Genomic DNA, 57,200 nt, shown 5'->3' on the forward strand with positions numbered 1-57,200 from the left:
CGGGCTCATGACCGGCGCCGTCACGAAGGACGACCAGAAGTGAGCGTCAAGACCCCTCCCACCGAGACCGTCGCGATCGGCACGTTCGACGACAACCAGAAGGTGAACCCGGTCCGCCGGATCCTGCGTACGCAGGCCTTCCAGATCCTCCTCGTGCTGCTGGCGATCATCATCGTCTTCAGCATCATCGCGCCCGACTCGTTCGCGCAGTGGACCAACTTCCGTCTCATCATCCAGAACGCCTCGATCCTCGCGGTGCTCGCCGTCGGCATGACCTACGTCATCATCACCGCCGGCATCGACCTCTCGGTCGGGTCGGTCCTGGTCTTCTCCGGCGTCGTCGCGGCCATCGTCATGCGGGCGATGGGCGGCGAGGGCTGGGGCGTCGCGATCGTCGGCATCCTCGTCGCGATCCTCAGCGGCGTGTGCTGGGGGCTGCTGAACGGGTTCCTCATCGCCAAGGCGAAGATCCCGCCGCTCATCGTCACCCTCGGCTCGCTCGGCATGGCCCTCGGTCTCGCGCAGATCCTCACCGGCGGTGTCGACATCCGCGATGTGCCGACCGTGCTGACGGTGTCGATCGGCTACGGCAACGTCTTCGGCAGCGTCCCGATCATCAGCGTCATCGCCCTCGTGGTGGTCGCGATCGGTGCGATCGTGCTGCACTACACGCGCTTCGGCCTCTACACGCTGGCGGTCGGGTCGAGCGAGATCGCCGCCCGTCGCGTCGGCGTCAAGGTCGACGCGCAGCTGATCAAGATCTACACGATCTCCGGCGCTCTGGCCGGGCTCGGCGGCATCCTGTCGCTCTCGCAGTTCTCCACGACCGCGATCGCCGGCCAATCGCAGACCAACCTCAACGTCATCGCGGCCGTCGTGATCGGTGGCACGTCGCTCTTCGGCGGCGTCGGCACGATCATGGGCACCGTCGTGGGTCTGTTCATCCCGGCGGTGCTGCAGAACGGCTTCGTCATCACCGGTGTCCAGCCGTTCTGGCAGCAGGTCGCCGTCGGCGCGGTGCTGATCACGGCGGTGTACGTCGACCAGGTGCGCCGCACCGCCGCCACGCGCGGCAACTCGCAGGGCCTCTGGCGCAAGTTCCTCAGCGGAGGTCGGCGCGGCTGAGCCGCGGCGGCATCCATTCCCTCTCCACCCCTTACCCAACCCGACAGCAAGAACTCACAACAGAACGGTGATCACGATGAAGTGGAACAAGAAGGCGACCGCCCTGACGGTCTTCGGCATGGCCGCGACCCTGACTCTCGCGGGCTGCTCCGGTGGCACGGCCTCGGGCGGTGCGTCCGGCGGCTCCGACGGCGGCTACAAGATCGCGTTCGTGCAGGGCGTCGCCGGAGATGAGTTCTACATCTCCATGCAGTGCGGCATCGAAGCCGAAGCCAAGACCGAGGGCGCCACCGTCACCACTCAGGGCCCGGAGAAGTTCGACCCGACCCTGCAGAAGCCGATCGTCGACGCCGTCGTGGCGTCGAAGCCCGACGCGCTGCTGATCGCGCCGACCGACGTGTCGGCCATGCAGGCACCCATCGCGGCAGCCGAGGCCGCGGGCATCAAGGTCGTCCTCGTCGACACGACGCTCGAGGACCCCTCGGGAGCCGTGTCGCAGATCTCCTCCGACAACGAAGGCGGCGGAGCTGCCGCATTCGAGGCGATCCAGAAGGCGAACCCCAACGGCGGCAAGGTGCTCGTCGTCTCGACCGACCCCGGCGTGTCCACGACCGACGCCCGCGCCCAGGGCTTCGAAGACGCCGTCGCGAAGGACAGCAAGTTCGAGTCGGTGGGTGTGCAGTACTCGCACAACGAGCCCTCGACCGCGGCCGAGATCGTCACCGCCGCGCTGCAGAAGGACCCCGACATCGTCGGTATCTTCGCCGCCAACCTGTTCGCCGCCGAGGGTTCCGCGACGGGTGTGCAGCAGGCCGGCAAGCAGGGTTCGGTCACGATCGTCGGCTTCGACGCCGGTCCCGCCCAGGTCAAGGCCCTCGAAGCCGGAACCGTCCAGGCCCTCGTCGCGCAGGAGCCCGCCACCATCGGCTCCGACGGCGTCAAGCAGGCCATCGCCGCACTGAAGGGCGAGTCCACCGAGGAGAAGATCCAGACCGGCTTCACCATCCTCACCAAGGACAACATCAACGGCGACGGCAAGGACGCGGTCTACAAGTCCTCCTGCTGACCCACCTCGGATGCCGGGACCCCCGCACACGCGTGAGGGTCCCGGCATCCACCCCTCCCCTTCCCCGGTTCGGGGCGGCTTCCTCACCTCGGGGCGCGTACCTCACGCCCCACGTGATGAAACACGTCCCGAACCCCGGGGCACCCCCCGACGCGACGAGCACGCCCCGAACCTCCCGCCCCACCCACACGGAGCCCCGCATGACCGAACTCACCGCCGCCGCCCTCCCCTCCCTCGCGGCGGACGTCTCCGTTCCGACCTACGACAGGTCGGCCGTGCGCTCGCGCATCGTGCACGTCGGCGTCGGCGGGTTCCACCGCGCCCACGAGGCGATGTACCTCGACAGGCTCCTGGAGGCCGGGCGCGGCGACTGGGGACTGTGCGGGGTCGGGGTGCTGCCGTTCGACGCCGCGATGCGCGACGCCCTCGCCGCCCAGGATCGGCTCTACACGCTCGTCACCACCGCTCCCGACGGGTCGTCCGCGGCCCGCGTCGTCGGCTCGATCGTCGACTACCTCTTCGTCCCCGACGACCCCGAGGCGGTCGTCGCCAAGCTCGCCGATCCCGACACCGCGATCGTCTCGCTCACGATCACCGAGGGCGGCTACGGCATCGACGACGCCACCGGCGGCTACGCTCCGCGCGACGAACCCACCCTCGCCGACCTCGACGGGGCCCTGCCTCCGCGGAGCGTGATGGGCCTGCTGACCGAGGGGCTCCGCCGACGGAGGGATGCCGACATCCCGGCCTTCACGGTCATGTCGTGCGACAACATCCAGGGCAACGGCCACGTTGCGCGCGCCTCCCTGCTCGGGTTCGCCGAGCGTCTCGACCCGGAACTCGCCGCCTGGATCGCGCAGAACGTGTCGTTCCCCACCTCCATGGTGGACCGCATCACCCCGGTCACCACCGACGAGACGCGCGCGTCCATCGCCGAGGAGTTCGGCGTCGACGACCGCTGGCCCGTGCGCTCGGAGTCGTTCGCCCAGTGGGTGCTCGAAGACGCCTTCCCCCTGGGGCGTCCGGCCTTCGACGAGGTCGGCGTGCAGCTGGTCCAGGATGTCGAGCCGTACGAGCTCATGAAGCTGCGGCTGCTGAACGCGTCGCACCAGGCGATGAGCTACCTCGGCATCCTGTCGGGCGCGCACTACGTGCACGAGGTGTGCACCGACGAGCTGTTCGTCGCGTTCCTGCAGGGCTACATGCACGCCGAGGCGATTCCGACGCTGCGACCGGTGCCCGGGATCGACCTCGACGCCTACTGCGACGAGCTCATCGCGCGCTTCGGCAGCGAGGCCATCCGCGACACGCTCGCGCGTCAGGTCGTCGACGGCTCCGACCGGCTCCCCAAGTTCTTGTTGCCCGTCGTCCGAGAGCAGCTCGCCGCCGGGGGCCGGATCGACCACGCGGCCCTCGTGCTCGCGGGGTGGAGCGTGTTCCTCGAGGGGCGCACCGAATCGGGCGAGGAGACCCCCGCGGTCGACAGTCGGCTCGACGAGCTGCGGGCCATCGTGGCCGACGACCCGGCGGCGCTGCTCGACTACGCGCCCGTCTTCGGCGACCTCGGGCAGGACGCGCGGCTGCGCGAGGCCTATCTCGCCGCCCGCGCGCTGCTGGCCGAGCGCGGCGCGCGCGGTGCGATCGCGGCGGTCGTCGACGCCTGAGTGCTGCGGCGGCCGCGACTCGGTCGAACCGAGGTCGCTGAGCCCGTCGAAGCCACCGGAACCCGCCACGCCCCCGGTCCCTCCGCCAAGCTCGGGACCTTTTGCGGCTCAGCGGGCGCAGAGCCAGCGGGCGATCGCGTCGTGGAAGCGCTCGGGCTCCTGGTTGGCCTCGTTGCAGTGACCGGTGGCGTCGAAGGCGACCAGCTCGGCATCCGGATGCCGTTGGACGAACGCCACCGATCCCGAGAACGGCACGACCGGATCGACGCGGCTGTGCAGGATGATGGTCGGCACCCCCGGCGCGGGCCGGCCCTCGCCCACCCACGTGAGGGCGCGCGCGTCGACCGACTCGACGAGGCCGAGGGCCCGCGCCCCGATGCGGCTCGCGAGCACGCGCATCGACGCGGCGGCGACCGTGCGGGGCAGGTGCGCGTTCGCGACGGCGTTGTCGACCACCCGGGGCCAGTCCAACGCCGGCGCGACGAGGACGAGTCCGGCGATCGCCTCGCGGTGCGCCGAGTGCTCGAGCGCGAGCATCGCGATCGTGCCGCCCATCGACCAGGCCACGAGCACGATCTCCACGGCACCACGCGCGAGGGCGTACGCGATCGCGTCGTCGACGTCGCGCCACTCGCGCGTTCCCAGGGTCGAGGGCAAGGCGTCGGCGGGGGCGCACTCCTCGTCGCCGGCGTACGACACCACGAGCGCCATCCATCCGGCATCCACCGCCGCCGGCGCCGAGCGAAGCGCTCCGTTGCGGCTGGAGCGCAGCCCGTGCACATGGATGGTCCAGCGGCCGTCGGCGGTGTCGGGGTCGCCGATCTCCCACGCCTCGGCGACGCCGCCGCGCCGCAGCGGCACGGAGACGTGCCGCGTGGGCCCGACGTCTTCGGGGGAACCGATGCTCTGCGAGGTCCAGGTCGCCACGGCCTCACCGTCGACGAGTCCGTCGGGACGCGACGCGAGCTCGCGCACGACCCGGTCCTTCCCGACGCGCAGCGGTTCGCCGACGACCACGTGCCGACCGTCGTCGAGCCACAGGCCGTAGGTGCCCGGCTCGCGGCTCTCGAGCGTGGCCGGCACGGTGACCGTGCCGCCCGCGAAGGTCACGGGTGCGTAGACCTTGGCGGCGCGCGGGGCGATGAGTCTTCGCGCGACGTAGCCGGCGAGCGCGGTGTGGGCGAGCGCCACGGTGGCGACGGCGATGCCCGTGCCGAGGGCGAGGGGGCGGATCATGGGCGGGCTCCCGTGGATCGGCGGGTGAGGTGGGCGTCGACGTCGTCGAGGAGCTCGCGCTCCTGAGCGCTCAACGGCGACGAGGTGGCGATGGCGTCGTCCTCGACGGCCACGCGCAGGGCGTGCAGGCGCGTGTCGACGAGGGGGTCGTCGGCGAGGCCCGGCAGGCCCGCGACACCGCGCCGCCGGGCCACGGCGCCGAGATCCTCCAGCAGCGCCTCGCCCCGCCGACGGATGCGGCCGGTCACGCGCGAGGCGCGGAAGATGCCGATGACGAAGGCGAGCACGCCGAGGTAGAAGAGCGGGTCGAAGAGCGCGCTCACGATCGGAACGGGGGCGAAGAAGCGCGTCAGGGTGAGATCGGCGATCTCGCTCACGCAGCCCAGCACGATCCCGATCGCCCCGGCCCGGAAGAACCAGCGCACACCCGGGAGCGAGACGTGGGCCGAGACGCACAGCAGCACCCCGACCAGGGCGATGCCCGCCATGTGGACCACCCCGTAGACCCACGCGCCCGTCGAAGTGGCGGCGGCGTCCTCGATGAAGCGGAACGATGTCGGCCCGCGCTCGGGCAGGGCGACGAAGAACACGACGGCGAACACTCCCGCGAGCAGCGCCGGGAAGCGCCAGCGCAGTGTCGAGACGCGCGCCGTCACGGGGGCGATCCCGGCCTGGATGCCGAGCCACAGCGCCACCATCGTGAGCACGCCCTGCACGAGCTTGAGGATGTTCGTGCCCCCGAGCAGGCCGTCGAGCACACCGAGCGGGATGACCGTGCCCTGGGTCAGCAGTGCGATGGCGCCGACCAGGCCGGCGAGCCATGCGATGCGCGCCCGCGGCTGACGCCGAGCGGCGCGCGCGCGGCCCACCACGAGCAGCAGCAGCGCGACGAGGGCCGCGTCGATGAGGAGAACGGTCACCACGATGACTCGGCCACCCGGGGGCTCGCGTAAAGCAGGCGGGAGATGCGGTGGGCGACGTGCTCAGCGACGAGTTCGGCCTCGACTTCCGGCGTCGTCAGCGTCGGATCGTCGTACGGCGTGATCGAGGAGCGTTCGCGTGCACCCCGCTCGTGGAGGGCGCCGGTGCAGTGCGCGTCGTCGAGCAAGTGGCCGAGCTCATGCGAGGCGGCGAACTGGCTGTACAGCGCCGCATCCGATGCGCGCACGTGGATGCTCGCCTCTCCCCTGTCGGCGAACAAGGTGAGGTAGCCGGTGAGGGTCCCCCATCCGCTCGTGTCGGTCTCGCGGATCACCCGGAGACGGATGCCGACGGCTCGCTCGACCGCTCGCACCACGTCGTCGAACCCCATGTCGGCCGTCAATCGCGCACGGGCGATCGCCCGATCGGCTCGCGCCCGCACTCTCGCCTGCATGTCCTCCGCAGCCACCGCTCTCCCCCCGTCGCGGTCGCTCATGTCGCCGGCGGCCTGCTTCGCAGCGACTGGGCGATGGCGCGCAGGGCGTCGGGCGACATCTCGCCGAGAGCCCGGAACTGGATGCTGCTGGCTCCGGCCTCGCGCATCGCGTCGCGCAGGTCGAGCTCGGCATCCGTTCGATCCGTCACCGCGGCATCGGTGTAGTCGGTGAGGTACTCGGTGGGCACGTCGCCCCAGTGGGTGATGAGCCGCAGGACCTCTTCGTCGAGCACCACGCTCGTCGCGCCCTCCGCGAGCAGCGCGCGCGCTCCGTCCGCGGCCTGCGGGTCGATGTCGTCGAGGTGCGCGAGCAGGTCGTCGGCGGTGGCGGTCTGCGCGGAGATGAGTCGTCGGACGCGGGATGCCAGGGGCCCGGCCGGCACGCGCATCTCGACCCGCGGCGCCGTGTCGGGGCTGGCGAGGTCCTCGGGCGTGACGCCGAGCGCCACCGCGAGGGCTTCCAGATCGTTGGTGTTGTACGGCAGCGACAGGCCGGCGCGCGACTGGTAGTAGCTCTTCGTCATTCCGGCGCGGCTGAGCAGCTCGCCGACGGTGAGCCCCTTGGCCCTCCGCAGGCGATCCACGTTCGCCACCACTCGACGGGAGTACCGGGAGGGTGGTCCGACTGCGCCGCGACCCACAGTCCGATCGTAGACGACCCTCCGTTTCACCTACGGTCGTATTTACAATCACCCCTCGGGTGCTAATTACGACACGCTGTGCTTGTATGGATCAGACCGCGCGCGGGGCGGACGTGGGGGAACACCTGCGCGCGAGCGATCGGGAGAGGCTTCCCGATCCGGTCGGTGACGGGCGCGGCACCATTGGGGGGTGCCGCGCCCGATCACTTCCGCCTGCCCCCGCGTGCGTCAGGCGATGCGCCGCTCCCCCGGCCGGATCACCCGCCACCACCGGTAGCCGTACCCGTCGAGCGACACGTCGAATCCGGATCCGTCGAGCGTCTCCGCCCCCGCCGCATCGTCGAGCAGGTTCACCACACGCCATTGCTCGGCATCCGCCCCCTCGATCTCGAGGCGGAACGTGCGCCCGTCGGGTGCGAAGTTGTGCGCCGCGACGAACAGGCCCAGCTCACTGGTGAGCGAGTGCGCGAGCACGCAGCTGTGGGGTTGATCCAGGATGCCGAACTCCCCCCATCCGATCTCGGGCGAGGCGCGGTAGTGACGCACGAGGTTCTGCACGAATCTGAGCATCGAGTCAGGATCGTGACGCTGCTGGGCGACGTTGACGTGCTGCGGCCCGAACCCGCCCGGAACGATGTCGGCGATGAGGTCGTCGGCCGTCGAGAAGCCGGCGTCGGGGGCGCCCGTCCATTGCATGGGCGTGCGGACGGCGGCGCGACTGCCCTCGATCTCGGGGTTCTCTCCCATGCCGATCTCCTCGCCGTAGTACAGCACGGGCGCTCCCGGCAGCGAGAACATGAGGCTGTAGACCATGCGGATGCGGCGCGGATCGCCCTCGAGCATCGCCGGCAGCCGCCGCGTGATCCCCCGCCCGTGGATGCGCTGCCCCGGCTCCGGGGCGAAGGCGGTGAAGACCTCTTCGCGCTCGGCCTCCGACAGCTGATCGAGGGTGAGTTCGTCGTGGTTGCGCACGAAGTTGCCCCACTGGTTTCCCCGGGCGATCTCGGGCCGCGACTCCAGCGCCTCCCGCAGCGGCGCGGCGTCCTGACGCGCGAGGGCGAGGTAGAGCCGCTGATTGGCGACGAAGTCGAACTGCATCGTCAGCTCGTCGCCGTCGGCGTCGCCGAAGAAGCGCAGCTGCTCGTCGTAGGGGAGGTTGACCTCGCCGAGCATCATGGCGTGACCGCTGCGGCGCGAGACGTAGCCCCGCAGCGCGCGGAGGAAGTCGTGCTCGGGGCCCTCGTCGCCGTCGATGAGGTGGGGCACGGCATCCACGCGGAAGCCGTCGATGCCGAGCTCGAGCCAGAAGCCGATGACCTTGGCGATCTCCTCGCGCACCTCCGGATGGTCGGTGGCGAGGTCGGGCTGGTGCCGGTAGAACGAGTGCTTGTAGTACTGCCCGGCGGTGTCGTCGAAGAACCACACCCCGTCCTCGACGTCGGGGAACATGCTCGCCGGAGCGTCGTCGGGCACCTCGTCGCGCCACTGGTAGAAGTGGCGGTAGCGGCTGTCGGGGCTCTGCCGCGCCTGCTGGAACCACGGATGCCGGTCGGAGGTGTGGTTCACGACGAGGTCGACGATCACCCGCATGCCGCGGTCGTGGGCGGTGCGCAGCACCTCGACCATGTCGCCGGGCGAGCCGTACCGCGCATCGACGCCGTAGTAGTCCTCGATGTCGTAGCCGTTGTCGCGCTGCGGCGAGGGGTAGAACGGCGCGAGCCACAGGCACGTCACCCCGAGTTCGGCGAGGTGGTCGAGCCGCTGCGCGAGGCCGCGCAGGTCGCCCACGCCGTCGCCGTCGGCATCCAGATAGGTCTTGACGTCGAGGTTGTAGAAGACGGCGGTCTTCCACCACAGGTCGCTGGTGTCGGTGAGCCTCACGACGTCACCTCCGTCCGAGCGGCGGTGCGGCGTTCGGAGCGCGGGAAGGTCGTCATCGGAGCCCTCTTCTCGGGAGCGGTGGCGTTCTCTGACTGCCTTTCCTATCGCGCCCGCCCGATCGTGGACGGGCTCTTGCCCCGGCCCGGCCATTGTGCGTCGACGCGTCCGCGCCATTCCTCGCACCCCGAACACGGGTCCCTGCGCCCGCCGAAGGGACCGGTGGCCGCGTGCCCCGGTGGCTTCGACGAGCTCAGCCGCCTCGCGAGAAGCGGAGGGGTCAGAGCGCGCAGGACTCCCGCTCGACCAGCGACACGTCGATCACCGTCAGCTCGTCGAGACCCAGGCCGGCATCGGGCTGCAGCCGCGCGAACACCCGCTCGGCGGCGAGCGCGCCGATGCGGCGCGGGTCCTGGTCGATCACCGTGACGGAGGGGGTGAGCGTGTCGGCCATGGGGAAGTCGCCGAAGCCGACGAACGGCAGCGGATCGCCGCGCAGCACGTGGGCGAGCGCCATCGACGACCGGGCGTTGGCGGAGAACAGGGCCGTGGGGGGCTCGTCGAGGCCGCGAAGACGCTCGAGAGCGGATGCCGCCGATGCGCGGTCGGAGACCTGCGAGGCGATGAGTCGCTCGTCGACGTCGACGCCCGCATCGCGCAGCGCCCGCCTCCAGCCCTCGACGCGCTTGGTCTCGGTCGAGAGGTGCACCATGTCGCCGACGTAGGCGATGCGGCGGTGCCCGTGCGAGAGCAGGTGGGTGGTGGCCAGGTGCGCGCCGGCTTCATCGTTCTCGGTGAACGTGTCGGTCAGCAGTCCCGCCGGCGCACGGTCGACGAACACGATCGGCGTGTGCCCGCGCCACCGCTCGAGCCATGAGTGGTCGGTGCCGACGGGGGCGATGACCAGTCCCGTGAGCTGGCGACCCAGCAGCGACTCGAGCGCGGGCCTCTCGTCGTCGGGGTTCTCGCCCAGGCTCGTGACGAGGGTCGACAGGCCATGCCGGCGCGCGGTGTCCTCGACCGCGCGGGCGATGGCGGCGAAGAACGGATCGACCACGTCGGGGACGGCGACCCCGATGACCGAGGCGCGTCCGGCGCGGAACGTCGTCGCCAGGGCGTTGGGGACGTAGTTGAGCTCGCGCATCGCGGCCTCGACGAGGGCTCGCGTGTCGGGGAGCACGTGCGGATCGTCGTTGAAGACGCGCGACACGGTCTTCGTGCTCACCCCGGCGCGCTGAGCGACGTCGCGCATCGTGGTCACGAGGCACCTCCGGGGTTCGGGCGAGTGGGGGCTTCGACGTGCCACCCTATCCGCCGGACCGACCGCGCGCCCCGCACGGCGGCACGGACGACGGGCGCCGAACCCCCGCGCGCCGCCGGGGTGGGCGCCGCGCGACCGGCGTCGCGGATCGACCCGAGTGCCCGCCCGGCACGGCGGCATCCGTCTTCCGCGTGCACCCGCGGGGAGCCGGTCCGAGGGGAGTCGGACGCGACCGGACGACGCAACCGGTGCCGGGCGGACGGGCTCATGTCAGCGGCCGTCGACGGCGTCGGCGAGCTCGCGCAGGCGCGGCAGGGCGCGGCCCGAGAGCAGCTCCTCGCGGCGGTCGGCGTCGATCGAGAGGCTGTCCTTCCACAGCGACCGGCCGGCCATCGCGCCCGAGGCGCCGTTGGCGACGGCCGTGCGCACCTGCTCGATGAACGTCTCGTGGTCGACACCGGCCGACAGCACGGCCCACGGCACGCCCTGGGCGGCCTCGGTCACGCGCGCGCTCGCCTCGGCCGAGCCGGGGTACTGCAGCTTGAGGATCTTCGCGCCGCACGCGACGGCGAGGGCGGCTCCGTCGACGACGAGGTCGGCGAACTTCTCCGCGTACTCCTCGTCGCTCTCGCCCTCGAGCTGGTACGTGAGCAGCTCGACGATGAGCAGCAGGCCCTCCTCGTCGCACGCCTTAACCAGGTCGCGGATTTCCTGCGCGACGCGGGAGTCGGCATCCTGCTTGTCGGGACGCGTGTACCAGAGCATCTTGGCCACGTCGGCGCCCTGCTCGCGGATGGAGTGCGGCGTGGTGCCGGGAACGAAGCGCGTGTACTTGAGACCGTCGACCGTCTCGGCACCCGAGGCGTCGAGACCGACGACGAGCGCGGTGTCACGGGCGAGCACGCCGTCGTCGACGATCTGCGGCAGCGCGACCTCCGGGTCGAGCAGGATCGCCGGCGCATGGTTGGCGAGGTGGCGGACGAGGTCGGCCTTCACCTCGGCGAGCTCCTCGCGCGAGATCCCATCGGAGCCGTTGGGGGCGTCCTTGATGGCGGCCTTCATGCCGTTGCGCTGGTCGGCGGCGACGATGAGCATGTGACCGTCGGGCGTGCTGATCGACTGCAGCGCGCGGCGCTCGATCGTGGTGAGTGCGTTCATGATCTCTCTTCTCTGGGGTTCTCGCGCGCGGGTGGGCGCGGGTGGTCTGTTCAGGAGGGGACGGATGCCGAGACGAGGCGCCGCGCCATGTCGGCGGCTCCCCACGCGACGTCCTGCTCGCGGGTGGACAGGGACGGATCGGGGAGCACCTCGGCGCGGGCGCGACGGACGGACGCCATGCCCGCCCACCCGCCGGTGAGGGTGGAGTGGGTGGCGGGAGCCACCTCGCGGTCCATCGCCGCGATGAGCGCGGCGACCTCGTCGTTGCTGTGCCGCAGCACCGCGCCGAAGATCTCGGCGGGGCTCGCCTCCGTGTGCAGCGTCAGCCGCAGCACGCCGTCGTCGTTGCGGGCGCCGGTGACCTCGATCGCCCCGGCCGGCAGCTCGCCCTCGTACGGGAGCGCCATGACCGCGTCGTCGAGCGCATCACGGCCCGCGCGGTCGCTGACCCCGGCGGCGTGCAGCGCGCGGCGCAGCAGGAGACCGGTCTTCACCCCGGCGACGAGCACGTGCTTGCCCGGGACGACGTGGCGGACCTCGTTGATGAGCGCGTCGGCCAGTCGTCGGCGCGCCGCGAAGCCGAGAGGCGCATCGAGCACCCTCAGCAGCACCTCGGCCGTGCCGAGCGAGACGTGGTAGCCGTCGGCATCCAGGGTGCCGTTGGCTTGAGCGGCGACGAGGTGGTCGTGCCCGGCGACGGTGAGCGCGGCCCCCGCGACGCGGGGTCCGAAGGCGGCGGATGCCGTGCCCCAGGCCGTCCCGCCTCCCCGCAACGGCGGCAGCAGCGCGTCGTCGACGCCGAGCGCCTCGAGCATCGCCGGCCAGGCGGCGCCGGAATCCTGGTCGATGAGGCCGGTGCGCGAGGCGAGCGAGAGCTCGAGAGCCACGTCTCCGCCGAGGGCGGCGACGACGAACTCGGGCAGGTCGAGCCAGCGCAGGCCCGTGAGGTCGGTGCCCTGGTCGCGCAGCCATGCGAGCTTCGCGACGCTCACCTGGGCGCCGAGCGGCAGGCCGGTGCGGCCGGCGAACTCGTCGCGCACCTCGGCGGGGAGGGCGGCGATCTGCTCCCACCCGCGCGGGTCGAACCACGCGAAGCCGGGTGCTGCGGCTCGACCGTCGACGTCGATCAGGATGCCGGTCTCGCCCATTCCCGCCACGGCCAGGGACGTCAGCGCAACGGAAGTGACAGGGGCGAGCTCGGCGTCGACGAGATCGATGAGCGCGCGGACGGATGACCGCAGGTCGTCCGCGTCGATGTCGGTCGTGCCGCCCGGGCCGACCCGCCACGGGGTGGGCACCTGGGCCCCCGCGATCTCGGTGCCGGCGTCGTCGACGACGAGCATCTTGATGCCCGTGCTGCCCAGGTCGATGCCGCCGTGGAGGCGCGACTGCTCGGCATCCATGTCACCGGTGTCTTGCATGAGCGGCCGTCCTCTCCGGAACTTCTTCGAGTCCCGGAATGACGAGCATGACACCGGTGACTTGCTACGTCTATGGTGGAGGTATGCCGTCGTCGTGTCAAATACCCGAATCGCTCGCCGTCCTCGTCGCCGGTCCCGCCGGCAGCGGCAAGAGCACGCTCGGACGCGCCCTCGCCACCGCGCTGCGCGCACCCCTCGTCGACCTCGACAGCGTGACCACCCCGCTGCTCGACGCCCTTCCCGCCGACGCCCTCGGCGGACACTGGCTCGCCTCCCCGCACGCCGGGGCCATCCGCGCCGGTCGCTACGCGGCACTGCGCGCAACGGCCGCCGATGCCCTCTCCACGTCGGGCCGCGTGGTCGTCGTCGCCCCCTTCACCGCGGAGCTCGCGGGCGGGGACGACTGGACGGCGCTGCGCGAGGCACTGCTGCCCCTCGAGCCCGTCGTCATCCATGTCGACGGGGACCCGGCGATCCTGGCGTCCCGCCGCGCCGCGCGGGGCGTCTCCCGCGACGCGCACCGCGTGGACGCCACGCCGGTCGCACCCGCCGTCCCGGTGATCGCCGTCGACGCCGAGCTCACCACCGGGCAGCAGCTCGCCCGCGTCCTGCCCGCGCTCGGCATCCGCCGCCCCCTCGACGCGGGAGCCGCGATCTTCGCGCGCGAGTTCGACGCCGTGCTGTTCGACCTCGACGGAACCCTCGTCGACTCCACGGCATCCGTCGCCCGGTCCTGGCGGCGCTTCGCCGAGCACTTCGACGTGTCGATGGAGGCCCTGCACGCCAACCACGGTCAGCCCGCGCGCACGCTCGTGAGCCTGCTGCTGCCCGCCGAGCGGCATGCCGAGGCGCTCGCGCACGTCACCGACCTCGAGGTGGCGGATGCCGTGGGTCTCGCCCCCATCCGCGGCGCCGCCGACTTCTTCGCCGCCGTACCGGCCGACCGCCGCGCCATCGTGACCTCGGGGTCCGTGCCCATCGCCACGGCCCGCCTGGCCGCGGCCGGGTTCGCCCACCCCGACGTGTTCGTCACGGTCGACGACGTCGTCAACGGCAAGCCCGACCCCGAACCCTTCCTTCTCGCGGCCGAGCGTCTCGGCGTCGACCCTTCGCGCTGCCTCGTCGTCGAGGACGCCCCGGCCGGCATCGCCGCGGCCCGCGCGGCCGGCTGCGCCGTGATGGCGCTGACCGGCACGACCGCCGACGAGGAGTTGGGCGCCGATCTGGTGGTGGACGGACTGGATGCCGTTCGGCTCGAGGTCACGGCATCCGGGGCACTGCGGTTGCGGGGCTCCGTCGGCTGACCATCCGCGACCGGGATGCGGAGGATCCACCTCCCCGGAGGCGGGCGGCCCCGCGGGGCGATGATGGAGGGGATGACCCTCTCAAGCAGCCCTGTCCTCCTCACCCGCATCACGCCGGCGATGGCACGACGGATCGTCGCGCGTGACGAGGAACCCGGAGACGACTGGCATCCGGACTATCCGTTCGTCGACGAGCTCGACCCGCTCGAAGCCCTCGCGGCGTCCGAGTCGAGCGCGTCACCGTTCACGATGTGCGCCATCCGTGAGCCGGCGACGCGGCTCGCCGTCGGCGGCCTCGGCTTCTTCGGCCCACCCGACGCGAGCGGAACCGTCGAATTCGGCTACGGCCTCATCCCCGCGGCACGAGGACGGGGGCTCGCGAGTGCCGCCGTCACCCTCGCCCTCGCGCACGCCCAGCACTGGGGCGCCCGCCGGGCGGTCGCCGACACCGAGACCGACAACGGCGCCTCGCGCCGCGTGCTGCAGAAGGCCGGGCTCCACGAGACCGGGCGACGCGGCACCCTCGTGCTCTTCGCCCGCGACCTCCTCTGAAGGCGCGGGCGAGACGAGAGCCCGAGCGACGACGAAAGCCCGGACCGTTCGGTCCGGGCCGTCGTCGCCCACGGCCGGTGGACCGCGGCGCGAACGCTCGCTCAGCCGATGGGCGTCGGCATCCGCTCGACGTCGTAGCGGACGACGCTCGACTCCCCGGTGCTCTCGTCGAGCAGCTCGACCTCCCAGCGGTCGCTGAACTGGTCGACGCCCGCGACCATCGGGATCGTTCCCGAGATGAGGGCGACGCCCTCCTGGCGCTCGCCCCGCTCGGCCAGAACGTCGAGCCAGTACTGCGGCGAGAGCAGCTCGCCGACGCGGCCGTCCTGGATGAGTGCGCGCTCGGCGCCCACCCACGCCCGGAGGCGCAGGTCGTCGGCGCGATCGGCCAGAGACGACAGACGCCAGGCCCGGCGACCGAGCATGTCGGGACCGGCGTTCTTGCTCCAGGCGACGCCGTGCACCTCGAGGGCCCGATCGGTGTGGTCGCAGGCGACGGTGAGCAGCACGTCGTCCTCGCCGGGGCCGATGACGACGATGCCCCACTCGGCCTCGCCGGACGTGCGCTCGTGCTGCGCCTCGACCCGGTCGCCCTGCCGGGCCAGATACGACGAGACGGGGTACAGCGAGGGGGTGGTGGTGGGCGCCGGGACTCCCAGCTCGGCCAGTTCGTCGATGTGGTGCTTCACGGCCGCCTGGTCGCGACCGGCGTAGCCGGCGTTGTACATGTGCGTCACGTCGACGGAGACGAGGGTGCCCTCGCCGATGATCTCGAATTCCAGAGCGGTCACGTCGCCTCTTCCCATTGTTACGACGCGGGAAAATTTCCCCGTATCGGTTGCGTATACGTTTTGTATACAGGAAGTATGAGGGAAACGAAAACGCGGCGGTCCTCCTCGCCGACACCAGATGGGACTCTCATGACGAACGTTCGAAACGCTGTACCGGGCGGCCGGGAGCGCACGCGCTCGCTCGCCAAGGCGTACACCGCCAGCCTCACCGGCACCGCCCTGGAGTGGTACGACTTCGCCGTCTACTCCGCTGCCGCCGCCGTCGTGTTCCCGGCGCTGTTCTTCCCCGAGAACGACCCGCTCACGGGCGCGCTGCTGGCGTTCTCCACCTACGCCGTGGGGTACCTGTCGCGCCCGGTCGGCGGCATCGTGTTCGGCCGCCTCGGCGACAAGATCGGCCGCAAGAGGGTCCTCGTCATCACCCTCCTCCTGGTGGGCATCGCGACCTTCCTCATCGGCGTCCTTCCCACCTACGGCGCCATCGGCCCGCTCGCGGCCGTCATCCTCGTGCTGCTGCGCTTCGCCCAGGGCGTCGGCGTCGGCGGCGAATGGGGCGGGGCCGTCCTCCTCTCGAGCGAGTTCGGAACTCCGCGGCGCCGCGGCTTCTGGGCCTCCGCCGCCCAGGTCGGCCCGCCCGCCGGAAACCTGCTGGCCAACGGCGTGCTCGCCGTCCTGACCCTCGCCCTCTCCGACGAGCAGTTCCTCGCGTGGGGATGGCGCGTCGCCTTCCTCCTGTCCGCGGTGCTCGTCGCCTTCGGCCTGTGGATCCGCCTCGCCCTGGAGGACACCCCGATCTTCCGCGCCATCGAGCAGTCCGGCGACCGACCCGAGGCCCCCATCAAGGACGTGTTCCGCCTCGAGGGCCGCGGACTCCTCGCCGCCATCCTGTGCCGCCTCGCACCCGACATCCTGTACGCGATGTTCACCGTCTTCACCCTCACCTACGGACTCACGCAGCTCGGCATGGAGCGCTCGCAGGTGCTCACGGCCACCCTGATCGGCTCCGCCTTCCAGCTGGCGCTCATCCCCCTCGCCGGGTGGATCAGCGACATGGTCAACCGCCGTCTGCTGTACGCGATCGCCGCCGTGGCGGCCGCAGGATGGCCGTTCGTGTTCTTCCTCATGATCGGCGGCGGCTCCCAGCCGCTGTTCATCCTGGGCGTCGTCGTCGGTCTCGCCATCCACTCGTTCATGTACGGACCGCAGGCCGCCTTCATCACCGAGCAGTTCAGCCCGCGCCTGCGCTACACCGGATCGTCCCTCGCCTACACGATCGCCGGCGTCTTCGGCGGCGCTCTGGCTCCCGTGATCTTCACGGCGCTGCTCAGCGCGACCGGCAGCTGGGTCGCCCCGGCGATCTACCTCGGCGTCGCGGCCGTGCTCACCATCGTCGGACTGCTGCTCGGCCGCAACCCGCAGCACGCCGAAGACGAGGAGTACCTCGACGTGCTGACCGGAGCACGGGCCACGTCGTGACGACCGACGGCATCCGGTCCCCTCGGTCGGAGCGCTGCCCGCGCCCCGGCCGAGGGCCGCGCCTCACGCCCCGGTCAGGATCGTCCGGAGCGTGATGCTCAGGTGGTCGTCGATGGCCTTCTCGGCGGCCGCCTGATCTCCCGCGCGCAGGGCCTCGACGATCGCGCCGTGCTCGTGCGTCACGGCGTTCCACCGCGAGGGGCCGATGCTCAGCGCGGAGATCCCGACCCGCACCTGCTTCTCGCGCAGAGCCGCGTAGTTGCGCGAGATCAGCGCGTTGCCGGCGGCGTCGACCAGGGTCTGGTGGAACTCCCGGTCGAGCTCGATGCACTCGCGGGCCTGCTCGAAGGTCAGGCGGTCGAGTCCCGCGGTCACCGCGTCCTGACGTCGCATGACCTCGGTGAGTGCGTCGTGCGGCGAGAGCCGCTGGGCCAGGGCGCGCTGGACGGCGAACCGCTCGATCAGCCCGCGCATCTCCATCAGCTCGGCCGTCTCGCGCGGGGTGAGCGCGGCGACGCGGGCTCCGCGGCGGGGCTCGAGGTCGACCAGGCCCTCCGACGCCAGAATCAGCAGCGCTTCGCGCACCGGGGTGCGCGAGACCCCCACGGCGTCGGCCACGTCCTGCTCGTTGATGAAGCCCCCCTCGACCTGCGGGTCGGTCAGCAGCGAGCGGAGGTGTCCGAGAGCACGGTCTCGGCCCGAGGGGGGCGCGACAGAAGGCATACGACAGGTATACAACACGGGGATACCCGTACGAAGGAGACTCACATGCGCATCGCCCTGGCTCAGGTCGTCGCCGGTTCCGACCCCCTCGAGAACCTCTCGATCATCGCCCGCGAGGCCGCGCGCGCCGCCGAGGACGGCGCCGCACTCGTCGTCTTCCCCGAGGCGGTGATGTGCCGCTTCGCCGGCCCCGACCTCGCCGAGGTCGCGCAGCCGCTCGACGGCGCGTGGGCCAACGAGGTGCGCCGCGTCGCCCGCGAGGCGGGTGTGACGATCGTCGTCGGCATGTTCACCCCGGCCGACACCCCCGGGCGGGTGCGCAACACGCTCCTCGTCGCCGGGGCGGCCGAGACCGCCTACGACAAGATCCACCTCTACGACGCGTTCGGCTATCGCGAATCGGATGCCGTCGAACCCGGCCTGCAGCCCGTGCTCTTCGATCTGGACGGCGTCCGCATCGGACTGGCCACCTGCTACGACGTCCGCTTCCCCGCCCTGTTCCGCGCTCTGGCCGACGACGGCGCCCACCTCGTGCTGGTGGCCGCCTCCTGGGGGTCGGGACCCGGCAAGCGCGAGCACTGGGAACTGCTCACCCGTGCCCGCGCCCTCGACACGACGACCGTGGTGGTCGCGGTCGGCCAGGCCGACCCCCGCACCACCGGACGCGACGACGGCGTCGGAGCGCCCACCGGCATCGGCTACAGCGCGGTGGTCGCCGCCGACGGTGCGGACCTGGTCCGCCTCGGCGAGGCCCCGCAGACGCGGGTCGTCGACGTGTCCGAGGCCCTGTCCGCGGTCGCCGAGGTGCGCGCGAAGATCCCGGTCCTCGCCAACGCCCGGCGGTTCTGACCCGGGCACGCATCCCCGCCCGCCGGAGCGCGCCTCCCGCCGCCGCTCCCGCGGTGCAGCCGGGCGCCCCGCGCCACGACGCGGCCCCTCAGCCGAGGGGTCGCGTCGCCTCCTCCAACAGCTCCAGCACGTGCACGTACGACTCCCCCGTCGCCTTCGTCATCCCGAGCTCGCAGGTGCGGTTGCACGACGCGAAGGCATCAGCGCCGAACCCGGCGACCTCGCCCGCCTCAGGGGCGGTCGCCGCCTCGGTCAGCTCGGGGTGCAGCATCCCCCGGTCGCCCGCGTACGCGCAGCATCCCCATGCGTCCGGCACGCGCACCTCCGACGCCACGGCCGCCCCCACCGCCCGCAGCGCCGGATCGATCCCCAACTGCGTCGACGAGCAGGTCGGATGCAGGGCCAGCAGCTGCGCCACCGGCGTCGGCGTGAGACGCGGAAGAAGAGTGGATGCCGCGAAGGCCACGGCATCCACGACCTCCACGCCCTCGTCGCGCAGGGTCGCGGCGAAGCCCTCGGTGCAGCTGGACGCGTCGCAGAGGACCGGGAGGGCCCCGTCGCGCGACGCCGCGCGCACCGCGGCGCGCACGCGGGAGGTCATCGTGGCGTGTCCCTTCGCGTAGCCCTTCGACGACCACGGCGTCCCGCAGCAGAGCGCGTCGATGCCGTCCGGCACGACGGCTGAGACCCCCGCACGTTCCAGCAGGCGGGTGAACGCCGCGGTCGCACCGATGCCCTCGGCGGGCCCGAACATGCTGCCCACGCACGCGGGGAGGAACACCGCGACCGGCTCCACTCCGGGAGCCCCGACGACGGTCCCGAGCGATCGACGAGACGCCCCACCCGCGGGCAGCTCCGCCGCGTACCGGGGCACCGTGTCGGTGCCGAGCACCGCGCGAGCGGCATCCGTCACCGCGCGCACGGCGGGAGTGGGGAGGGCCGATGCGACGCTCAACGCGGCGGCCCCCGCCCGTGTCACCGCACCCCACCCGGTCGCCGCGGCGGACCAGCCCGCAGCGAGCACCGGGTTCGCCTCATCGCGGCGGAAGCGCTTCATGAGCGCCCCGGTGTTGATCTGCACGGGGCACGCCGTCTGGCACATGCCGTCGACGGCGCAGGTCTGCACGCCGTCGTAGTCGTAGTCCTTCTCGAGCTCCGCGACGAGGGCGCCGTCGCCGCGTTCGCGGGCGGCGGTCGAGGCGCGCCGAACGACGATGCGCTGGCGGGGGGTCAGCGTCAGCGACCGACTCGGACACACCGGCTCGCAGTACCCGCATTCGACGCACCGGTCGGCCTCGGGCTCGATCGACACCGGGGTCTTGAGGTTCCGCATGTGCGCGGCCGGGTCGTCGTCGATGATGACGCCCGGATTCAGGATGCCGCCCGGGTCGAGCAGCCGCTTCAGTCGCACCATCACGTCGTACAGTTCGTCGCCGTACTGCCGCCGCACGTACGGCGCCATGGCGCGGCCCGTGCCGTGCTCGGCCTTGAGATTCCCGCCGGCGTCGAGGACGAGGTCGACCATCGCGTCGGTGAAACCCTCGAAGCGCCCGAGTGCCTGCGCGCCCTCGAAGCGGTCGGTGAGCATGAAGTGGATGTTGCCGTCCTTGGCGTGGCCGAAGATCACACTGTCGCGATAACCGAAGCGTTCGAACAGCTCCTGCAGACCCTCGCACGTATCGGCGAGGCGCTCGACCGGCACCACGACGTCCTCGAGCAGTGCGGTCGTGCCGCTCGGCCGGGCACCCGCGACCGAGGCGTAGAGGCCCTTGCGGAACGTCCACGCGGCGGCGCGCTGCGCCGGGTCGCTCGAGAACACCGTGTGCTCGAGCAGCGGTTGCTGCCCGAGCACACGGGCGCCGGCGGCGGCGAGATCGTGCAGCGCGGGGGCGTCGTCGGCGTGGTACTCGACGAGCAGCGCCGCCTGCGTCGTGGCCTCGAAGCCGTGGATGGCGGCGGGCGTGCCGGCCAGACGCTGTCCGACGCGCAGGGAGGTGGCATCCATCAGCTCGAGCGTCGCCGCGCCGGTGGCCACCAGAGCCGGGAGCGAGCGGGTGGCCGCGTCGAGGGTCGGGAAGACGGCGAGGGTGGTCGCGATCGCCGAACGGATCGGCACCGTGCGGAAGGTCGCCTCCGCGACGAAGGCGAGCGTCCCCTCCGACCCGACGACGAGGTGCGCGAGCAGCGCCGCGGGGCTGTCGAAGTCGAGGAACGCGTTCAGGGCGTAGCCCATCGTGTTCTTCATCGCGAACTGCCGCTCGATGAGGGAGACGCTCGCGGGGTCCCCCACGACGCGCTCGCGCAGCCGCAGCAGTCCCTCGACGAGGGCGGGCTCGCGCTCGTGCAGCAGCCGGTCGGCATCCGGGTCGGCCGTGTCGACGACGGTCCCGGATGCCAGCACCAGCACGAGCGATTCGAGGGTGCGGTACGAGTTCTCCACCGTGCCGCACGCCATGCCGCTGGAGTTGTTCGCCACGACACCGCCGATCGTGCACGCGGCCTCGCTCGCGGGGTCGGGGCCGAGGCGATGCCCGTGGCGCGCGAGCCGCGCGTTGACCTGCCGCACCGTGGCGCCCGGTTGCGTGCGCACGCGGCGTCCGCCGTCGAGCACGTCGATGCGTCCGAACCCCTGGCGCACGTCGACGAGCAGTCCCGCCCCCGACGACTGGCCCGACAGGCTCGTGCCGCCCGAGCGGAAGGTCACCGGGGTGCGCGAGGAGGAGGCGGCGCGCAGGATCGCGCCGACCTCCGCGGCGTCGGCCGCGACGACCACGGCATCCGGAGTGAGCAGGTAGTGCGACGCATCGTTCGCGTAGGCGACGCGGTCGATCGCGCGCGTGCGGATGCGGGAGGAATCGGCGACGGCCGCGGCGACCTCCGGGGCGAGCGGGGTCATGCCTCCCCCTCGGGACTGAGCGCCCGTGTCAGATCCGGTTCGGTCTCCACGAGAGCCCGGATGCCGTGCGGCGGTCCCGCGACCAGCGTCGAGGCGTGCGCGACGGCGTGCGCTCCCCACTCGGCGGCCGACGCCGCGGCGAGGACGAGGGCATCCGCTCCGACTGCGACGGCCGCGGGTTCGCGGGTCACGCCGAGGAGGTAACCGGCGAGGGCGGCGTCTCCCGCCCCGGCGGTGTTGGCGACGAAGGGGGCGTCGGCCCGCGCGAACACCGCGCGCTCCGCCGTCACGGCGACGAGGCCGTCGGCGCCGAGGCTCGCGAGCACCGTGCCCACGCCCCGCTCGACGATCTCGCGCGCGGCGGAGACGACGTCGCCGAGGCTCGTGAGGGGGCGACCGACCGCGGCCGCCAGCTCGTCGACGTTGGGGGTCAGCAGGTCGATGCCGGCGGGGTCGGCGAGCAGTGCGTCGAGAGCCGTTCCGCTGGTGTCGACGGCGACGCGCGCGCCGTGCTCCCAGGCCACCGCGCGGACCGCGTCGAGATCGACCGGCGCGCCGGCGCCCGCGAGGTCGGGGAGGCTCCCCGAGATCACGAGCCACGGCTCCGTGCGCGCGGCGAGCTCCGCGCGCAGCGTCGCGACGGTGGCATCCCATGCCTCCGGTGACAGCGGCGGGGTGGGGGCGTTCACCTTGGTGGTGGCACCGTCGGCGTCGATGATCGAGGTGTTCACACGGGTCGCCCCGGGCACCTCGACGATCCGCAGCAGCGGAGCGGTGAGTCCGCAGCGCGCGAAACGCACGTCGTCGGCGCCCAGCACGACCACCGCCGCGGTGTCGGCACCCCCGGCGGCGAGGGCGGCCGAGACGTTCACGCCCTTGCCGCTCACCTCGCGCGTGTAGCTCTCGGCGCGCGTGAACGCTCCGCGCCGCAGCGCGCCGACGCGGTACGTGGCGTCGATCGCCCCGGCGGCGGTGAGGGTGACGACCCCGGTCACGCGCGGACCTCCGTCGCGACCCGGCCGATGACGACGTCGAGCAGACGGTGCACCTCGGCCGCGACCGCGGAGCGCCCGGGGGCGAGCCAGCGGCGCGGGTCGATGGCATCCGGATCCCGATCGAGCTCGGCGCGCACGGCCGCCGTGAGCACGGTGTTCAGGTGCGTGCCGATGTTGATCTTGCGCATGCCCGCGCGCACGGCGCCGTCGATCCCGGCGTCGGCGACTCCGCTGGAGCCGTGCAGCACGAGGGGCACGGACACGGCCGCGGCGAGCTCGGCGATGAGCGTTTCGTCGAGCCGGGCGCTGCGCTCGCGCATGGCATGCTCGCTGCCCACGGCGACGGCGAGGGCGTCGACGCCCGTGGCCTCGACGAAGCGCACCGCCTCGGCGACGTCGGTGCGCACGCCCGGCGTGTGGGCGCCCTTGCCGCCGATCTCCCCCAGCTCGGCTTCGATCCAGGCTCCCGCGTCGTGGACGCGGGCGGCGACGGCGGCGGTGCGCTCGAGGTTCTCGGCATCCGTCAGGTGGGCGGCGTCGAACATCACCGAGCGGATGCCGACGGCCAGCGCCTCGTCGACGAGCGGCTCGTCGGTCGCGTGGTCGAGGTGCACCACGACGTCGACGTGCGCGGCGTCGGCCAGGCGCAACGCGGCGCCGGCGGCCGGGGCGAGACCCCCGTGGAACGCGATGGCGTTCTGCGACAGCTGGAGGATCACACCGGTGCCGGCCGCCTCGGCGCCGGTGACGATGGCCTCGGCGACCTCGAGGGTGATGAAGTTGAAGGCCCCGACCGCGCGGTGCGCGGCGAGGAGGGCGGGCATGTCTGCCAGGGGCACGTCGGTGTCTTTCTCGTCGGGTACGGCCCCGTGACGAGTACGCCGCGCGGGCGCATCCCCGGGGTGGGGCCGTGTCTGTCTCACCGGGGCGCGGGGCGCGTCCGGGTTCGGGGCGTGTTTCGTCGTTCGGGGCGTGAGGTTTTCGCCCCACGGCGCGGAACCCGCCCCGAACCGGGAAGGGAAGGGGGGTGGATGCCGGGACCTCGCGTGTGCGGGGTCCCGGCATCCGGGTGTCAGCAGGACGACTTGTAGACCGCGTCCTTGCCCTCGCCGTTGATGTTGTCCTTGGTGAGGATGGTGAAGCCGGTCTGGATCTTCTCCTCGGTGGACTCGCCCTTCAGTGCGGCGATGGCCTGCTTGACGCCGTCGGAGCCGATGGTGGCGGGCTCCTGCGCGACGAGCGCCTGCACCGTGCCGGCCTGCAGGGCCTTGACCTGGGCGGGGCCCGCGTCGAAGCCGACGATCGTCACGGCGCCCTGCTTGCCCGCCTGTTGCACACCGGTGGCCGAGCCCTCGGCGGCGAACAGGTTGGCGGCGAAGATGCCGACGATGTCGGGGTCCTTCTGCAGCGCGGCGGTGACGATCTCGGCCGCGGTCGAGGGCTCGTTGTGCGAGTACTGCACGCCGACGGATTCGAACTTCGAGTCCTCGGCGACGGCGTCTTCGAAGCCCTTCGCGCGGGCGTCGGTGGTGGAGATGCCGGGATCGACCGACACGACGAGCACCTTGCCGCCGTTGGGGTTGGCATCCTGGATCGCCTTGAACGCGGCAGCCCCGCCGCCTTCGTTGTCGGAGGAGATCTGCGACACGGCTCCCGAGGGGTCCTCGAGCGTCGTGTCGACGAGCACGACCTTGATGCCCGCGGCCTCCGCCGCCGCGATGGGTGCCTGCATGGCCGACACGTCGGTCGGCGCGATCAGCAGCGCGTCGGGCTTGGAGGCGACCACGGCGTCGACGATCGGCTTCTGCAGGGTCGGGTCGAACTTCTCCGGGCCCTGAGTGGTGACGGTAGCGCCTTCTTTGGCGGCTTCGTCCTGGATGCCGCACTGCATGGAGATGTAGAACTCATCTCCCGCGACGCCCTGCACGAACGCGATCTTGTAGCCGCCGTCGGAGCCGCCCGAGGCGGATCCCGACGACGAGCCGCCGGAGCACCCGGCGAGGACGAGGGTGGCTGCGGCGCCGAGGGTGGCGAACGCGAGAACCTTCTTGTTCCACTGCATTGTGATGACCGTTCTCTCTTGGGGGTGTCGGATGCCGGGCCTCAGCCGCGGCGTCCTCCGCTGACGAACTTCCGCCAGAGGCTCTGGGTGTTGCCGCGGGTCGCGGCGGTGCGGCGCACCTGGTCGACGTAGACGGCGGTGATGAGCACCGCGCCGACGGCGACCTGCTGCCAGAAGGGCTGCACGCCGGTGATGACGAAGCCGTTCTGCAGCACGGCCGGGATGAAGAGGCCGACCACCGTCCCGAAGATCGTGCCGACGCCGCCGAAGAGCGACGTGCCGCCGATGACCACGGCCGCGATGACGTTGAGGTTGGTCTGCGACTGCCCCGCGATCGCAGTGGTCGAGAACTGCGACAGGGCCAGGATGCCGGCGAGCCCGGCGAGCGCCCCCGACAGCGTGTAGACCGAGATGAGGTGGCGGTCGACCTTGACGCCGACGCGACGGGCGGCGAGTTCGCTCGAGCCGACGGCGTAGGTGTAGAGGCCGAATTTGGTGAAGTGCAGCACCACGGCGCCGATCACGACGACCACGAGGGCGATGACGCTGATGATCGGCAGCGACCCGAAGACGTTGCCGTAGCCGATCGACACCGTCAGCACGGTCGGCACATCGCGGATGTCGACACCGCCGGTGAGGATCTGCGCGAGACCGAGGGCCATGCCCAGGGAACCCAGGGTGACGATGAGCGGCGGGATCTTCGCCTTGGCGATGAGGAACCCGTTCAGCAGCCCCCAGCACACGCCGCTGAGGATGGACACGAGGATGCCGATGGTGGCCACTCCCCAGCCCTCGCCGCCGAGCGCCCGCATCGTCAGGGCCGAGACGACGCCCGAGAACACCAGGACCGAGCCGATCGAGAGGTCGATGCCCGAGGTGATGATGATGTACGTCATGCCGACGCCGAGCACCGCGAGGATCGAGGCGTTCTGGATGATCAGGCGGAAATTCGACCACTGTGCGAACGAGTCCGGCGCGAGCGCGCTGAAGATCAGCACGATGACGATGAGGATGAGCAGGATCTGGAAGGCCTGCGCCTTCAGCAGTCCGACGAAGAAGTTCGGCTTGGTGTCTTCGAACGTGCCGATGGCCACCGTCTCGGTGGGAGGGGTCGTGGTGCTCACTTCTGGTCGTCCTTCGTGACGGCGCCGGTCATGAGCCCGACGAGTTCTTCCATGGAGGTGTCCTTCGCGGAGACGTTGGCGACGCGCGTGCCCAGACGCAGCACCTGCACGCGGTCGCACACCTCCATGACGTGCGGCATGGAGTGCGAGATGAGCACGACGGCGATGCCCTTGTCGCGCACACGGCGGATCGTCTCGAGCACGTTCTTCGTCTGACGCACGCCGAGGGCTGCCGTCGGTTCGTCGAGGAAGACGAGGCGACCGGCCCAGTGCACCGCGCGGGCGATCGCGATCGCCTGACGCTGGCCGCCCGACATCTCGCCGACGGGCGAGGTGAGCGAGCGCACCGTGGCGCCGAGCTCGTCGAACGCCGCGCGGGAGGCGACGGCCATCTCCTTGGTCTTCATGAACCCGAGCGCGCCTGCGAGCCCCGGGCGACGGATCTCGCGGCCCAGGTACATGTTCTGCACCGGGTCGAGATGCGGGGCGAGCGCGAGGTCCTGGTAGACCGTCTCGATGCCGAGCGACGAGGCGACCTGGGGGTTCGACATCTCGATCGGCTTGCCGTCGAAGAGGATCTCTCCCTCGTCGATGGCGAGGTTGCCCGACAGGGCCTTCACGAGCGTCGACTTCCCCGCGCCGTTGTCACCGATGAGGGCGGTGACCTCGCCGGGGTAGACCTCGAAGTCGACATTGCTGAGGGCGCGGACATGACCGAACTGACGCGACAGACCGCGTGCCTGGAGCACGGGGACCGCCGTGGTGACTGACGACATCGTCAGCTCCTTTCCGTGGTGAGAAGAGGGGAGGAGAGGAACGTCTCGGCGACGTCCTCGAAAGAGCGGGGGTCGACGGCGAACGCGGCGAAGAGCGCGGCGCCGTACGCGGTGCCCTCGTCGTGGGTGGACACCGTGACCGCGGGCAGCAGCGCCGAGCGCGAGCGCACGACGGATGCCATCGACGACCAGCCGCCGGTGAGCACCGTGGACGTGGGCGGGGCCACCTCGCGGTCCATCACGGCCATGCATTCGGCGAGCATGTCGTTGCCGTGGCGCAGCGACGCCGCGAACAGCTCGGCGGGACTGAGCCCGTCGCTCTGCGCGACGATCTTCAGCACGCCGTCGTCGTTGCGGGCGCCCGAGACGGCGAGTCCGGCATCCGAGACGGTGCCGGCGACGGGCAGCCCCATGGTCTCGTCGTCGATGCGCGCCCGGCCCACGGCATCCGTGATCCCGAGCAGCTGCAGCACGCGGCGCATGAGCAGACCCGACTTGGTCCCGGCCAGCAGCACGTACTTGCCGGGGATGACGTGGCGGACGCAGTTGATTCCGGCGCGCGCGAGGCGCTCGCGGGCGTCGAATGCGAGGGTGTCGTCGAGCACGCGCACGAGGGCTTCGGCGGTGCCCATCGAGTCGTACAACTGCCCCGTGTGCGTGGCGCCGGCGGCGACCGCCGAGACGAGGTGGTCGTGCCCCGCGACGGTGAGGGCCGCGCCCCGGAAGCCCGCGGGCAGCAGCGGGTCGGTGATCGTCCCCACCGCTTCGCCCGCACTGACGAGAGTCCCGAGGATCGCCTCGTCGACGCCGAGCACATCCAGCGCCGCCTGCCAGGGGGTGCTGTCGTCCTGGTCGATGAGCCCGGTGCGCGACACGAGCGAGTACTCGGCCACGCGCGGTCCGCCCAGGGCGTGCACGACGTACTCGGGCACGTTCAGGAAGGTGGTCCCCCGCAGCTCCACGCCCTCGTCGCGCAGGTGGAGGAGTTTCGAGAGGGATGCCAGGGGCCCGACGGGCAGGCCGGTTCGCCCGAGGAACTCGGCGCGGAACGCGTCGGGCGTCGCCATGATCTGCGCAGCCCCGCGCGGGTCGAACCACGCCATGATCGGCGCGAGCGCGGTGCCGTCGGCATCGAGCAGCACTCCCGCCTCGGCCATTCCCGACACTCCGAGCGCCAGGATGCGGTATCCGCCCTCCAGCCGCGCGTCCGCCTCGGCGGCGAGGTCGCGCACGACCGCGATGGCCTGCGCGGCGGTCATCTCGGCTCGACCGTGGTCGAGGTTCGTCCAGGGCGACCGGCGGCTCACCACGAGCACCTGGCGTCCGTCGGGCGTGGCCACCAGCAGCTTGGTGCTGGTCGAGCCCATGTCGACGCCGACGACGTAGTCGGTCATCGCACCCCACCCCCGCGCAGGGTTCCGGGCCACCCGGCGCCGGGGGCGGCGACGAGCACCTCGGCCTCGCCGGTCAGACGCCACGCCCCGAAGGCGTGGGGCACGGCGTAGACCTGGCCGCGCTCGACATCGACCGACGCCGTATCCGACACGAGCGCCCCCGACCCCTCGCGCACGAGCACGACGGCGAAACCGGCCTCGCGCGCCGCGGTCTCTCCCGCGGCGTCGAAGAGGCGGAAGTACGGGTCGGCGACCGCGGGGAGCAGCGAGCGGAAGTCCGCCCCCGCCGGGGTCGTCCCGGCGGTGCTGGTCAGGGCGTCGAGGGCAGCGGCATCCAGCTTCTCGGTCGACACCGAGGGCATGACGGCGTCGAAGCCGAGGTCGAGGTGCGACTCCTCGCGGGTCGAGGTCGTGACCGACCACTCCAGCAGGATCGAGAAGTCGGTGGGTTCCTGCACTTCGGCGACGAAGATGCCGCCGTCGATCGCGTGCACGGTGCCGGCGGGCACGAGCACGCCCATCCCCGGTCGCACGACGACGCGGTTCATGCGCGAGAGCATCCACTCACTGTCCTGCGCGTCGCGGCGGCGGTCGAGTTCGTCGCGGTCGACGGACTGGTTCCAGCCGACGTGCACGGCGCAGTCGTCCTCGGTCTCGAGCACGTACCAGGCCTCGGTCTTGCCGTAGGGGCAGTCGAGGTGGGCGGCGGCGAAGTCGCGGCCCGGGTGCACGTGGACGGGGAGGCGCTGACGCGCGTCGAGGAGCTTGACCAGGATGCCGAGATCCGCGGCATCCCGTCCTCCGCGCGCCCCCACCCACGCGGCACGATCCCCCGCCACGAGGTCACGCAGGACATCGCCGTCGTCGGTGACCGCGAGGCCGACCTCGTCGGATCCGAAGCGCGAGACGGTCGAGCCGAGCCACTCCTCGGGCTGTCGGTCGGTCTGGGGCACGATGCCGCGGAGGGCGGCGATGCGATCGCCGCCGCGGTAGAAGTGCTGCACGGGGTTGGGCGGCAGGAGGACGGGCTTCATCACGGGGCTCCGATGGGGGCTGCGGCCGACACGTCGGCGTCGCCGGCCGGCTGGGGGTGGACGAGGGCGAGGGCCGTCGCCGCGAGGGCGGCGGCGGGTTCGGAGAGAACGGGGAGAGGGGCGGCGTCGGGCGAGGGATCCCCCGCGACCACGCCGGCGGCGTCAGCGGATGCCTCCGAGCCCGCCGAGCGCACCGCGACCCCAGCCGTGGCCCCTGAGCCCGTCGAAGGGTCCGCCGCGGTGCCCGTCGGTGGTTCGACCTCGCCCGACCCCCGGGGCACGAGCCGCGTCGGCACGACGATGCGCACCGGCCCCTCGTCGGGCCGCTCAGCCCGCTCGCGCAGCCGCCGGAACGCGGCGGCACCGAGCAGACGCGGGTCGTGGTCGACGTACGTGATGCCGGGCTCGAGCACCTCGGCGAGCGTGAAGTCGCCGAACGAGACGAGCGCCGGCATGCGCAGCCCCCGCGCGCGGATGGCGCGGACCGTGCCGATGGCCGCCAGGCTCGTCGCGCACAGCAGCGCGGTGGGAGCGTCGTCGCGCTCGAGCAGGAGCGCTGCCTCGGCGGCGTCGCCCGAGCCGAACCGCTCGTGCGTCACCACGAGCGACGGGTCGAAGGGCAGTCCCGCCGCCTCGAGAGCCGACCGGTAGCCGGCGAGCCGGTCGCTCACCGTGGGGTACGACACGTCCTCGCGCATGAAGGCCACGCGACGATGGCCGCGCGCGATCAGGGCGGTGGTGGCCTCGACGGCCGCACCGACGTCGTCGATGACGACCGCGTCGATTCCCTCCCGCGCCCGGTCGACGGTCACGACGGGGAAGCGCGCGCCGAGACCGGCGAGCGTCTCCGCCTCCACCTCGACGGGGGCGACGATGAGTCCGGCCAGACGGTGACCGGTCAGGCGGTCGAGCTGCGTGCGCTCGCGCGCCGCGTCGTATCCGGTGCTGGCGAAGATGACGCTCAGTCCCTCGGCGACCGCGAGCTCCTCGACGACGCTCACGAAGGCGGCGAAGAACGGGTCGGAGATGGCGTCGATCAGGATGCCGACGGTGTCGGCCGCACGTCGCTTGAGCTCCCGGGCGCTCCGGTCGGGCACGAAGCCCAACGCCTGCACCGTCTGCCGCACGCGGTCGCGGGTCTGCGGCAGCACGCCCGGCTCGTCGTTGATGACGCGCGAGACGGTCTTGGGGCTGACGCCCGCCGCGGTGGCGACGTCGATGAGACGAGCGCGGGGGCGGGGCGCCGGGGCCTCGCCGACCGTGGTCGCGGCCACCGTCTCGTCGTGCGTCATCGCATCTCCGACATCGTTGTCATTCGGGGCGAAACCCAGGGCCGGGCTTCGATGGAGTCATCCTGCGACTACGTGGACAACGTTGTCAAGTCTCGGATCGGTCACGGATGACATCGATGTCGAGACCCAGCTCCCACGAGGCGCCCGGCGCGAGGGCGCGCAGCAGCCCCGCGGCGCGCGCGTCGGCACGACCGAGGATCGTCGCCGCGGTGGCAGGCTCGACCCCCAGCACCGATCCGTCGTCCTGCGCCACGCGCCACTGGAACATCGCCGGCAATGAGGCGGTGTCGAAACCGATGCGGATGCCGAGCCCCGACGTCGCGACGACCTCCGCGCTCACCCGCCGGTCCGCCGGCAGATCATGGCGGAACACCTGCTCCGGATACTCGGACGCCGGCGCGGGGAACTCCGCCCAGGTCGCTGCCCCGGCCGCCGCGGCCGCGTCGCGCGGAAGAACGCGCCCCGCCGGAGACCGCAACAGCGTCCCCTCGTCCACGAGGGGCCAGCCGAGGTTCACGTGGTAGAGCACCATCGGCTCGACGGGACCCGCCCCGCGGTTGACGATCTCGTCCCGCAGCTCGATCCGCGCCTCGCCGAGCGGCACGCGCACGCGGCGACGCAGCTCCAGGTGCGCGCCGAGCACGGTGGCCTCCACCACGGTCGCCTCGACGACCACGGCATCCGCGCCGACTTCCGCTCGCCGGACGGATGCCGACAGCCCGCTGTAGCGACCGTGCTGCGGGTGGTCGCCCTCGGCGTCCGACGACGGCGGCCCGAACGAGAGCAGGCCGCACGTCGTGACGAGCCCTCCCCCGAACGACGCGCCGAAGCCGCTCGCGCCCGGCCGCGGCCACCCCGTGGGAGACACCCACGCGAGCGGGACGCCGCGATACCGCACCTGCCCGATGTCGAGCCCGCGGTCGGGCAGCAGCTCGATGTCGAGGTCTCCGGCGACGACCCGGAGGCGCCGGGTCCCGGCATCCGGTCCGTCGGTGCGCAGCGACTGCTCCACCGACGCGACCTGCGCCGCTGAGCCCGCGCGCCGGAGCGCCTCGTCGATCGATCGTCCGTACAGCTCACCCATGAGCTCCGCCTTCCTCGCCGTGCTGCGCCTCACGGTAGCAGCGATTGACAACGTTGTCTTGCCCCCGCATACTGACCGTCGAGCGCAGAGCCGCGCCCCGACCCGACGTCTCGGAGACCCACACCCCATGTCGAAACCCCGCCTCAACCGCCTCTTCAACGCGCGCTCCGGTCGCGCGTTCGACGTCGCCGTCGACCACGGCGCGTTCCACGAACCCTCGTTCCTGACCGGCATCGAAGACATGGCGAAGACCGTCGCCACCCTCGTCGACGCCGGCCCCGATGCGGTGCAGCTCACCCTCGGCCAGGCCCCGCTGCTGCAGTCCTTCCCCGGCAAGCAGAAGCCCGGGCTCGTGCTGCGCACCGACATCGCGAACGTCTACAACGACCCGCTCGAGGCGCCTCTGCACAGCATCCACGTGCCCGACGCCATCGAAGTGGCGGTCCGCCTGGACGCCGTGGCCGTGTGCGTCAACCTGCTCGACCTGCCCGGAGAGCCCCAGGTGCGCGAACAGTGCATCCGCTCGATCCTGGCGCTGCGCACCGACGCCGAGAAGTACGGGATGCCGCTGATGATCGAGCCCCTCGTGATGCAGACCAAGCCCGGCAGCGGCGGATACGGCGTCGACGGCGACACCGCCAAGGTCGTCACCCTCGTCCGTCAGGCGCGCGAACTCGGCGCCGACCTCATCAAGGCCGACCCCACCGACGACATCGGCGACTACCACCGCGTCATCCAGGCCGCCGGCGACACCCCCGTGCTCGTGCGCGGCGGCGGGCGCGTCGACGACCGCACGCTGCTCGAGCGCACGCAGGCGGTCCTCGAGCAGGGCGCCCGCGGCATCGTCTACGGCCGCAACGTCATCCAGCACCGCGACCCGGCGGGCATCACCGCCGCCCTCATGGCCGTCGTGCACGAGAACGCTTCGGTCGACGAGGCGCTCGCCCTGATCGGCGGTGCGGCATGACCGGCAAGAAGATCGGCGTCGGCATCATCGGCGGCGGCCTCATGGGGCGTGAGATCGCCGCGGCGCTCCGCCGCTGGCCCGCCCTCGTCGACCACCCGGCAGAGCCCGAGCTCGTCGCGGTGTGCGACATCAACCCCGCGGCGCTCGAATTCTTCGAACGCATCGACACCGTGCAGCTCACGACGACCGACCACCACGAGCTGCTCGCCGACCCACGCGTCGACGTCGTCTACATCGCCGTCCGGCACGACCTGCATGAGCGTCTCTACGTCGACACCGTGCGCGCGGGCAAGGCGCTGCTGGCCGAGAAGCCGTTCGGCATCGATCAGGCCGCAGCCGACGCCGTCGTCGCGGCCATCGCCGAGACCCCGGAGTCCTTCGTCCGCGTGTCGAGCGAGATGCCGTTCTTCCCCGGCGCGCAGTGGGCCGTCGACTACGTGCGGTCCGGCGCCCTCGGCCGCATCGTCGAGGCGAAATGCACCTTCCTGCACTCCAGCGACATCGACGTGAACAAGCCCCTCAACTGGAAGCGGCAGAAGCAGTTCTGCGGCGACGCGGGAGTGCTCAACGACCTGGGCATGCACACGTGGCACGTCCCTCTGCGCCTGGGCTGGACGCCCGAGAGAGTCGTCGGCATCCTGCAGGACATCGTCACCGAGCGCCCCGGTCCCGACGGCTCGCCGCAGCCCTGCGACACGTGGGACAACGCCGTCATCCACTCCTGGGCCCGCCACGAGGGCGCACCCTTCCCCCTCACGACCGAGACCAAGCGCATCGCGCCGGGCCAGAAGAACACCTGGGAGTTCGAAGCCATCGGCATGTCCGGCGGCGTCCGCTTCAGCACGAAGAACCCGAAGCAGGTCGAGGTGTTCGCCTTCGTCGACGTGCCCGGCGTCGGCCGGGAGCAGAGCTGGCAGAGCGTCGACGCCGGCAGCCAGTCGGTGTGGCCCACGGTGACGGGTCCGAACTTCGAATCCGGATTCTCGGATGCCATCCTGCAGATGTGGGCGGCCTTCCTCGCCGAGTACGTGGGCGAGCTCGGCGACGGGTTCGGCTGCGTCCGCCCCGAAGAGGCGGCGCTCACCCACCGTCTGTTCGCCGCGGCGATCGCCTCGCACGAGACCGGCACGCTGGTGGCCCCCACCGCCTGACCCCCTCGATTGTCCACGACACGCCGCCTCCCTCCCCGCGACGCGGCGCGTCGTGGACACTCGACAGTCGGTCGCCTCCGCGTCGGCGGCCGGGATCCCTATGCTCGGAGGATGCCGTCCGACGGCATCCACCCGAGGAGACGCATGCGAAAGACCGGCCGGCCGACGATGGTCGACGTCGCGGCAGAGGCGGGCGTCAGCTTCAAGACGGTCTCGCGGGTCATCAACGGCCAGCCCAACGTCGACCCCGCGATGGCGGAGCGCGTGCTCGCCGCGGTCGATCGCCTCGGCTACCACCGCAACGCCCTCGCCGCCAGTCTGCGCTCCGGTGACCGCGACACGGTCGGCTTCATCGCCGCCGATCTGTCGAACACGTTCTACATGTCGGTCGCCGCCGCCGTCTCGTCGGTCGCCTCCCGCGAGCGCATGCACCTGGTGATGGCATCCAGCGAAGAGGATGCCGCGACCGAGCGCACCCTCGCTCTCGACCTCTGCCAGCGCCAGGTCGGCGGTCTCATCGTGGTGCCGACGGCCGATGACCACTCCTACCTGCAGCGCGAGGTCGAGCTCGGCACCCCGGTCGTGTTCCTCGACCGCCCGGGCAGCGGCATCCCCGCCGATGCGATCCTCCTCGACAACCGCGGGGGTGCGCGCGCCGCGGTCGCCGAGCTGCTCGAGGCCGGGCACCAGCGCGTCGCCGTCCTCCTCGACGCGCGGAGCATCTTCACGATGGCCGAGCGCTGGGCCGGCGTCGAAGAAGCCTTCGCCGCCGCCGGGCGCGCGGCCGACCCCGCCCTCGTTGTCGACGGGCTCCACACCCCGGCCGTCGCGCGCGACGCCATGCTCCGCCTGCTCGACTCCGACGCCCCGCCCACCGCCGTGTTCTGCGCCAACAACCGCGTCACGATCGGTGTCCTCGAGGCGATCCTCCCCCGTGGCGCCGACATCGCCCTCGCGGGCTTCGACGACTTCGAGCTGTCCCATCTGCTTCCGCGCCGCATCCGCATCGTCGACTACGACGTCTCCGGGCTCGGTCGCCTCGCCGCCGAGACCCTGCTCGCGCGTCGCAACGCCCCGGCGACCGGCTCGCACACGCATCTCGTGCCGACGCACCTGGTCGACCGGGGCGGCGTCCGCTGACAGCCGCGCGCGCGTGACCCGCCTCAGCGGGCGCGCCGGCGGAGAGCGGCGCGCGTGAGCGGGGCGACCGGGGCGTCTGCGGCAGCAGACCGGGCGAACGCCTCCTCCTCCCGTTCGATCCAGGGCCGGCCCGCCACGACGACGAGCGGGACCAGCACGGATGCCGACAGCGGACTCCACCCGACGAGCTCCATCGGCGTCTCCGTCGCCCCGATCACGAGCAGGCCGATGACGAAGGCGATGCCGACCGCGCGTTCCCGAGCCGACGGATGCCGCAGCGCCGAGACGAACGCTGCGACGATCAGCACGCCGCCGGTGAGGGCGACCACCGCCCCGCCCTGCACCATCGTCGTCAGCGCGAGATTGTGCGCGTGACTGGCGGCGCTGGAGAGCACGTTGCGCAGCAACGGGTAGTTGTCGGCGAACCAGTGCGCGCCGAGCCCGAACATCCCGTGACCACCGAGCTGCCCGCGGTCGAAGATCCAGATCGCGCCGCGGTAGGTGTAGGCGTCCGGATCGGTCTCGGTGAAGGGCAGCCAGAAGACCGCGAACACCGAGGTGAGGAAGCCGACGACGGCGACGGGGAGGAAAGCCGCCCGGGGAAGCAGTCGAGCGAGCAGCATGACGGCCAGGACCGCCCCCGCCCCGGCGAGCGCGGTCCGCGACGACGACAGCACGAGCGCGGCGCAGATGACCGCCACGAGCAGCAGGCGCACCAGGAGACGGCGGGCGAGGAACGCGCACGGAAGGGAGAGCGCAAGGAACATGCCGAACGTGTTCGAGTGCGAGAAGATCCCGGCGAGCAGTGGCGCGCCCGTCAGCGACTTGTCGAACGTGCCGATGCCGCCGGAGACGAGCACCTTCGAGGGGACGACGACGAACGCGAGGATCGACGCGCCCGCCACGACGGCGCCGACATGGCCGAGGATCGCCAGGTCGGGCATTTTCACCCGCACACTCACCAACAAGGCCCCCACCGCCGAGGTGATGAGCAGGCCGAGCGTGGGTGACCGGCCGTGGACGAACTCGTTCGCCGCGAGCATCAGACCGGGCGCGATCGCCAGAAGCAGGGGCGGCCCTTCGACCCGCCAGAAGAGCAAGACGACGAAGGTCGCCGCGATGGCGATCGCCGGGACGACGACGGCACCCAGGTCGTCGAGGGCCGCCGCCACGGCGACCGTGGAGGTCTTCCCCTCCACGTAGTGCTGTCGGTCGCCCAGGAGGGTCTCCACGATCGGCGAGGCGAGGGAGTACAGCCCCACCACGATCACCATCAGACGGCGCGCACGGAGGGAGTCCGCTAACCCCCGCTTCGGGAAGTCGGCGCCCCCGGGAACGGCTCGAGGGGTGGTTAGCGTGCTCACGGCCGCCACCGTATTGCGCAAGGAGCCCTCCGTGACCACCACCGACGTCGTCGCCCCCCGGAGGAGAGGGGCGTTCCTGCTGCTCGGGGCGCAGTGGGGGCGGTACCTCTCGCAGGTGCTCGGGATCGTCATCCTCGCGCGGCTGGTCGGCCCGGGCGATTTCGGCATCGTGGCGCTCGGCGCCTCGGTGGCGGGGCTCGCGGCCGTGCTCGGGGACTTCGGCCTCAGCATGGCGGCGTTGCGCGCTCCCGCCCTCACCGACCGACAGCGCACGAACCTGTTCTGGATGAACACCGGCATCGGCACCGCGGCCGCGGGTCTGGTCGCCGGGGTCGCCCCGGCCTTCGCCGCCGTCTTCGACGACACACGGCTGGTCGTCGTGCTCCTCCTGCTCGCGCCCGCGTTCCTCCTGCGCTCGGCGAGCGCGCAGCTCCGCGTGGAGTTGAACCGGTCGGGTCGACTCGAAAGGCTCGCCGGGTCAGAACTCGCGGGCGACCTGTCGGGACTCGCGGGCGCCGTCGTCCTGGCCCTGCTGGGCGGGGGCTACCTCGCCCTCGCCCTGCAGGGAACGCTGGCCGCCGCGGTCACCCTGGCGGTGGCGTTCGCGTGCACGACGTGGCGGCCCGGTCTCCCCCGTCGCGGAGCGGACATGCGCGGGCTCCTCGCGTTCGGCGGGAACACCTTCGTCGTGCACGCCCTGAACTACGCCTCCACCAACGTGGGCACGCTGATGATCGCGCGGTCCGCCTCCGACCAGGTGATCGGCTTCTACAACCGGGCGACACAGCTCGTGAACCTCCCGATCGACCAAGTGATCACCCCTCTCACGCGCGTCGTCATCCCTCACCTCGCGGGTGCGACCTCGGCATCCGATCTGGGCACGCGACTTGCGAAGTTCCAGGTCGTGCTCTGCTATCCCGCCTTCGCCTACCTCAGCCTGTTCGTCGCCGCGGCGCCCCCCGCCATCGAGGTGGTGCTCGGGCCCGCGTGGACGCCGGCCGCGGCGTTCGTCCCGGTGCTGGCCGTCGGCGCGCTGTTCCAGACCCTCGGCTACCCCCAGTACTGGGCGTTCGTGTCCACCGGTCGATCCGCCCTGCTCCTGGCCTCCGAGGCGGCGGGACGCCTCGCCATGATCGCCCTGGCGATCGGGCTCGCGCCCCTCGGCCCCCTCGCGGTGGCGACGGCGGTCGCGGCCGGGCAGTTCCTGTTGTGGGTCGCGGCGGCCGTCGTCTTCCTGCCGCGCACGGGGGTGCCGTCGTGGCCGCTCGTTCGCGCCGGACTGCGACCCATCGCGATCTTCGCCACGGCACTGGCGGCCTCGACCCTGGTCGATCAGCTGTTCTCGGCCTCCTTCGTCGCCCTCGCCCGCCTCTGCGCCATCGTCGGCGTCTGGGGCGTCGTCGTGACAGCGCTGATCCTGCTCGCCGGCCGTCGCGACCTGCGCGTCATCGCCGGGAGCCTCAGACGTCCGTGACGGCTCCGCGCGTCACGAGACCGCGGGTGAGGTGCGTCGCAAGACAGGACCACGGGGCGGGTGATCCCCCTGACGGACGACTGCTCCTGGGGCGCATACCCGCCTCGACCCCTCCCTGAAGACGCCACAGTGGGGGTTTCCCTTCCTCGCCCCGGAGCAGCATGACGTCCACCGCCTCGCCCGTCATCGCCTGGACGGCGATCGCCGCCGGCGTCCTGGACGTCCGCGCGTCGCCGGCCTTCGGCGCAGAGGCCGAGATCCTCCTCCTCCCCGCGCTGCCCGCCGAGGCGTTCTGCCTCACCTCGATCGGAGCGGCGCTGTGGCGACGTCTCGTCGAAGACGGGCCGCTCGCCCCCCACCACGTCTCTCCCGCGGAAAGAGCCCTCCTGGAAGAGATGGAGGAGCACGCGATCGTCGCCCGCGATCCGACGCACCGCGCCCGCGTGCACCGGATCGACCGGCCGACGATGTCGTCGCCCTTCCACGAGCTGGTCCACGCGCTGGTGGCGCACGTCGCGGACGAACGCGGCATCCGGTGCGTCTTCATCAAGGGGCCGACGCTGCACCGGCAAGGACTGCGGACCCGCGAGCACTCCGGCGACGTCGACCTGTGGTGCGCGCCCGACCGATGGGATGATCTCGCCGACGCGCTGCAGGCGTGGGGATGGGAGCGGGAGCCCCACCCCTGGAGGGGCGCCCAGGCCCACCACACCATCACGATGAAACCGACGGGCTGGGGCTGCGAGATCGACGTCCATCGACGCATGCCGGGGCTCACCCTCGACGACGCCGATGCCTTCGCTCTCTTGATGAGGGATGCCGCCGCCGTGCGATTCGCGGGTGCCGAGGTGCTCGTGCCCCGGGCCGACGCGCACGCGGTGCTGGCGGCGCTGCACGCCGTCCGTCCGGAGATCGGTCGCCCGCGGCCCGCGGGAGCTCATGCCGTCGCCGTCGATCTGCTGACCCGCGCGACCGGATCGATCGCCGCCGCGCGGGAGATGGGTGCCGTCCCGGCGCTGCTCGACGAGCTGCGCGAGATCGATCCAGGAACGGACTTCTCACAGGATGCCGGGGGCACGCCGCGCGACTGGGAGTGGCGTCGTCAGCCGACACGGGCGCGCGCGTACTGGATCGCTCTGCGCGACGAGCCCCCGCTGGTCCTGCTCCGCTGCGCGGTGAGATCGCTGTGGGCGCCCGACGACGTCGCCCTCGCCTCGGCCCGCCGCCGGGGAGAGCCGACGACGAGCGTCGTTCGCGCCCGTTATCGACGCGTGAAGCGGGGAATCAGCGATCTCGCGCGCACGGTGTGTTCCCCCGCCGGCACCGAGGCCGACGGGACGAGGCGGTGACCCCCGAGCGCGCGAAGCCGACGGGGATCGTGACGGGCACCGGCTCGGATCGACCGAGCCAGAGGGAGAAGGAATCCTGAACGCCAGCAGCACCGTCGTCGTCAACGGGCGGTTCCTCACCCACACCCCGACCGGTGTGCAGCGGTTCGCCCGCGAGGTCACGCGCGCGCTCGCGACGATGCGCCCCGTCACGGTCGTCGCACCCCCGGGCGATCTCATCGACGCCGATCTGGGCGCGGAGATCGTGCAGGTCGGCCGGCTGAGCGGACACGCGTGGGAGCAGGTCGCCCTGCCCCTCCACCTCCGCCGCAGCGGGTCCCCCCTCCTCCTGGGGTTGGCGAACACCGGCCCTGTCGCCTATCGCCCGCAGGTGGTGACGTGTCACGACATCATCTGGGCGCGGCATCCCGAGAGCTTCGCCCGGTCGTTTCGCCTGCTGTACGCGACGATGACGCCGCTGCTTCTGCGCCGGAGCGCCCACGTGCTGACCGTGAGCCCCTTCTCGCGCGGCGAACTCGTCCGGGAGTTCGGCATCGACCCCCGCCGCATCACCGTGGTCGCCAACGCCGTCTCGCCCGCGTTCCACGCCGACGGTCCGGCGCACGACGAGGGCGTCCCGTACGTCCTCGCCGTCTCGTCTCCGAACCGCCACAAGAACTTCGACGCCCTCGTCGCGGCGTTCGAGGCGGCCGACCTCACGCATATCCACCGGCTGCTCATCGTCGGTCAGCAGGCGCGCGCCTTTCACACGCAGGCGACAACGGCCGCTCCGCGGACGCGCGCGCTCGGCCGCGTCGACGACGACGAGCTCATGCGGCTCTACCGCGGCGCCACGGCGTTCGCCTTCCCCTCGTTGTACGAGGGTTTCGGCATCCCCCCGCTCGAAGCGCAGCGCATGGGCACCCCGGTCCTGGCCGCCCGGTCGAGCGCTCTGCCCGACGTGCTCGGCGACAGCGCACTCTGGGTCGACCCGCACGACATCGACGACATGCGCCGCGGGCTCGAGACGCTCGACGGCGATCCGGCTCTGCGCGCCGACCTCGCGCGACGGGGGCGTGAGAACGAGGCGCGCTTCTCCTGGGAGGCCTCCGCCCGCCGGGTCTCCGACGTCATCGACCGGGTCATGACGACGCGGCGGTGACGACGTCGCCCCTCACCCCCAGACGCGCTCCAGCGCGACACGCTGAGACGGCGGTGTGAACCGACCGGCGAGGTAGCGCCCCCACCGCGCGCGATTGTCGGCCGCCCAGTGGTCCAGACGTCCCGCCCGCACCGCCTCGACGAGCCTCGGCATCCCGATGTCCAGACGCACCGCCGGCGGCAGCTCGGGCATGGCCGGGATCGATCGGGCGAGGATGGGGATGCCGCATTCGTACGCATCGAGCACGGCGATCGCCACGGCCGCCTCCCACGCCGCCGTGTGCACGTAGACGTCGAGGCCGGCGAGCTCGGCGGCGACCCCTTCCGGCGACTGCCACCCGGTGACCTCGACGTCATCCGGCGCGTCCTCGGCCCCCTCTCCCCCGCCGATCCACTTCGCCCGCACGTTCACCCCCGGCAGCTCGGCCCGCAGACCGCGGACGACGGAGACGAACGCGTCGGGATCCTTCTGCGGCGCCCAGCGCCCCAGCATCCCCACGGTCACCGTGTCCGCCGTGCTCTCCGACCGGGGCCGCGCGGACGGAGCGCGACTCACCGACGGCACGTTGGGGATGACGAGGAGCCGATCCTCGGGATAGCCGAGGCCTGCGGCGGCGAGCGCCTCCCCGGGGCCGCCTGCCGCCAGGACGTCGGCGCGGGGGCGCAGGATCCTCTCGATCGCCCGGTACAGCATCCGGGCTGCGGCGCCGATGTCGCGACGCTCGAAGGCGAAGCAGTGCGGGGTGTACACGAGCCGCGCTCGTCCCGTCCCGAGCACCCGCGCGTAGACCCCGGGGAAGCTGGAGTGCGCATGTACGACGTCAGGGCGCACATCGGCGACGATCCGGCGCAGCGACGACAGCGCGCGCAACGATGTGGTGACGTCCCAGGCGGCATGGCGGATCTCCCCCACCCCGTTCCCCTCCCGCCAGACCGGAGCCGGAGCGCCGTCGAAATGGGGGGAGGCCACGACGTGCGTCAGACCCGCGGGCGTGTTCGCGATGTAGCTGCGGACGGCGACGGGCACGCCACCGGTCGTGCGGTCCACGAGATGGAGGACGACACGAGGCGGGCGGGGCGGATCGATCGCGGGAGGCACCCCGAGACGGTAGAACCGCACGGCGAGCGTGCGGTCCCGCTCCGAGCGGGCGCCGCCCGGGTGACACGCACCCGTGGGCGCCGCCACCCCGCGCCGTCAAGGCCCGGCCAGGACAGCCGGCCCCTGTCTACCGTCGTCGCATGAGCCACGATCGCGACCAGTTCACCTTCGACAACCCGGTCACGCGCTACGCCCGCGTCGAACCGCCCGTGCAGCACCAGCCCGAGCCGGGGGTGCAGGCCGATATGACGCCCGTGCCCGACCTCGGCGAGAAGACCTATCGCGGCCTCGGACGCCTCACCGGACGCAAGGCCCTCATCACCGGCGGCGACTCGGGGATCGGCGGGGCCGTCGCGATCGCCTTCGCACGCGAGGGCGCCGACGTCGCGATCGTGCACCTGCCCGACGAGCAGCGCGACGCCGACCACATCCTCGACCAGATCCGGGATGCCGGCCGCACCGGCGTCTCGATCGCGACCGACATCACCGACCCGGGCGCGTGCCGCGACCTCGTCGCCCACGCGGCCGAGGCGCTCGGTGGACTGGACATCGTGGTGAACAACGCCGGAAAGCAGGTCATGGTCGAGAAGGTCGACGACCTCTCCGACGAGCAGTTCGAGCAGACGTTCCGCACGAACGTCTTCGCGCCGTTCTGGATCACCAAGGCCGCGCTCGCCCACCTCCCGGAGGGCGGCTCGATCATCAACACCGCGTCTCTCGAGGCCTATGTCCCGGCACCCGACCGCCTCGACTACGCCGCCACGAAGGCGGCGATCAACAACCTGTCGAAGGGCCTCGCGCAGCAGCTCGCCTCCCGCGGCATCCGCGTGAACGTGGTCGCGCCCGGCCCGACCTGGTCGGCGCTGCAGGTGAGCCAGGGGGTCTCCGACGACCAGATGGAGCACTTCGACGACGAGAGCACGTACCAGCGCGCGGGGCAGCCCGCCGAGATCGCGCCCGCGTTCGTCTTCCTGGCATCCGCCGAATCCAGCTACGTCTCGGGCGAGACGCTGAACGTCAACGGCGGCATGGTCACCCCCTGACCCGGCGTCGATGCGCGCCCCGGCCGTCCTTCACCCGACGGCCGGGGCGTTCGTCGTCTCACGGCGGAGATCCCGTCTCGTCGGGCGACGACGGCGCCCGGCGCGGTGAGGCCGCCCGTCCCGACGTCCGACGTTCCGCCCTCGCCGCGCGCTTGCGTAAAACGTTCGGATCCGCAAGCGACCCTTCCCCGACCGCGCGGTACGAAACGGTGAAGACATGTCCGAAGACACCGCCTCCGCTCCCGACGAGGCGCCCCTCACCCTGTACATGCTGCACGCGCTCGGAGCGAGCGCCCGGTCGTTCGACCGTGTGGCCGCGCGACTGGCCGGACGCGTCCGCGTCGTCGGCATCGACCTCCCCGGATTCGGCTCCGAGGCCCCCTCCACCGAGACCGACCTCGCCCACACCGTCGCACACGTCGAGAAGGCGCTCGCGGCGCACGAGGGCGGCCGATGGCTGCTGGGCGGCCACAGCATGGGCGGCAAGATCACGGCTCTCGTGGCCTCCCGCGTCCTCCGCGGAGAGGCGGCCCTGTTCGGCCTGGCCGGCGTCGTCCTCATGGCCCCGTCGCCGCCCCGCCCCGAGCCCATGGACGAGGAGCGGCGTCAGCGCATGCTCTCGTGGGTCGCCGACGGACCGCTCTCCGATGAGGATGCCGAAACCTTCCTCGCCCAGAACGTCGCCGAGCCGCTCGACGCCGAGGCGCACGCGGTGGCCCTCGACGACCTGCGCCGCACCTCTCCCGCGGCGTGGCGCGCGTGGCTCGAGACGGGCAGCACCGTCGACGCCTCGGCCGAAGCGGGCCTGCTCGACCTGCCGGCGCTCGTGCTGGCCGGTGAGGACGACGCCGATCTCGGCTCCGCGGCTCAGCCCGGCCTGCTGGCCTCGGTCTACCCGCGGGCCCGCTTCGTCGCCCTGCCCGACACGGGGCACCTCATCCCCCTCGAGCGCGATGCCGAGGCGGCCGAAGCGATCGCCCGCTTCGTCGATGAGGAGGTGCGGGTCGGCCCCGTCGTCGCCGATGACTGGGCCCGCCTCATCGCCGGTGATCGCGTCGATGACCGAGTACGCGGCATCCTGGCCCGCCGGGCACTGCCCGACGACCGCGGCTACGCGCCCGCGGTGCTCGACCTGGCGCAGTTGACTCTTCTGCGCGAGATCGCCGACCTCGTGGTCCCGCAGGATGGCCTCGCGATCGACATCGCGGCCCGCGTCGACGCACAGTTGGCGCGCGGAGAGGGGGACGGATGGCGCAACGCCGACCTGCCGCCCGACCCCGAGGCGTACCGCGCCGGACTCGACACGCTCGCCGCCGTCTGGCCGACGGACCCCGTCGATCGCGAGAGCATCCTGCGCGCCGCGATCGACGGCGAGAGCACCGCCGAGGGTCCGTTCGACGCGGCACGCCTGAAGGTGTGGCTCGAGGATGTGCGCAACGACCTCGTCCGTCAGTGGCTCGCACACCCCGCGAGCATGGCGCGCGTCGGGTACGACGGGTTCGCCACCGGCGGCTCGCCCATCCGCGGCTACGTGGAGCTGCGGTTGGGACGCCGAGAAGACTGGGAGCCGTCCGGAGTCGGCGGCACGATCGCGACGGGAGACGCCGCATGAACCTCGAAGCCATGCGCACGTTCGCCGATGACGAGACGGTCGACGTCGTCGTCGTCGGGACCGGCGCCGGTGGTGCGCCGCTCACGGCCGAACTGGCCCGCAAGGGGCTCAGCGTCGTCGCCCTCGAGGCCGGGCGCCACTTCGCGCTCGACGATCTGACCCCCGACGAGACCGAAGCGGTCGAGATCAACTGGATGTCGGAACGCCTGAGCGGCGGCGATGACCCCACGGCGTTCGGACCGAACAACAGCGGTCGCGGCGTCGGCGGCTCGATGCTGCACTGGGGCGCCTTCACGCCGCGTCCCGACCGCCGTGATCTCGCCCTCCGCACGGAGTCGGGCGTGGGCCGCGACTGGCCGGTCGACCCCGACGAACTGTTGTCGTACGTCGAGCGCGTCGAGGGCGACATCGGCGTCTCGGGCCCGAATCCCTACCCGTGGGACCCCGGCCGCACCTACGCCTACGCCCCCGCCAAGCGCAACGCGCCCGCGAACCTCGTGGCCAAGGGCTGCGACGCCCTGGGCGTGCGGTGGGCCGATGCCCCCGCCGCGGTGCTCACGCGTGCACGCCTGCAAGACCACCACGGCGAGCGCAGCGCCTGCGTCAACTGCGGAGAGTGCCATCAGGGATGCCGGGTGGATGCCAAAGCCTCCACCGCGAACACCTACCTGCCGGCGGCGGTCGCGGCCGGCGCCGAGATCCGCAGCGAGTCGATGGTGCACGGCATCGAGCTCGACGACCGCGGCCACGTCTCCGCGGTCGTGTACCGCAAGGACGGCGTGGATCGCCGTCAGCGCTGCCGGGCGCTCGTGCTCGCGGGCGGCGGGGTCGAGACCCCGCGTCTGCTGCTGCACACGGGACTGGCCAACGACAACGGTCAGGTGGGCCGCAACTTCCTTGCGCACGGCGCGACCCAGGTGTGGGGACGCTTCGACGAGCCGGTGCGCGGACACCGCGGCTATCCGTCGTCACTCATCTCCGAAGACATGATGCGCCCGGCGGACGCGGATTTCGCGGGCGGCTACCTCGTCCAGAGCCTCGGTGTCATGCCCCTGACCTTCTCGACGACGCTCGTGCGCGGCGGGGGCCTGTGGGGTCCCGAGCTCATGCAGCGGCTCGAGCAGGCGCGCTTCATGGCGGGCATCGGCATCAACGCCGACTGCCTGCCGGCCGACGACAACCGGTTGGTGCTGAGCGACGAGACCGACGAATTCGGCATCCCGCGGGCGCGCGTGAGTTTCACCGCCGGCGAGAACGAGAAGGCGATCGACAAGCACGCGACGGCGTTCATGTTGCGGGTGATGGAGGCCGCCGGCGCGCGCGAGACGATGGTGCTGGCCCGGACGGCCCACACGATCGGCACGTGCCGCATGTCGAGCGATTCCTCGGACGGCGTGGTGGATGCCGACGGCCGCTCCCACGAGATCCCCAACCTGTGGATCTGCGACAACTCCGTCTTCCCTTCGGCGATCGCCGCGAACCCCGCCCTGACGATCATGGCGCTGTCCCTGCGCACCGCCGACCGGTTCCTGGCATCCGCCGCCGCCTGATCCCTCCTTGCCGAGTGTCCAGGACACGCCGTACGCACCCCTCGCGACGCGGCGTGTCCTGGACACTCACCACCACGTGGCTCCGCACGGGAGAATGGATGCCATGAAGCTCGAGCACCTCGTCCGGTTCGCCGCCCTCGCCGAGGAGCTGCACTTCCCGCGCGCGGCCGACAAGCTCGGCATCCCCCTCGCCTCGCTCTACACGACGCTCGACAAGCTCGAGGAGGAGGTGGGCCAGCCGCTGGTGCAGCGCACGGCGCCCACGCGCCTGCTCCCCGCGGGCGCCCTGCTGCTCGAAGAGGCCCACCGGCGCATCGCCGATGCGCCTCCGCCCGCGCCGAAGCAGAAGGCTCCCGGCGGTGGCAAGGCCAAGGCCAACAAGGGCAAGGGTCGCGCGCCGATCGTGAAGGGTCAGCCCAAGCCCTACAAGAAGCGCCAGGGCCGCTGACCCGCGGACCCCTCCTTCGCCCCTTCCGCGGCTGATCGATCTTCGGGTCGACCCGACGCTCACCGCTGCCTGCACCCAGGAACACTGCTCACACGGCATTCCTCGTCACGGGCGGGAGGACAGCGGCCTCGCATCTCGACGAACGGCGGGCCCCTGGCGACCGGATCTAGAGCTCCGAGACCCGCCCGGCCTCCACGTGCCAGCGACGATCGGTCTCGACGGCCGCGAGCATGCGCCGGTCGTGGGTGACCAGCAGCAGCGTCCCGGTGTACGAGCCCAACGCCTGTTCCAACTGCTCGATCGCGGGAAGGTCGAGGTGGTTCGTCGGCTCGTCGAGCACGAGCACGTTGACCCCGCGCGCCTGCAGCAGCGCGAGCCCCGCGCGCGTCCGCTCCCCCGGCGACAGACCGTCGACCGGCCGGGTGACGTGATCGGCCTTGAGGCCGAACTTCGCCAGCAGAGTGCGGACCTCCCCGGCGTTCAGCTCCGGCACGAGCGCTTCGAACGTCTCCGCGAGCGGCCGCTCCCCCACCAGCAGCGACCGCGCCTGGTCGATCTCGCCGATCGCGACGCTCGTCCCGAGCGACGCCGTGCCCTCGTCGGGCGACTGTCGACCCAGGATGCCGCGCAGCAGCGTCGACTTCCCGGCACCGTTCGGCCCGGTGATGCCGATGCGCTCGCCGGCGTTGATCTGGACCGAGACGGGTCCGAGGGTGAAGTCGCCCTGTCGGAACACGGCCCCGGAGAGCGTCGACACGACCGAGCTCGACCGCGGGGCCGACCCGATTGTGAATTCGAGCTGCCACTCCTTACGGGGCTCCTCGACCTCGTCGAGTCGCGCGATGCGGCTCTCCATCTGCCGCACCTTCTGCGCCTGCTTCTCACTCGACTCGGTAGCGGCCTTGCGGCGGATCTTGTCGTTGTCGGGTGACTTCTTCATCGCGTTGCGCACGCCCTGGCTCGACCACTCGCGCTGCGTCCGGGCTCGAGACACGAGATCGGCCTTCGTCTCGGCGTACTCCTCGTACTTCTCCCGCGCCTGTCGCCGCAGCGTCGCGCGCTCCTCGAGGTAGGCGTCGTACCCTCCGCCGTAGACGCGGTGCGTGTTCTGCGCCAGGTCGAGCTCGAGCACCCGGGTCACCGATCTGGCGAGGAACTCGCGGTCATGGCTGACCAGCACCACGCCGCCGCGCAGGCCCCGCACGAAGTCTTCGAGCCGCTCGAGGCCGTCGAGGTCGAGGTCGTTCGTGGGCTCGTCGAGGAGCGCGATGTCGAAGCGCGACAGCAGCAGCGCCGCGAGCCCCACGCGCGCCGCCTGACCCCCGGAGAGCCCGGTCATCCCGGCATCCGGTCCCACCTCCAGCCCGAGGTCGGCCAGAACCTGCGGCATCCGCTCGTCGAGGTCGGCGGCGCCGCTCGCGAGCCACCGCTCGAGGGCCGTGGCGTAGGCATCGTCAGCGCCCACGGCCGTGGGGTCGCCGAGGGCCGCCGCCGTGGCATCCATCTCGCGGGTCGCCTCCGCGCACCCGGTGCGACGAGCGATGTACTGCGCGACCGTCTCACCCGCGACGCGCTCGTGCTCCTGCGGCAGCCACCCGACGAACGCATCGGCGGGCGCGAGGCTGACGGTTCCGGCGAGGGGCTCGTCGGCCCCGGCGAGCAGCCGCAGCAGGGTCGACTTGCCGGCCCCGTTGGCCCCGACGAGCCCGACCACGTCGCCGGGCGCGACCGTGAGGTCGACGCCCTCGAAGAGCGTGCGGTGGCCGTATCCCCCGGCGAGGTTCTGGGCGACGAGGGTGGCGGTCATCCCCCTATCCTCCCAGGCCGGCCGCCACGCACTGCGCCGTCACCGGTGGGCCGGAGGCCCCGCCGGCGCTCCGCGTCGGTCACGTCGCTCGACCACGACGACGATGAGCCCCAGGATGCCGAGACCGGCGACCGGGAGTGCCCTGGCGACGACCGCGGTGCGCACCGCCGGCGCGTCCCGCGCCTCACCGCGCCCGCGGATGAGAGGTCGCGTACACGTCGCGCAGCGCGTCGACCGAGACGTGCGTGTAGATCTGGGTCGTCGCGACCGAGGCGTGGCCCAACAGCTCCTGCACGACCCGCACGTCGGCGCCGCCCTGCAGCAGATGCGTCGCGAACGAGTGCCGCAGGGTGTGCGGTGAGACGTGGGCGGTGAGCCCCGCGCCGTCGGCCGCGGCCTGGATGATCAGCCAAGCGCTCTGACGCGACAGCGGGGCGCCGCGCACGCCGAGGAAGAGGCGCGGCGTCGCGCGTCCCTTCGCGGCGAGGGCGGGTCGCACGCGCGTCAGGTAGGCATCGAGGGCAGCCCGGGCGTACGAGCCGACCGGCACGATGCGCTCCTTGTCGCCCTTGCCCCGCACGCGCAGCAGGTCCCCCTGAGCGACGTCGTCGACGTCGAGGTGGACGATCTCCGACACGCGGGCTCCCGTCGCGTAGAGCAGCTCGAGCAGCGCCCGATCGCGCACCGCAGCGGGGTCCGCGGCCGTGGCGTCCGCGGATCCGGGCACCGGTCCCGCGGCATCCAGCAGGGCGTCGACCTGCTGGATCGTCAGTGCCTTCGGCAGACGCCGGGGCGCCTTCGGCGGCCGCAGGCGTCCGCTGGGATCGGCCTCGGACCGCCCCTCGCGCACGAGGAAGCGGTGGAGTCCCCGCACGGACGACTGCATCCGCGCCAGGGACGATGCCGCGGGAGGAGGCTCGGCCGAGGCGCGCTCCGCGCCGAAGTCGGCGACCCGTTCCGGCGTCACCGCGTCGACGTCGACGATCCCGCGCGCGCGGAGCCACTCCACGTACACATCCAGATCGCGGCGGTACGCGGCGACGGTATGGTCCGACAGGCCCCGCTCGAGCGCGATGTGACGCAGATACGTCTCGACGGCGCGCTCGAGCTCCACGTCAGGCCGACGCGGCCTCGCGGCGGAGGACCTCGGCGGCGGCGAGCGCCCCCGCGGCCAGGATGCCGTTGCGCAGGCGCCCGGCGATGACCCCGTCGATCACGTCGGCGAGCGGCACGCGCTCCACCCGCATGTCGGACTCCTCGTGCTCGCGCTCGTAGTCGGTCTCGACCGTGCGCAGGCCGCGCGCGAGGAAGAGATGCACGACCTCGTCATTGCCCCCGGGCGTGGTGTGCATCGACAACAGGTGCTGCCAGCGGTCGGCTTCGAGGTCGACCTCCTCGGTCAGCTCGCGCTTCGCGGTCTCGATCGGCGGCTCGCCCGCCACATCGAGCAGGCCAGCCGGGATCTCCCAGTCGCGCTCCTTGATGGGGTGGCGGTACTGCTGGATGAGCACGACCCGTCCCTCGTCGTCGATCGCCACGACGGCCGCGGCCCCCGGGTGCTCGACGTACTGGCGGGTCATCTCCCCGTCGCCGTAGCGCACGGTGTCGCTGCGGACGTCCCATACGGCACCCTCGTAGACCACCTCGGTCGAGACGACCTCGAGGTCGACCGGCTCGTCGCGCAGCTGCTCCACGTCAGTCCTCCTCGACGTCGAACAGTTCGCTCGAGCGGTGACGCTCGAGGGCCGCGCCGACGAGCCCGCGGAACAGCGGGTGCGGCTCGGTCGGACGCGAGCGCAGCTCGGGATGCGCCTGCGTGGCGATGTAGTACGGGTGCACGTCGCGCGGAAGCTCGACGAACTCCACGAGGTCGAGGTCGGGATTCAGTCCCGAGAACACCAGGCCCGCGTCGCTGAGCTGCTGACGGTAGGCGTTGTTGACCTCGTAGCGGTGGCGGTGGCGCTCCGAGATGCTGTTCGCTCCGTAGACCTCCGCCGCGAGCGAGCCCTCCGCGAGGGCGGCCGGGTACAGCCCCAGACGCATCGTGCCGCCCAGGTCGCCGCTCTGGAGGATGTCGACCTGCTCGGCCATCGTCGCCACGACGGGGTGAGCGGTGTCGGGATCGAATTCGCTCGACGACGCGCCCTCGAGACCGGCGACGGTACGCGCGTACTCGATGACCATGCACTGCAGGCCGAGGCAGATGCCGAGAGTGGGGATGCCCTGCTCCCGAGCGAAGCGCAGCGCACCGAGCTTGCCCTCGATGCCGCGGATGCCGAAGCCGCCCGGCACGATGATGCCGTCGACGGCTCCGAGGGCCTTGGCCGCCCCCTCGGGCGTCTCGCACAGGTCGGACGGGATCCACGTGATCTTGACGTGGGTCTCCTGCCCGAAGCCACCGGCCTTGATGGCCTCGGTGACCGACAGGTACGCGTCGGGGAGGTCGATGTACTTCCCGACGAGACCGATCGTGACCTCGTGCTTGGGGTTGTGCACCGCCTGCAGCACGCGGTTCCAGCGCGACCAGTCCACGTCGGCGGCCTTGGAGATCTCGAGAGCGTCGACGATATACGCGTCGAGACCCTGGTCGTGCATCATCGACGGGATGTCGTAGATGCTCGGCACATCGATGGCGTTGACGACCGCGTCCTCGTCGACGTCGCACATGAGTGCGATCTTGCGCTTGTTCGACTCGGTGACGGGCCGGTCGCTGCGCAGCACGAGGGCGTCGGGCTGGATGCCGATGGAGCGCAGGGTCGCGACGGAGTGCTGCGTCGGCTTGGTCTTCTGCTCGCCCGAGGCGCCCATGAAGGGAACGAGCGAGACGTGCACGAAGAAGACGTTCTTGCGACCGAGCTCGTGACGGATCTGCCGCGCCGACTCGATGAACGGCTGCGACTCGATGTCGCCGACCGTGCCGCCGATCTCGGTGATGATGACGTCGGGCTGCGGGCTCTCGCTCGCCTGCAGGCGCATGCGGCGCTTGATCTCGTCGGTGATGTGCGGGATGACCTGCACGGTGTCGCCGAGGTACTCGCCGCGACGCTCGCGCGCGATGACCTGCGAGTAGATCTGGCCCGTCGTGACGTTGGCCGCCTGGCTGAGCTCGATGTCGAGGAAACGCTCGTAGTGGCCGATGTCGAGATCGGTCTCCGCGCCGTCGTCGGTCACGAAGACCTCGCCGTGCTGGAACGGGTTCATGGTGCCCGGATCCACGTTGAGATAAGGATCGAGCTTCTGCATGACCACGCGGAGTCCGCGGGCCGTGAGGAGGTTGCCGAGGCTTGCCGCCGTCAGGCCTTTACCCAGGGAGGAGACGACCCCTCCGGTCACGAAGATGTGCTTCGTCGTGAAGGTCGTGCTGTCTGAATGTCCCGCGTCCGAAGTCTGCATCACGGGCTTCGATCCTATCAGTCGGGTGTGGGGGTTCGCCTCAGAGTCTGGCAGCCCCTTCCGACATCCACGTCACGCCCGCGTGTCGATCGGGGGTCGAAGCACTCGGATCAGCGCGTCCGGCCGGTCTCGAGCAGTTCCCGCGCGTGCGTCAGAGCGGCATCCGAGTCGGAGAGTCCCGACAGCAGCCGCGCCATCTCCGCTTCGCGCTCCGCTCCGTCGAGCCGACGGACGCTGGATGCCGTGACCGCGCCGTCGTTCCCCTTGACGACGGTGAGGTGGTTGCCCGCGAACGCGGCGACCTGCGCGAGGTGCGTGACCGCGATCACCTGCGAGGATTCGGCCAGGCGCGCCAGACGTCGTCCGACCTCGATGGCCGCGGCGCCGCCGATCCCGGCATCCACTTCGTCGAAGACGAACGTCGGCACCGGGTCGACGCCGGCGATGACCACCTCGATGGCGAGCATCACACGGCTGAGCTCTCCGCCCGACGCCCCGCGCGACACCGGCCGCGGGTCGGCTCCGGGGTGCGGAGCGAGGAGGATCGAGACGTCGTCGCGGCCGTGCGCCGCGGGTGCCGCGGCAGCCACGTCGACGGTCAAGCGCGCATCGGGAAGGGCGAGGGCGTGCAGCTCCTCGGTCACCGCCGCACCGAGCCGCTCCGCCGCGTCCCGGCGGGCCGCGGTCAGGGCGTCGGCGGCCGCGTCGAGTTCGCGGGCGGCGGCGTCGCGCTGAGCGGTGAGGCGCTCGACCCGATCGCCGTCGTCGTCCAGTTCGACGAGGCGGGCCGATCCCGTCGCCAGAAGCTCGATCGCGGCGTCCACGGAGCCGTGGGTGCGCGCCAGCGCCGCGAGCACGCCGCGGCGCTCGTCGACCGCCGCGAGCTCGTGGGGACCGGACTCGTCGAGGTCGGCGAGATAGCCCGACAGTGCGACGGAGGCATCGGTCGCGCGGTACCCCAGATCGGCGACCTGCTCGCCGATCGCCGCCAGAGCGGCGTCGCTTCCCGAGATGCGTTCGAGGGCGCGACGGGCCTCCGCCAGGAGTGACACGACGTCCGGGGCGCCGTCCTCGTTCGACAGCGCCGCGTGCGCGGTCACCGCGGCGACGCGCAGTTCCTCGGCGTTCGCGAGGCGCTCGGCGCGGCGCGCGAGCTCGTCCTCCTCGCCGGGGAGAGGAGCGGCCGCCTCAATCTCCGCGATCGCGGCACGCAGCTGCTCGGCTTCGCGAGCCCGGTCATCGCGGTCGCCGGTCAGCGCCGACAGCTCGGCGTCGAGGGTGCGCCAGGCGTCCCACGCGGCGCGATAGGCCGTCCGGGCCGCGGTCACGGTGTCTCCGCCGAAGCGGTCGAGCGCATCGCGCTGCGCCGAGGCCGACCGCAGCCGCAACTGGTCGGATTGCCCGTGCACCACGACGAGATCGTCGGCGAGGTCGGCGAGCACTCCCGCGGGAGCGGTCCGGCCGCCCACGGTGGCGCGACCCCGGCCCTCGCTCGACACGGTGCGCCCGAGGTACAGCTCCGCCGCCCCCTCGCCGACCGGCTCGACGTCGCCGCCCGCCTCGCGCACGCGAGCGGCCACGGGGCCGTCCTCCGGTACGAGCCACACGCCCTCGACCGCGGCCTGAGCGGCGCCCGAGCGCACCGCGCCCGAGTCCGCCCGCTGCCCCAGCAGCAGTCCGAGACCCGTGACCACCATCGTCTTGCCCGCGCCGGTCTCCCCCGTGATCGCGGTGAACCCACGCCCGATGGGCAGGGTCGCGTCGGCGATCACGCCGAGGTCTTTGAGCCGCATCTCCTCGATCACGCCGCACCTCCGGTGGCGCCGCGCCACCCGGTGACGGGAAGGCGGAACTTGCGGACCAGTCGATCCGTGAAGGCCGCCGGGTGCAGGCGGGCGAGACGCACCGGCCGCGACGATCGCCGCACGACGACTCGCGCCCCGGGCGGCAGCTCGTGAGAGCGACGACCGTCGCACCACAGGATGCCGCTTCCGCTCGTGCGCTCGAGCACCTCGACGGCGACCGTGGCGTCGGGGCTCACCACGAGGGGGCGAGCGAAGAGCGCGTGCGCTGACAGCGGCACCACGGCGATGGCTTCGACGGTGGGCCAGATGACCGGCCCCCCGGCCGAGAAGTTGTACGCGGTCGATCCGGTGGGCGACGCGACGACGACCCCGTCGCATCCGAATGACGACAGCGGTCGGCCGTCGACCTCCATGACCACCTCGAGCATGCGCTCCCGGCTGGCCTTCTCTACAGTGGCCTCGTTCAGTGCCCAGGTCTCGAAGATGACGCTGTCGTCGGCATCCAGCACCCGCACGGCGAGGGCGAGACGTTCCTCGACGGTGTAGTCCCGCGCGATCACGCGGCGGACCGCGTCGTCCATGTCGTCGCGCTCGATCTCGGCGAGGAACCCGACGTGCCCCATGTTGATGCCGAGGATGGGCGCCCGCCCTCCGCGCACGGTCTCGGCGGCGCGCAAGATGGTGCCGTCGCCGCCGAGGACGATCGCGAGTTCCACGTCGGCGATGTCGACGTCGACGCCGAGAGTCTCGACGCCCTCGAGCGAGAGCCGCTCGGCCAGTTCGGGCCGGTCCTCCGCCGAGACGACGGGGGTCGCCCCCGCCGCGCGCACGGCGGTGAGGATGCGTTCGGCGGCATGGACGGTGTCGTCACGACGGGCGTGCACGACGAGGAGGATTCGGCGATCGCTGGGGGTCATCGGCTTCCGGTCAGTTCGGTCACGGTGCTCTCCCATTCTGAGGGGTCACCGCCCCGGACGGCCGAGAACCACGCGACATACTCCTGGTTGCCGTGCGTTCCGACGAGGGGCGACGCGATCAGGCCGGCCGTGCGCAGTCCCGTGTCCCACGCCGCCCACAGCACGCCGTGCACCGCGTCGGAGCGCAGGGCGGGGTCGGTGACCAGCCCGCCCTTCACCGCCGTGCGACCCACTTCGAACTGCGGTTTGATCAGCAGGACCACGTCGGCGTCGGGGGCCGCGGTGTCCGCGACGGCCGGGAGCACGTGGTGCAGGGAGATGAACGACAGATCGCCGGTCACCACGCGCGGGCGCTCGTCGACTCCCGTCGCGGCGGCGAGGGAGTCGGCGGTCATGAACCGCACGTTATACCCCTCGACCGACACGACGTCGGGGTCGCCGGCCAGAACGGTGGACAACTGCCCGTGGCCGACATCGACCGCCATGACCGGTCGGGCACCGCGCTCGCGCAGCACCTGCGTGAACCCGCCCGTCGATGCCCCGAGGTCCAGGGCGGTGCGCCCCTCCACCTCGATCGGGAAGGCGTCGAGTCCCGCGATCAGCTTGTGCGCCGCGCGGCTGACGTAATGGTCGGCGCCGGCGACGGAGATCTCGTTGTCGTCCCCGACCGGCGTCGACGGCTTGACCACCGGCCGCCCGTCGACGCTCACGACGCCCGAGGCGATGAGCTGCGCCGCGTGCGAGCGCGAACGGGCGAGTCCGCGGGCGGCGAGTGCCGCATCGAGGCGGGTCGTCATGGGCGCGGCGCGGCCGACGAGTCGGTGGGGGCCGACGCGAGGCGCTGTGCCAGTTCGTCGTGCACGGCGGCGTAGGCGTCCGCGCGCACGTCCAGCGGCTGCTCCTCGATGAGGCGCAGCCGATCGATCAGATCGGTCGGGGCATCCGGGGCGGCATCGTCCGACATGGATGCCATGCTACCGACGTCAGCGCACCCGGAACGGGTCCGCGTACAGCTGCTCCGGCACGCGGAAGCCGAAGATGGCCCGGCCCGAGTTCCAGATGGCGGCTGCTCCCGCGCGCAGGAGGTCGATCTGGCGGTCGCCGGTCGACACGATGCGCAGGTCGACGCCGTCGATCTCGACGACCGCGTCGCCGACCCGCGTGCGGTCACCCTTGACGACGGTGGCCGGGTACGGCTCGAACAGCTGACGCAGGTCTTCGACGATGTAATCAGGGCGCTGGGAGGGCGGTGCCGCCAGCACCTGCTTGGGCCGGTCGATGCCGGTCAGTACGAGGACCGACGGCATCTCGGCGACGCGCGCGCCCTGGATGTCCGTGTCGAGACGGTCGCCGATGAACAGCGGCGACGTCGCGCCCGTGCGGGCTACGGCTTCGTCGAAGATGGGGCGTTCCGGCTTGCCGGCGATGGTCGCCAGGCGCCCCACCGCCGTGTGGACGGCCGACACGAGCGTGCCGTTGCCCGGGGCGATGCCCCGCGCCTGAGGAATGGTCCAGTCGGTGTTCGTGGCCACCCAGGGGATGCCACCCTCTTCCACCGGCGTCGCCAGCGCGTAGGCGGCCTCGGCGAGGTGCTTCCACCCCACCTCGGGCGCGAAGCCCTGCACGACCGCGGCCGGGGAATCGTCGGCGCTGCGGGTGACGACGAAGCCCGCCTTCTCCACCTCGACGACGAGTCCCTCCCCGCCGATGACGAGGAGCGTCGAGCCCGCCGGGACGAGGTCCTTCATCAGCCGCATCGCGGCCTGCGGGCTCGTGGTCACGTCCTCGGCCGCGACGCTCAACCCGAGCGAACTCAGGTGCTCCGCCACCGACGCGTCGGTGCGCGAAGCGTTGTTCGTGATGTACCCGAGACGGAGCCCCGCGGCCTGGGCGCGGTTGAGGCTGTCGACCGCGTGCGGGAGTGCACCCGGGCCCGCGTAGACCACGCCGTCGAGGTCGGAGAGCACGACGTCCACCCCGTCCAACGGGGTGGGCTGCGCGGCCGCGCGGCGGAAGATCATCGCGACCCCTCGGCCTCGTCGTCCGACGCGGATGCTTCCTCGTCGGAGGTGGCAGAGCCCGGGTCCGTCGCAGCGGAGTGCTCGTCGGGCTCGGCGCCGGCCGTGTCATCGGACGCCTCCGAGGCGTCGTCGTCGTCGACGTCGTCGACGGGAATGACACCGGATGCCACGTCCACTCCGCCGTCGTCATCGATCAGGTCGATCTCCTCGACGACGATGACCTCGCGATCGGCCACTCCGGCAGCGGCGTCCAGCGCCTCTGCGGCGATGTCCGCACGCCGTTGCCACTCCGCGGCCTCCGCGTCGCGCCCCAACTCCTCGAGGACGGCCGCACGCGCGGAGAAGAGAGCGGGGCTCCATTCGAACGCGCGGTCGGGATCGGCCTCGGGGATCTCCAGCTCCTGCAGGGCACGATCCGTCTGCCCGAGGTCGAGGCGGGCACCCGACATGGCGATCGCCAGCTGGACGCGCACGGGCACCGACAGAGTCGAACGGTCGACCGCCCGGCCTTCCTCGAGTGCGCGGTCGGCACGACCGACGCCGCGTTCGCTGTCGACGATCAGCGGCAGCTGCTCGTCGGAGCCCGTGATGCGGCGGTGCGTGCGCAGCTCGCGCAGGGCGAGCGCGAAGTCGCCCACCGCGTAGGCGGTGATCGCGACGGTCTCCCGGACGACGCCCACGCGACCCGCGCTGCGCGAAGCGGCGAGGGCGTGCTGGTGGGCGAGCGCGGGGTCCTCGTCGATGAGGCGGGCCGCCATCGCCAGATGCCGGGCGACGTTGTCGGCGTTGTCCTTGCTCAGGGTCTTGAGCTCGTTGCGCGCCGCGCCGGGCAGGTCGAAGGCCGTGATGTCGTCGGGCAGCTCGGGGCCACGTTCGCGCCGGTCCTGCGGCGGGCGGGTCGCGCGCGCATCGTCCCGGTCGAAGCGGCGGGGCGCTCCCGCGCCGGGGCGGCTGTCGCGCGAAGGACGCCGATCGCCGCCGCCGAAGCCACGCTCACCGCCGTCACGACGCACGGGACGCTCGCCGTCACGACGGAACGCACGGTCACCGTCGTTCCGGTACGGACGCGCCTCCCCGTCACGACGCACAGGTCGGTCGCCGTCACGACGCGCGGGACGCTCGCCGTCACGACGGAACGGACGGTCACCGTCGTTCCGGTACGGACGCGCCTCCCCGTCACGACGGACAGGACGGTCGCCATCACGACGGACAGGACGGTCGCCGTCACGACGCACGGGACGGTCGCCGTCACGACGGACGGGACGGTCGCCGTCGCGACGGAACGGACGGTCACCGTCGTTCCGGTACGGACGCGCCTCCCCGTCACGACGCACAGGTCGGTCGCCATCACGACGGACAGGACGGTCGCCGTCACGACGGAACGGACGGTCACCGTCGTTCCGGTACGGACGCGCCTCCCCGTCGCGACGGACAGGTCGGTCGCCGTCACGACGGACGGGACGGTCGCCGTCGCGACGGAACGGACGGTCACCGTCGTTCCGGTACGGACGCGCCTCCCCGTCACGACGCACAGGTCGGTCGCCATCACGACGGACAGGACGGTCGCCGTCACGACGGACAGGACGGTCGCCGTCACGACGGAACGGGCGGTCGCCGTCGCGCCGAGGACGTCCGGCGCTATCGCCGTCACGGCGGGGAGGCCGCTCTCCGCGAGACGGCGAACCATCGCCGCGCGCAGAC

Annotated in this window: 51 protein-coding genes (2 of these 51 only partly in view); 19 read left to right on the forward strand and 32 right to left on the reverse strand. The window is 72.1% G+C overall.

All coding sequences use genetic code 11. From position 1 onward, the window contains the following. The 4 genes from RWH45_RS12495 to RWH45_RS12510 form a co-directional block, all read left to right on the forward strand. A protein-coding gene (locus RWH45_RS12495; protein ID WP_315995207.1) for an ATP-binding cassette domain-containing protein crosses the window boundary here: on the forward strand, window positions 1–43 show its 3' end. 734 nt of this gene lie to the left of the window's left edge; 43 of the gene's 777 nt are visible here — the last part of the coding sequence; its start codon lies beyond the left edge, outside the window; it ends in the stop codon at window positions 41–43. Further along, window positions 40–1,125: an ABC transporter permease gene (locus RWH45_RS12500; protein ID WP_315995208.1), complete on the forward strand. Its 1,086-nt coding sequence runs from the start codon at window positions 40–42 to the stop codon at window positions 1,123–1,125. The genes RWH45_RS12495 and RWH45_RS12500 overlap by 4 nt, the downstream gene beginning before the upstream one ends. 76 nt (window positions 1,126–1,201) lie before the next feature. Next, entirely contained in the window at window positions 1,202–2,191 is a 990-nt protein-coding gene (locus RWH45_RS12505) for an ABC transporter substrate-binding protein (RefSeq protein WP_315995209.1), read from the forward strand. Between the two features lie 200 nt (window positions 2,192–2,391). Continuing rightward, window positions 2,392–3,855 (forward strand): mannitol dehydrogenase family protein, encoded by a 1,464-nt coding sequence (locus RWH45_RS12510; RefSeq protein WP_315995210.1) that lies wholly within the window; start codon window positions 2,392–2,394, stop codon window positions 3,853–3,855. A 108-nt stretch (window positions 3,856–3,963) separates the two neighbouring features. On the opposite strand, the gene RWH45_RS12515 is transcribed toward RWH45_RS12510, so the two are convergent. From RWH45_RS12515 to RWH45_RS12550, 8 genes are all read right to left on the reverse strand, one after another. Beyond that, window positions 3,964–5,091 carry an alpha/beta hydrolase family protein gene (locus RWH45_RS12515; protein ID WP_315995211.1) on the reverse strand — a complete coding sequence of 376 codons (1,128 nt, stop codon included), beginning with the start codon at window positions 5,089–5,091 and terminating at the stop codon, window positions 3,964–3,966. Then, window positions 5,088–6,014 carry a hypothetical protein gene (locus RWH45_RS12520; RefSeq protein ID WP_315995212.1) on the reverse strand — a complete coding sequence of 309 codons (927 nt, stop codon included), beginning with the start codon at window positions 6,012–6,014 and terminating at the stop codon, window positions 5,088–5,090. Before RWH45_RS12520 ends, RWH45_RS12515 begins: the two co-directional genes overlap by 4 nt. Further along, window positions 6,008–6,508, reverse strand: a complete 501-nt coding sequence (locus RWH45_RS12525) for a hypothetical protein (RefSeq protein ID WP_315995213.1) — start codon at window positions 6,506–6,508, stop codon at window positions 6,008–6,010. The genes RWH45_RS12520 and RWH45_RS12525 overlap by 7 nt, the downstream gene beginning before the upstream one ends. Further along, window positions 6,505–7,101 (reverse strand): helix-turn-helix domain-containing protein, encoded by a 597-nt coding sequence (locus RWH45_RS12530; protein WP_315995214.1) that lies wholly within the window; start codon window positions 7,099–7,101, stop codon window positions 6,505–6,507. Before RWH45_RS12530 ends, RWH45_RS12525 begins: the two co-directional genes overlap by 4 nt. A gap of 276 nt (window positions 7,102–7,377) precedes the next feature. After that, complete coding sequence (locus RWH45_RS12535; RefSeq protein WP_315995215.1) at window positions 7,378–9,030, reverse strand: alpha-amylase family protein; 1,653 nt, start codon at window positions 9,028–9,030, stop codon at window positions 7,378–7,380. 277 nt (window positions 9,031–9,307) lie between these two features. After that, window positions 9,308–10,279, reverse strand: a complete 972-nt coding sequence (locus RWH45_RS12540) for a LacI family DNA-binding transcriptional regulator (protein ID WP_315995278.1) — start codon at window positions 10,277–10,279, stop codon at window positions 9,308–9,310. A 279-nt stretch (window positions 10,280–10,558) separates the two neighbouring features. Continuing rightward, window positions 10,559–11,446 (reverse strand): hypothetical protein, encoded by an 888-nt coding sequence (locus tag RWH45_RS12545; RefSeq protein ID WP_315995216.1) that lies wholly within the window; start codon window positions 11,444–11,446, stop codon window positions 10,559–10,561. Window positions 11,447–11,496: 50 nt separating this feature from the next. After that, the gene (locus RWH45_RS12550) at window positions 11,497–12,867 is read right to left on the reverse strand and encodes an FGGY family carbohydrate kinase (protein ID WP_315995217.1); all 1,371 of its coding nucleotides are present in this window, start codon (window positions 12,865–12,867) and stop codon (window positions 11,497–11,499) included. A 38-nt stretch (window positions 12,868–12,905) separates the two neighbouring features. On the opposite strand from RWH45_RS12550, the gene RWH45_RS12555 reads away from it, so the two are divergent. Beyond that, window positions 12,906–14,171: an HAD-IA family hydrolase gene (locus RWH45_RS12555; protein ID WP_315995218.1), complete on the forward strand. Its 1,266-nt coding sequence runs from the start codon at window positions 12,906–12,908 to the stop codon at window positions 14,169–14,171. Window positions 14,172–14,243: 72 nt separating this feature from the next. Then, entirely contained in the window at window positions 14,244–14,723 is a 480-nt protein-coding gene (locus tag RWH45_RS12560; RefSeq protein WP_315995219.1) for a GNAT family N-acetyltransferase, read from the forward strand. A 101-nt stretch (window positions 14,724–14,824) separates the two neighbouring features. On the opposite strand, the gene RWH45_RS12565 is transcribed toward RWH45_RS12560, so the two are convergent. Next, a complete protein-coding gene (locus RWH45_RS12565; protein WP_315995220.1) occupies window positions 14,825–15,514 on the reverse strand; it encodes a DUF2848 domain-containing protein in 690 nt (229 codons plus the stop codon). A gap of 129 nt (window positions 15,515–15,643) precedes the next feature. Here RWH45_RS12565 and RWH45_RS12570 point away from each other — a divergent pair, with 129 nt between their 5' ends. Then, entirely contained in the window at window positions 15,644–16,990 is a 1,347-nt protein-coding gene (locus tag RWH45_RS12570) for an MFS transporter (RefSeq protein WP_315995221.1), read from the forward strand. Between the two features lie 63 nt (window positions 16,991–17,053). On the opposite strand, the gene RWH45_RS12575 is transcribed toward RWH45_RS12570, so the two are convergent. Then, complete coding sequence (locus RWH45_RS12575; RefSeq protein ID WP_315995222.1) at window positions 17,054–17,713, reverse strand: GntR family transcriptional regulator; 660 nt, start codon at window positions 17,711–17,713, stop codon at window positions 17,054–17,056. A gap of 45 nt (window positions 17,714–17,758) precedes the next feature. On the opposite strand from RWH45_RS12575, the gene RWH45_RS12580 reads away from it, so the two are divergent. Then, a complete protein-coding gene (locus RWH45_RS12580; protein WP_315995223.1) occupies window positions 17,759–18,562 on the forward strand; it encodes a carbon-nitrogen hydrolase family protein in 804 nt (267 codons plus the stop codon). Between the two features lie 88 nt (window positions 18,563–18,650). On the opposite strand, the gene RWH45_RS12585 is transcribed toward RWH45_RS12580, so the two are convergent. The 10 genes from RWH45_RS12585 to RWH45_RS12630 all read right to left on the reverse strand — a co-directional run bounded on the left by RWH45_RS12585 (window position 18,651) and on the right by RWH45_RS12630 (window position 31,252). Continuing rightward, window positions 18,651–21,458, reverse strand: a complete 2,808-nt coding sequence (locus tag RWH45_RS12585; RefSeq protein ID WP_315995224.1) for an FAD-binding and (Fe-S)-binding domain-containing protein — start codon at window positions 21,456–21,458, stop codon at window positions 18,651–18,653. After that, window positions 21,455–22,453 carry a 1-phosphofructokinase family hexose kinase gene (locus tag RWH45_RS12590; protein ID WP_315995225.1) on the reverse strand — a complete coding sequence of 333 codons (999 nt, stop codon included), beginning with the start codon at window positions 22,451–22,453 and terminating at the stop codon, window positions 21,455–21,457. Before RWH45_RS12590 ends, RWH45_RS12585 begins: the two co-directional genes overlap by 4 nt. After that, window positions 22,450–23,292 (reverse strand): class II fructose-bisphosphate aldolase, encoded by an 843-nt coding sequence (locus tag RWH45_RS12595; RefSeq protein ID WP_315995226.1) that lies wholly within the window; start codon window positions 23,290–23,292, stop codon window positions 22,450–22,452. Before RWH45_RS12595 ends, RWH45_RS12590 begins: the two co-directional genes overlap by 4 nt. A gap of 233 nt (window positions 23,293–23,525) precedes the next feature. Beyond that, a complete protein-coding gene (locus tag RWH45_RS12600; protein WP_315995227.1) occupies window positions 23,526–24,515 on the reverse strand; it encodes an ABC transporter substrate-binding protein in 990 nt (329 codons plus the stop codon). A gap of 41 nt (window positions 24,516–24,556) precedes the next feature. Further along, entirely contained in the window at window positions 24,557–25,639 is a 1,083-nt protein-coding gene (locus RWH45_RS12605; protein WP_315995228.1) for an ABC transporter permease, read from the reverse strand. Beyond that, window positions 25,636–26,415, reverse strand: coding sequence for an ATP-binding cassette domain-containing protein (locus RWH45_RS12610; RefSeq protein WP_315995229.1), 780 nt, complete (start codon window positions 26,413–26,415; stop codon window positions 25,636–25,638). The genes RWH45_RS12605 and RWH45_RS12610 overlap by 4 nt, the downstream gene beginning before the upstream one ends. A gap of 2 nt (window positions 26,416–26,417) precedes the next feature. Next, entirely contained in the window at window positions 26,418–27,809 is a 1,392-nt protein-coding gene (locus RWH45_RS12615; protein ID WP_315995230.1) for an FGGY-family carbohydrate kinase, read from the reverse strand. Then, window positions 27,806–28,843, reverse strand: a complete 1,038-nt coding sequence (locus RWH45_RS12620) for a class I mannose-6-phosphate isomerase (RefSeq protein ID WP_315995231.1) — start codon at window positions 28,841–28,843, stop codon at window positions 27,806–27,808. Before RWH45_RS12620 ends, RWH45_RS12615 begins: the two co-directional genes overlap by 4 nt. Then, a complete protein-coding gene (locus tag RWH45_RS12625; RefSeq protein WP_315995232.1) occupies window positions 28,843–30,135 on the reverse strand; it encodes a LacI family DNA-binding transcriptional regulator in 1,293 nt (430 codons plus the stop codon). The genes RWH45_RS12620 and RWH45_RS12625 overlap by 1 nt, the downstream gene beginning before the upstream one ends. Window positions 30,136–30,220: 85 nt before the next feature. Beyond that, entirely contained in the window at window positions 30,221–31,252 is a 1,032-nt protein-coding gene (locus RWH45_RS12630; RefSeq protein WP_315995233.1) for a DUF4432 family protein, read from the reverse strand. A 94-nt stretch (window positions 31,253–31,346) separates the two neighbouring features. Here RWH45_RS12630 and RWH45_RS12635 point away from each other — a divergent pair, with 94 nt between their 5' ends. From RWH45_RS12635 to RWH45_RS12645, 3 genes are all read left to right on the forward strand, one after another. Beyond that, window positions 31,347–32,186 carry a class I fructose-bisphosphate aldolase gene (locus RWH45_RS12635; protein WP_315995234.1) on the forward strand — a complete coding sequence of 280 codons (840 nt, stop codon included), beginning with the start codon at window positions 31,347–31,349 and terminating at the stop codon, window positions 32,184–32,186. After that, the gene (locus RWH45_RS12640; protein ID WP_315995235.1) at window positions 32,183–33,337 is read left to right on the forward strand and encodes a Gfo/Idh/MocA family protein; all 1,155 of its coding nucleotides are present in this window, start codon (window positions 32,183–32,185) and stop codon (window positions 33,335–33,337) included. The genes RWH45_RS12635 and RWH45_RS12640 overlap by 4 nt, the downstream gene beginning before the upstream one ends. A 144-nt stretch (window positions 33,338–33,481) precedes the next feature. After that, complete coding sequence (locus tag RWH45_RS12645) at window positions 33,482–34,477, forward strand: LacI family DNA-binding transcriptional regulator (protein WP_315995236.1); 996 nt, start codon at window positions 33,482–33,484, stop codon at window positions 34,475–34,477. 23 nt (window positions 34,478–34,500) lie between these two features. Here the strand turns inward: RWH45_RS12645 and RWH45_RS12650 are convergent, their stop codons facing one another. Next, the gene (locus RWH45_RS12650; protein WP_315995237.1) at window positions 34,501–35,841 is read right to left on the reverse strand and encodes an O-antigen ligase family protein; all 1,341 of its coding nucleotides are present in this window, start codon (window positions 35,839–35,841) and stop codon (window positions 34,501–34,503) included. A 31-nt stretch (window positions 35,842–35,872) separates the two neighbouring features. Between RWH45_RS12650 and RWH45_RS12655 the strand changes: the two genes are divergently transcribed. From RWH45_RS12655 to RWH45_RS12665, 3 genes are all read left to right on the forward strand, one after another. Continuing rightward, window positions 35,873–37,315 carry an oligosaccharide flippase family protein gene (locus tag RWH45_RS12655; protein ID WP_315995238.1) on the forward strand — a complete coding sequence of 481 codons (1,443 nt, stop codon included), beginning with the start codon at window positions 35,873–35,875 and terminating at the stop codon, window positions 37,313–37,315. 161 nt (window positions 37,316–37,476) lie between these two features. Continuing rightward, window positions 37,477–38,664, forward strand: a complete 1,188-nt coding sequence (locus RWH45_RS12660) for a nucleotidyltransferase family protein (protein ID WP_315995239.1) — start codon at window positions 37,477–37,479, stop codon at window positions 38,662–38,664. 136 nt (window positions 38,665–38,800) lie between these two features. Further along, on the forward strand, window positions 38,801–39,805 hold the full coding sequence (locus RWH45_RS12665; protein WP_315995240.1) for a glycosyltransferase family 4 protein: 1,005 nt from the start codon (window positions 38,801–38,803) through the stop codon (window positions 39,803–39,805). Window positions 39,806–39,817: 12 nt separating this feature from the next. Here the strand turns inward: RWH45_RS12665 and RWH45_RS12670 are convergent, their stop codons facing one another. After that, entirely contained in the window at window positions 39,818–40,903 is a 1,086-nt protein-coding gene (locus RWH45_RS12670) for a glycosyltransferase family 4 protein (RefSeq protein WP_315995241.1), read from the reverse strand. A 140-nt stretch (window positions 40,904–41,043) separates the two neighbouring features. Between RWH45_RS12670 and RWH45_RS12675 the strand changes: the two genes are divergently transcribed. The 4 genes from RWH45_RS12675 (at window position 41,044) to RWH45_RS12690 (ending at window position 45,556) form a co-directional block, all read left to right on the forward strand. Next, window positions 41,044–41,946, forward strand: coding sequence for an SDR family oxidoreductase (locus tag RWH45_RS12675; protein WP_315995242.1), 903 nt, complete (start codon window positions 41,044–41,046; stop codon window positions 41,944–41,946). Window positions 41,947–42,163: 217 nt separating this feature from the next. Continuing rightward, window positions 42,164–43,558 carry an alpha/beta hydrolase gene (locus RWH45_RS12680; protein ID WP_315995243.1) on the forward strand — a complete coding sequence of 465 codons (1,395 nt, stop codon included), beginning with the start codon at window positions 42,164–42,166 and terminating at the stop codon, window positions 43,556–43,558. Then, on the forward strand, window positions 43,555–45,108 hold the full coding sequence (locus tag RWH45_RS12685) for a GMC family oxidoreductase (RefSeq protein WP_315995244.1): 1,554 nt from the start codon (window positions 43,555–43,557) through the stop codon (window positions 45,106–45,108). Before RWH45_RS12680 ends, RWH45_RS12685 begins: the two co-directional genes overlap by 4 nt. A gap of 103 nt (window positions 45,109–45,211) precedes the next feature. Further along, window positions 45,212–45,556, forward strand: coding sequence for a LysR family transcriptional regulator (locus tag RWH45_RS12690; protein WP_315995245.1), 345 nt, complete (start codon window positions 45,212–45,214; stop codon window positions 45,554–45,556). 166 nt (window positions 45,557–45,722) lie between these two features. On the opposite strand, the gene RWH45_RS12695 is transcribed toward RWH45_RS12690, so the two are convergent. From RWH45_RS12695 to RWH45_RS12740, 10 genes are all read right to left on the reverse strand, one after another. Beyond that, window positions 45,723–47,363 (reverse strand): ABC-F family ATP-binding cassette domain-containing protein, encoded by a 1,641-nt coding sequence (locus RWH45_RS12695; protein WP_315995246.1) that lies wholly within the window; start codon window positions 47,361–47,363, stop codon window positions 45,723–45,725. A 184-nt stretch (window positions 47,364–47,547) separates the two neighbouring features. Then, window positions 47,548–48,477 (reverse strand): site-specific tyrosine recombinase XerD, encoded by a 930-nt coding sequence (gene xerD, locus RWH45_RS12700; protein ID WP_315995247.1) that lies wholly within the window; start codon window positions 48,475–48,477, stop codon window positions 47,548–47,550. A gap of 1 nt (window position 48,478) precedes the next feature. Next, complete coding sequence (locus tag RWH45_RS12705) at window positions 48,479–49,057, reverse strand: NUDIX domain-containing protein (RefSeq protein ID WP_315995248.1); 579 nt, start codon at window positions 49,055–49,057, stop codon at window positions 48,479–48,481. A 1-nt stretch (window position 49,058) separates the two neighbouring features. Beyond that, window positions 49,059–50,756, reverse strand: a complete 1,698-nt coding sequence (pyrG, locus tag RWH45_RS12710; protein ID WP_315995279.1) for a CTP synthase — start codon at window positions 50,754–50,756, stop codon at window positions 49,059–49,061. Window positions 50,757–50,866: 110 nt separating this feature from the next. Beyond that, entirely contained in the window at window positions 50,867–52,561 is a 1,695-nt protein-coding gene (gene recN, locus RWH45_RS12715) for a DNA repair protein RecN (protein ID WP_315995249.1), read from the reverse strand. Continuing rightward, a complete protein-coding gene (locus RWH45_RS12720) occupies window positions 52,558–53,478 on the reverse strand; it encodes an NAD kinase (RefSeq protein ID WP_315995250.1) in 921 nt (306 codons plus the stop codon). Before RWH45_RS12720 ends, recN begins: the two co-directional genes overlap by 4 nt. Then, window positions 53,475–54,275 (reverse strand): TlyA family RNA methyltransferase, encoded by an 801-nt coding sequence (locus RWH45_RS12725; RefSeq protein ID WP_315995251.1) that lies wholly within the window; start codon window positions 54,273–54,275, stop codon window positions 53,475–53,477. Before RWH45_RS12725 ends, RWH45_RS12720 begins: the two co-directional genes overlap by 4 nt. Beyond that, window positions 54,272–54,442, reverse strand: a complete 171-nt coding sequence (locus RWH45_RS12730) for a hypothetical protein (protein ID WP_315995252.1) — start codon at window positions 54,440–54,442, stop codon at window positions 54,272–54,274. The genes RWH45_RS12725 and RWH45_RS12730 overlap by 4 nt, the downstream gene beginning before the upstream one ends. A 19-nt stretch (window positions 54,443–54,461) precedes the next feature. Then, window positions 54,462–55,499: an HAD-IIA family hydrolase gene (locus RWH45_RS12735; RefSeq protein WP_315995253.1), complete on the reverse strand. Its 1,038-nt coding sequence runs from the start codon at window positions 55,497–55,499 to the stop codon at window positions 54,462–54,464. Beyond that, the gene (locus tag RWH45_RS12740; protein ID WP_315995254.1) at window positions 55,496–56,257 is read right to left on the reverse strand and encodes a hypothetical protein; all 762 of its coding nucleotides are present in this window, start codon (window positions 56,255–56,257) and stop codon (window positions 55,496–55,498) included. The genes RWH45_RS12735 and RWH45_RS12740 overlap by 4 nt, the downstream gene beginning before the upstream one ends. Before the next feature lie 6 nt (window positions 56,258–56,263). Between RWH45_RS12740 and RWH45_RS12745 the strand changes: the two genes are divergently transcribed. Beyond that, window positions 56,264–57,200, forward strand: the 5' portion of a protein-coding gene (locus RWH45_RS12745; protein ID WP_315995255.1) for a hypothetical protein. It continues 104 nt past the right edge of the window; only the first 937 of its 1,041 coding nucleotides appear in the window; the start codon lies at window positions 56,264–56,266; its stop codon lies beyond the right edge, outside the window.

This window comes from Microbacterium galbum, from assembly GCF_032464915.1.
Taxonomy (GTDB): domain Bacteria; phylum Actinomycetota; class Actinomycetes; order Actinomycetales; family Microbacteriaceae; genus Microbacterium; species Microbacterium galbum.

What these genes read in the sequence shown, in the direction of transcription:
- RWH45_RS12690 (WP_315995245.1), top strand. Translation starts at nt 45,212, where the DNA reads ATGAAGCTCGAGCACCTCGTCCGGTTCGCCGCCCTCGCCGAGGAGCTG.
- RWH45_RS12740 (WP_315995254.1), bottom strand. Translation starts at nt 56,257, where the DNA reads ATGGCGGCCCGCCTCATCGACGAGGACCCCGCGCTCGCCCACCAGCAC.
- RWH45_RS12730 (WP_315995252.1), bottom strand. Translation starts at nt 54,442, where the DNA reads ATGTCGGACGATGCCGCCCCGGATGCCCCGACCGATCTGATCGATCGG.
- RWH45_RS12515 (WP_315995211.1), bottom strand. Translation starts at nt 5,091, where the DNA reads ATGATCCGCCCCCTCGCCCTCGGCACGGGCATCGCCGTCGCCACCGTG.
- RWH45_RS12660 (WP_315995239.1), top strand. Translation starts at nt 37,477, where the DNA reads ATGACGTCCACCGCCTCGCCCGTCATCGCCTGGACGGCGATCGCCGCC.
- RWH45_RS12735 (WP_315995253.1), bottom strand. Translation starts at nt 55,499, where the DNA reads ATGATCTTCCGCCGCGCGGCCGCGCAGCCCACCCCGTTGGACGGGGTG.
- RWH45_RS12545 (WP_315995216.1), bottom strand. Translation starts at nt 11,446, where the DNA reads ATGAACGCACTCACCACGATCGAGCGCCGCGCGCTGCAGTCGATCAGC.
- RWH45_RS12695 (WP_315995246.1), bottom strand. Translation starts at nt 47,363, where the DNA reads ATGACCGCCACCCTCGTCGCCCAGAACCTCGCCGGGGGATACGGCCAC.
- RWH45_RS12550 (WP_315995217.1), bottom strand. Translation starts at nt 12,867, where the DNA reads ATGCAAGACACCGGTGACATGGATGCCGAGCAGTCGCGCCTCCACGGC.
- RWH45_RS12615 (WP_315995230.1), bottom strand. Translation starts at nt 27,809, where the DNA reads ATGACCGACTACGTCGTCGGCGTCGACATGGGCTCGACCAGCACCAAG.
- RWH45_RS12585 (WP_315995224.1), bottom strand. Translation starts at nt 21,458, where the DNA reads ATGACCCCGCTCGCCCCGGAGGTCGCCGCGGCCGTCGCCGATTCCTCC.
- pyrG (WP_315995279.1), bottom strand. Translation starts at nt 50,756, where the DNA reads ATGCAGACTTCGGACGCGGGACATTCAGACAGCACGACCTTCACGACG.
- RWH45_RS12610 (WP_315995229.1), bottom strand. Translation starts at nt 26,415, where the DNA reads ATGTCGTCAGTCACCACGGCGGTCCCCGTGCTCCAGGCACGCGGTCTG.
- RWH45_RS12675 (WP_315995242.1), top strand. Translation starts at nt 41,044, where the DNA reads ATGAGCCACGATCGCGACCAGTTCACCTTCGACAACCCGGTCACGCGC.
- RWH45_RS12600 (WP_315995227.1), bottom strand. Translation starts at nt 24,515, where the DNA reads ATGCAGTGGAACAAGAAGGTTCTCGCGTTCGCCACCCTCGGCGCCGCA.
- RWH45_RS12570 (WP_315995221.1), top strand. Translation starts at nt 15,644, where the DNA reads ATGACGAACGTTCGAAACGCTGTACCGGGCGGCCGGGAGCGCACGCGC.
- RWH45_RS12525 (WP_315995213.1), bottom strand. Translation starts at nt 6,508, where the DNA reads ATGAGCGACCGCGACGGGGGGAGAGCGGTGGCTGCGGAGGACATGCAG.
- RWH45_RS12720 (WP_315995250.1), bottom strand. Translation starts at nt 53,478, where the DNA reads ATGACCCCCAGCGATCGCCGAATCCTCCTCGTCGTGCACGCCCGTCGT.
- RWH45_RS12580 (WP_315995223.1), top strand. Translation starts at nt 17,759, where the DNA reads ATGCGCATCGCCCTGGCTCAGGTCGTCGCCGGTTCCGACCCCCTCGAG.
- RWH45_RS12560 (WP_315995219.1), top strand. Translation starts at nt 14,244, where the DNA reads ATGACCCTCTCAAGCAGCCCTGTCCTCCTCACCCGCATCACGCCGGCG.
- RWH45_RS12635 (WP_315995234.1), top strand. Translation starts at nt 31,347, where the DNA reads ATGTCGAAACCCCGCCTCAACCGCCTCTTCAACGCGCGCTCCGGTCGC.
- RWH45_RS12685 (WP_315995244.1), top strand. Translation starts at nt 43,555, where the DNA reads ATGAACCTCGAAGCCATGCGCACGTTCGCCGATGACGAGACGGTCGAC.
- RWH45_RS12510 (WP_315995210.1), top strand. Translation starts at nt 2,392, where the DNA reads ATGACCGAACTCACCGCCGCCGCCCTCCCCTCCCTCGCGGCGGACGTC.
- RWH45_RS12680 (WP_315995243.1), top strand. Translation starts at nt 42,164, where the DNA reads ATGTCCGAAGACACCGCCTCCGCTCCCGACGAGGCGCCCCTCACCCTG.
- RWH45_RS12505 (WP_315995209.1), top strand. Translation starts at nt 1,202, where the DNA reads ATGAAGTGGAACAAGAAGGCGACCGCCCTGACGGTCTTCGGCATGGCC.
- RWH45_RS12555 (WP_315995218.1), top strand. Translation starts at nt 12,906, where the DNA reads ATGACGAGCATGACACCGGTGACTTGCTACGTCTATGGTGGAGGTATG.
- RWH45_RS12625 (WP_315995232.1), bottom strand. Translation starts at nt 30,135, where the DNA reads ATGACGCACGACGAGACGGTGGCCGCGACCACGGTCGGCGAGGCCCCG.
- RWH45_RS12725 (WP_315995251.1), bottom strand. Translation starts at nt 54,275, where the DNA reads ATGACGACCCGCCTCGATGCGGCACTCGCCGCCCGCGGACTCGCCCGT.
- RWH45_RS12645 (WP_315995236.1), top strand. Translation starts at nt 33,482, where the DNA reads ATGCGAAAGACCGGCCGGCCGACGATGGTCGACGTCGCGGCAGAGGCG.
- RWH45_RS12640 (WP_315995235.1), top strand. Translation starts at nt 32,183, where the DNA reads ATGACCGGCAAGAAGATCGGCGTCGGCATCATCGGCGGCGGCCTCATG.
- RWH45_RS12540 (WP_315995278.1), bottom strand. Translation starts at nt 10,279, where the DNA reads ATGCGCGACGTCGCTCAGCGCGCCGGGGTGAGCACGAAGACCGTGTCG.
- RWH45_RS12575 (WP_315995222.1), bottom strand. Translation starts at nt 17,713, where the DNA reads ATGCCTTCTGTCGCGCCCCCCTCGGGCCGAGACCGTGCTCTCGGACAC.
- RWH45_RS12620 (WP_315995231.1), bottom strand. Translation starts at nt 28,843, where the DNA reads ATGAAGCCCGTCCTCCTGCCGCCCAACCCCGTGCAGCACTTCTACCGC.